Below are 57671 nucleotides of genomic sequence, written 5' to 3'. Positions count from 1 at the left end.
CTAGTGTAGCAGCTCGTTGCTCATCATTCAGTGCTTTTGTCATATCTGTTTCGATAAAACCTGGTGCAACTGTGTTCACGGTCACACCGCGAGATGCAACTTCACGTGCCATTGACTTAGTAAAACCAATTACGCCTGCTTTCGCTGCCGCGTAGTTCGTTTGACCTACGTTACCCATAGTACCAACAACAGAACCTACGTTGATGATGCGACCTTGACGCTTCTTCATCATACCGCGTAGTACTGCTTTAGACAGACGGAAGATAGACGTTAGGTTAGTGTCCATGATATCTGTCCACTCGTCGTCCTTCATACGCATAAGAAGGTTGTCGCGTGTGATACCAGCGTTGTTTACAAGAATGTCGATCGCACCAAAATCAGCGTTGATCTGCTTTAGTACTGCTTCGATTGAGTCGGTATCTGTCACGTTTAGTGCCAAACCTTTACCATTCTCACCTAAATACTCGCTGATCGCCGCAGCACCACTTTCAGATGTTGCTGTACCGATTACTGTTGCACCGCGCTCTACCAATAGCTCAGCAATTGAGCGACCGATACCACGGCTAGCACCTGTTACTAAGGCAATTTTGCCTTCAAGGTTCATCATTATCGCGTTCCTTTTATTTTACCGCTTCAAGTGACGCAGCATCGTTAACTGCTGCAGCACTCAATGTCTTAACGATTCGCTTCGTTAGACCTGTTAGTACTTTACCAGGACCAAGTTCCAGCAACTTCTCTACGCCTTGTTCGCTCATTTTCTCAACACCTTCAGTCCAACGAACTGGGCTGTAAAGTTGACGAACTAATGCATCTTTGATTTTCGCAGGGTCAGTTTCAGCGGCAACATCAACATTGTTAATCACTGATATTTCTGGCGTATTAAATTCAAGCGCGTCTAGAGCAACTGCGAGTTTATCGGCAGCAGGCTTCATCAGTGCGCAGTGAGATGGTACTGACACAGGTAAAGGCAGAGCACGCTTTGCACCTGCTTCTTTACAAAGTGCACCAGCACGTTCTACTGCCGCTTTATTACCGGCGATAACTACTTGACCTGGAGAATTAAAGTTAACTGGAGAAACAACTTCACCTTGAGCAGCTTCTTCGCAAGCCTTCGCAATAGACTCATCATCAAGACCGATGATTGCATACATCGCACCAACACCAGCTGGTACTGCTTCTTGCATTAATTGACCGCGAAGCTCAACCAGTTTGATCGCTTCTTTAAAATCGATAACACCAGCACAAACTAATGCAGAGTACTCACCAAGACTGTGACCTGCCAAAAGAGCTGGCTGTTCTAGTCCTTGCTCCTGCCATACACGCCAAATAGCAACTGAAGAGGCTAACAATGCTGGCTGTGTACGGTGAGTTTGGTTTAGATCTTCAGCAGGGCCATTCTGAACAAGTGCCCATAAGTCATAACCTAGCGCTTCGGATGCTTCAGCAAATGTTGCTTTAACCACATTATATTGCTCGCCCAGTTCTGCAAGCATTCCAACTGTTTGTGAACCCTGACCAGGGAACACGATTGCAAAATTACTCATCGTTATTTCCTTAAACAACGCAATCTAAATTAGTATTGGTTTGGATTTTGCTGAGATTAGAAGCGAACAAGCGCCGATCCCCAAGTAAATCCACCACCAAAGGCTTCTAGCAACAGGTTTTGTCCACGTTTAATGCGACCATCGCGTACTGCTTCATCTAGTGCAGTAGGAACTGTTGCCGCAGAAGTATTACCGTGACGATCAAGGGTAACCACCACTTGATCCATCGACATACCAAGCTTTTTAGCTGTTGCTGAAATAATTCGATAGTTCGCTTGATGTGGAACTAGCCAGTCTAGTTCTGACTTATCCATATCATTTGCCGCTAATGTGTCTTTGACCAGTTTTGACAATTGTGTCACCGCAACCTTAAAGACTTCATTGCCTGACATATTTAGCCATTTATCAAGTTCACCACCGCGTACTGGCATCTCAAGACTTAACAAGTCTCCAAATCGACCATCAGCGTATAGGTGAGTAGAAATAATGCCAGGTTCTTCGCTAGCACCCAGTACGACTGCGCCTGCAGCGTCGCCGAACAGAATAATAGTAGAACGATCAATATCTTCAACTGTCTTCGATAAGCAATCAGAACCGATAACTAAAACATTTTTAGCCATACCAGAACGAATATGCTGATCGGCGACTGACAGTGCATAAACGAAACCAGTACATGCTGCCGCCATATCAAATGCGGGACAACCTTTAATACCAAGTTTTGCTTGAACTTGACATGCGGATGATGGGAAAGCATGGCTACTGCTGGTCGTTGCTACGATAATGAGATCAATGTCATCTTTATCGATACCAGCCATTTCGATAGCTTTTACCGAAGCTTCGTAGCCCATATCTGCAACAGTTTCGTCTTCTGCGGCAATTCGTCGCTCTTTGATACCTGTGCGAGTTACGATCCATTCATCTGTCGTATCTACCATTTTCTCTAGATCCGCGTTAGTACGAACCTGAGATGGCAGGTAGCTGCCTGTACCTAAAATTTTGCTATACATGAAGACTAATACTGCCTCTCGAGTAACACTGCTTCTAGACGATCGCTGATTTGGTTCGGGACTTGGCGTTTAACCTCGTGAACCGCTTCGCCTATTGCATGAACAAGTGCTGAAATATCAGCACTTCCGTGGCTTTTTATGACAATGCCGCGCAATCCTAACAAACTTGCCCCGTTATACTGGTCGGGGTTCAGTGTTTTCACCTCAGTTATGAGATCGGAAAACAATATTCTTGCTATCCATCCTTTCCATGTAGAGGCGGTTAGTTTTGCTTTTAGTTTATCTAAAATGAGTTGAGCCGTTCCTTCGCACGCTTTCAATGCTGTGTTTCCAACAAATCCATCGCAAACAACAACATCGGCAGCGTCGTGTAACAACTCGTTACCTTCGACGAAACCAATATAGTTTATAGATTGCGTTTGGGTAAGCATTTCAGCGCAACGTTTCACAAGATCGTTGCCTTTTATTTCTTCAGCGCCAATGTTTAGAATGGCAACTTTTGGTTTTCTGCCCAAATGCTGTTCTGCTAGTGCACTGCCCATGACCGCAAACTGAAAGAGAGAATCTGCATCGACCGATGCATTGGCACCTAAGTCGAGCATCCATGTTTTGCTGCCCGATACAGTCGGTAACGCAGTGACTAAAGCAGGCCTATCAATACCTGGTAATAGTTTCAGTCTGAAGCGAGATAACGCCATTAATGCGCCAGTATTACCACTGCTTACGCAAGCATCAGCGTTTTCTGACTCAACGAGATCAATCGCAATACGCATTGAGGTATCGTGACTGTTTCTAAGCGCAAAGGAAGGCTTTTCTGAATTCGAGATGACTCGGTCACTATGCATTACCTCTAAACGGGTACTGCGTTGGTAACCTAGTTGATTGAGTTGTGTATTTATCGACGGTTCGTCGCCGACAAGAACCACTTTTAGCTCTGGGAAAAGCGACAGTGCCTGCACGGCGGCAGGCACTGTTACGGAAGGACCGAAATCCCCGCCCATTGCATCAAGTGCAACGGTTATATTATGCAAAGGTCAACCTTACTTGTTGATAACCTTTTTGCCACGGTAGTAACCGTCAGCAGTCACATTGTGACGTAGGTGAGTTTCACCTGAAGTTGCGTCTACAGATAGTGCAGCTGAAGTTAGCGCATCATGTGAACGACGCATGCCACGCATAGAACGTGACTTCTTGCTTTTTTGTACGGCCATGGACCCTACTCCTATGTTAGTAATTTAAACGTCAGTAACTGTGTTACTCACGCTTTAAGCTCTTTAAAACATCAAATGGATTTGGCTTATCTTCTGGAACCTCTTCCGGAATATCTCCAAAAACCATGTTGTTTGAGTCAACGCTACAATCTGCTATATCGTGCATTGCGACTTGAGGCAGGTTTAAGATGAACTCGTCTTCAACTAATTGTATGAGATCGACCTCACCGTACTCATTAAGATCTACCAAATCGTAATCTTCCGGTGCATCCTCTTCACTTTTCTCACTATAGTAAGGAGTGTAAGTGAATTGGACTTCACACAGGTGTGTGAAAATCTCATTACAACGCTGACATTCCAAATCAACTTCGATGTTAGCTTTACCAGAGATAACAACGAGTCGCTGTTCATCATGCCCAAAGGACAATGTCACTTCAGCATCGCGTTTTACGCTACTAACTGACTCGCTCAGACGCTTAAAAAGACTTACTTGGATGATGCCATCAAAGTCCAATCTTTTCTGTGCTGTCTTACCCGGGTCAACAGTTCGCGGTATTTTTACCTTTTGCATAGGGCGCGAATATTATCTTCCAAAACGGATTTAGTCAAAGAAAAAGGCTAAAAAGTTGTACTTTTTTTGCCTACAGATTAAGAATCTAACATTATGTCTAGAATCTGCAATTATGATAAGAAAAACTGTCCCAAAATGAAAACAATTCGACTCATTTTAGCCTCAACGTCTCCGTACCGTGCGGAGCTTCTATCCAAATTAGGTATCGACTTTGAAGCCATTGCCCCAAACGTTGAAGAAACTGCACAAGAGCATGAAACGGCAACAGAGCTTGTTCAGCGGCTTGCATTGGAAAAAGCGAGTGCGTTAAAGAACGAAAAAGACGCCGTCATTATCGGCAGCGATCAAGTTTGCGTCATCGATGGCAATATCATCGGCAAACCGTTGACTCGCAGCAATGCGATACGCCAGCTCCAGCAGCAAAGTGGAAAAACTGTTCGATTCTATACTGGACTGGCAGTCTACAACACCAAGACTCAGCAATCGGAGTCCGTTATTGATACCTTTGATGTGACGTTTCGAAAGTTAACGACCACCCAAATCGAGCATTATGTCGATATGGAACAACCACTATACTGTGCCGGAAGTTTTAAGAGCGAAGGGCTCGGTATCACGTTATTTAGTCAACTCAATGGTAAAGATCCAAATACTTTAGTCGGACTACCTCTCATTGACCTTGTCACTCTATTAGCGAAACAAGGTATTTCTCCACTAGCTTAAAGACAAAAACGGAGTGCATCTGGACGAAGCACTCCGTTTTAGTTACAGCTGTCAAGCTACACGCCTGCTTTTAGTTTTTTAATCGCTTGCTGCAACTTTGGTTCCATCTCAGCATGTATTTCCATTTTTTCATTATTCGCTGGGTGCGTGAAGACAATGTTTGCCGCATGCAGGAACAAACGGTCTAGACCCACTTTCGCTGTATAAGCATCAAATCGGCGATCACCATAGCGATCATCCCATGCTATCGGATGGCCTGTGTACTGTGTATGGACTCGAATTTGATGAGTACGCCCAGTAATTGGGCTTGCTTGAATCAGTGTTGCCTGCTCAAACGACTCTAGTACCTTGAAGCGAGTTTCTGAAGGTTTACCATTAGGGTTAACCCTAACAATACTATTCACTTCATTCTTTAGCAGCGGCGCTTTTACTACTCGACAACTAGGCTTCCATTTGCCCATTACTAGGGCAAAGTAATACTTCTGTACCGTTTTCTCACGAAACTGAGCTTGCAAATGACGCAAAGCAGATCGCTTCTTCGCAACTAAAAGAATACCTGAAGTATCGCGATCTATACGGTGAACTAATTCTAAGAAGCGTGCTTGTGGCCGTAATGCTCTTAGAGCTTCAATCGCACCAAACTTCAAACCACTACCACCATGAACCGCTATTCCAGATGGCTTATTTAAGATCAGCATGTGGTCGTCTTCATAGATAATTTGTGACTCAAGCTCTGCCACTTTATTCAATTTTGTGCTGATTGGTGCTTCTTCTTGCTTCTCTTCTATTGTAACAGGAGGTATACGTACGCTATCCCCTGCTTGAAGCTTGTATTCCGCTTTGACACGCTTTTTGTTTACACGTACCTCACCCTTGCGCACGATTCGGTACACAACACTCTTAGGAATGTTTTTCAATTGGTTGCGCAAAAAGTTATCGATGCGCTGACCAGCCATATCGTCGTCAATATCGACAAATTGGACTTTAGTTCTAATTTCACTCATTTCGCTATTATAACATTCAAAGCTGCAAGAAAATAACGCTTTCTATTGGTAATTTTGTCGACGAGATAGTGGAAAAACCATCAACAACACGCTCTTAGCCATTGTCTGAACAAGCTGTGGATAGAAATCAACCAGTTTGAACCAGCTTTTACGCGCCCTGAGATATTATTGCTTAAAATCAGCACATTAAACGTACATTGACTAGGCATAATCAGAATTTTTTCTGTGGTTTATACTAAAGCTGATTGCTGATAATTCGCTGCGCTGCTATAGTTCACAGCTGCAATAGGTAATTAAAATCGATTTATGATTTGTCGATATTATCTTTGAGCAATTTTAACTATGAGTAGAACGCTTAGTTTTGAGACGCAGCAACTGGCATAAGACGTTGATCGCTAAGACTTCCTTGTCACCTACTCACGTAATCGTGTTGAGTATCACCGCCACATATGCGGAGCACACAGCGAAAGTTCTGTGTGAAGACTGTAGTGCCCAAGAGCATCCCTTCCAGCCGGGAGGCTGCATTTTACAAAGCCATGGGATCCGGCACCACGACTTACGAAAACTGTGATAAGAGCAATGATGAAAACAAAGAAAATACAACGAGAATTTCTGTAATGAAAAGAATGTTAATCAACGCAACTCAAAAAGAAGAGTTGCGTGTCGCTTTGGTCGATGGCCAGCGACTATTCGATCTTGATATCGAAAGTCCAGGTCACGAATCTAAAAAAGCGAATATCTACAAAGGACGTATCACTCGAGTTGAGCCTAGCCTAGAGGCCGCTTTTGTTGACTACGGTGCCGAACGCCACGGTTTCCTCCCTCTCAAAGAAATTGCACGCGAATACTTCCCTGAAGGTTACACCTACCAAGGTCGCCCAAGCATCAAAGATGTCTTGAGCGAAGGCCAAGAAGTGATCGTGCAAGTTGAGAAAGAAGAACGCGGTAGCAAAGGTGCTGCATTGACAACCTTCATCTCTCTAGCAGGTAGCTACTTAGTACTAATGCCTAACAACCCTCGCGCTGGCGGTATTTCTCGCCGCATTGAAGGTGAAGAGCGTACAGAACTAAAAGCCGCGCTGAGCACTCTAGAACTACCACAAGGTATGGGCCTAATCGTTCGTACTGCGGGCGTAGGCAAAAGTGCCGAAGAGCTTGAGTGGGATTTGCGTTTCCTCCTAAATAACTGGGAAAACATTAAGGGTGCAGCAGACCAAAACCCTGCTCCGTTCTTAATCCATCAAGAAAGTAACGTTATCGTTCGTGCACTTCGTGATTACCTACGTCGCGATATCGGCGAGATCTTGATTGATAGCAACACCATCTACGAGCGTGCTCGCCAGCACATTCAATTGGTTCGCCCAGACTTTGTGAACCGAGTGAAGAAATACGAAGGTGAAGTACCGCTATTTAGTCACTATCAGATTGAAAGCCAGATCGAGTCAGCGTTCCAGCGAGAAGTGAGGCTTCCATCTGGTGGTTCTATCGTTATTGACCCAACTGAAGCACTTACTTCTATCGATATCAACTCTGCCCGCGCTACCAAAGGCAGCGATATCGAAGAAACTGCACTGAATACTAACCTTGAAGCAGCAGATGAAATTGCTCGTCAGCTGCGTCTTCGCGACCTAGGTGGCTTAGTTGTTATCGACTTTATTGATATGACTCCTGTACGTCACCAACGTGAGGTTGAGAACCGTCTGCGCGAGGCAGTACGAATTGATCGTGCCCGTGTCCAAATAGGTCGTATTTCTCGTTTTGGTCTACTAGAAATGTCTCGTCAACGCTTGAGCCCATCTTTGGCTGAAGCAAGTCATCACATTTGCCCGCGTTGTACTGGTACTGGTGTGGTGCGTGATAACGAGTCATTAGCGCTATCAGTACTTCGTCTCATCGAAGAAGAAGCCTTAAAAGACAACACGTCTCAAGCTCTTGCCATCGTGCCAGTGCCAATTGCTTCTTACCTACTAAACGAAAAGCGTCGCTCCATTAACCACATTGAGCGCGTACAAGAAGTTAAGATCACTATTGTTCCTGATTCTGATATGGAAACGCCTCATTTTGAGGTAATTCGTGTTCGTGAAGGTGAGGAACAAGACCTGTTGTCATACTTGCTACCTAAAAAGCTAGAAGCACTCAAAGAGGCTGAAGCTAAGGAAGCCGAAGTCGAAGCTAAGCCGCGTAAGATTGAGCAACCTGCACTGCAAGGTTTTGCGACACCTACTCAAAACGCCCCGACTCCAGCGCCTAAGCCTAGTAAGCCTGCCAAGGTAGAAGTGAAAAAAGAAGAGAAGCAGCCTGGTCTGATTTCTCGCATCCTTTCTGCTATTGGTTCACTTTTCTCTTCAAATGAAGAGCCTAAGAAAGAACCAGAGAAGAAAGAAGAAGCACCTAAGAATCGCAACGGCAGACAGCGTCGTAATCGAAACAACGACCAACGTCGCCGTAATAGTAAAGATTCTCGCGATAATGATCGTAACAAGAATCGCCGTAACAAACCTGCTCGTGACGAAGAGAAAGAGTCTAAAGACAATGCTCAAGAATCGCGCAAACAGCAGAATCGTCGCGGTAAGCAGCAAGACCGTCGTAATAAAAAACGCGATGAAGAAAGCGGCAAATCAAAAGTAGAAGAGCAAGGTCAACAAATCGCAGCTGATGTTCAAGCTGAGAAAAAAGCACCTCGTTCTGAAGAAAAAGCGGCGAAAGTTAAAGAGCGTCGTCAGCGTCGTAAGCTTTCTAAGCAAGTGCGCGTAAAAGATCAAAAAGCACAACAAGAAGAGCAAGCAGCTCAGGTTGCGTCTGTTGAGACAGCTCAAACTGCAGTAGAAAAGCCTCAAGCACCTGAAGCAGCAACAGAAGCTCCAGCGAAAGAGGAAGGCAAACAACGTCGTAACCGTCGCTCTCCTCGTCACTTACGTGCAAGTGGTCAACGTCGTCGTCGTGGTCGCGATCGTCGCCCTAACCCATTCCGCCTACGCAAGGGTGGTGTAGCTTCTCCTGAAATGGCAATGGGTAAAGTAATGCCGAGCTATGGCATTGTGAAACCTAAGGCGAAAGCGAAACCTGAAGCGGAAGTTAAAGAGCTAGTCACAACCACAGGTGTTGCTATGCCGGAGATGGCAATGGGTAAGGTTATCGTAATGCGTAAGCCAGAAGCTATTGAAGCACCTGTTGTAACAGAACCAAAGGTTGAGCAAACGGTCGTTGAAGCTGTAGTTGAGCCAGTTCAAGTTGTTGCAGAACTAGTTGCAGAAGTTGCAGAACCAGTTGCAGAAGTTGCAACAGCAATCGTTGAGCCAGCTACAGAAGCCGTTGTTGAAACCGAGCCTATGGTTGAAATCTCAGTAGCTGAAAATGCAGTGGTTGAAGAGCAACCTACTATCGTGGAACCTACTCCAGTAACCCCTGTTGTAGAGAAAGCGGTTGTTAGCTTCAAAGGCCACGCGAGTGCACCAATGGCTAAAGCTGAGGGCAAGCAAGAACTTGGTGAAATTATCATCAACGCTGCGCCTGTTAAAGCTGAGCGCTACCAACAGAAAGGTGCGGGCAGCCAAGTTGCCACTAACTCTGCGTCAGCAGTAATGACAAAACCTAACTACTAATACGTAGAAAGGAAAACTTTAAAAGGCTGCGAATATCGCAGCCTTTTTTATTATTAGAGAATCGTTGGCGAAAATCGTAGGCATAAAGATGCCACTTAGTATCGAAACACTTTCTTTCAATATTGAAGTTTTGTTCACATTTCGGTAGCATGCCGAGCTTTGATTATTTCATCAACAATGCGCCATATCTATGTCATATAGAAAATGGATAATGACGACGAATCATTTTCACCTATGCTATTCATATAGTAATTCTACACTTTGAACGTCTCAATTTGCGCTGGATGAAATCCATATAAATCCAACAACATAAGTAAGCACAATTACATGTTTGAATTTCCACAGTTTTCCAAGCACTCGGTAAAAAACGATGTTCTATCCGGCCTTACCGTTGCATTGGCATTAGTGCCAGAAGCGGTTGCTTTTGCGTTCGTTGCCGGTGTTGACCCAATGGTTGGCCTATACGCCGCCTTTATCGTCGGTTTAGTCACTTCTATCTTCGGTGGCCGTCCGGGCATGATCTCTGGCGCTACAGGCGCAATGGCTGTAGTAATGGTCAGTCTGGTAGCGACTCACGGAGTACAATATCTCTTTGCCGCTATTATGCTTGCAGGCCTACTACAAATCAGTGCAGGTTTATTTAAATTGGGGAAATTCATTCGCATGGTACCCCACCCTGTTATGATCGGCTTCGTTAACGGCCTTGCGATCGTTATCTTCTTGGCACAGCTTGGACAATTTAAAGCCCCTGACCTTTCAGGTGCCTTAACTTGGCTACCTCAAGATCAAATGATGCTGATGCTTGGATTAGTTGCGTTGACTATGGGTATTATTCACTTTCTACCTAAACTAACTACCGCAGTTCCATCATCATTAGTTGCTATCGTGACTGTTACCTTATTGGTTCAGGGTCTTGGTTTGGATACACGCACCGTTGTCGATTTTCTGCGCTCTATGTCAGGTGATATGAACGCAACGTTGGCGGGCTCTCTACCAGAGTTCTCCATCCCAGCGGTTCCATTGACGCTTGAAACCCTACAGATCATTCTGCCATACGCTATTATTTTGGCGGCAATCGGCTTAATCGAGTCACTATTAACACTGACCGTACTTGATGAAATGACCAATACACGTGGTCAATCTAACCGTGAATGTGTAGGTCAAGGTCTAGCAAACGTAACCTGTTCGGTGTTTGGCGCGATGGGTGGCTGTGCCATGATCGGCCAGTCAATGATCAACGTGAACTCTGGTGGTCGTGGCCGCTTGTCAGGTATCGTTGCAGCCGTTGCACTACTAATGTTTATTCTTTTTGCAGCAGCACTTATCGAAATGATTCCGTTAGCCGCACTAGTAGGCGTAATGTTTATGGTTGTGATTGGGACGTTCGAATGGGCGACCTTTAAGCTTGCACGCCGTGTACCTAAACAAGATTTCTTTGTCATTGTGCTGGTTACGGTAGTTACCGTTCTTACTGACCTTGCTGTAGCGGTTGCTGTGGGTGTTGTAGTCTCTGCGCTTATGTTCGCTTGGGAACACGCGAAACACATCTACGCAAGTAGCAGCGTTAATGCTGAAGGCTCTAAAGAGTACCAAGTTAACGGACCTATCTTCTTCGGCTCTGCTGCGAACTTCCTAGAGTTGTTTGATGCTAAGAACGACCCAGCCGATGTCATCGTTGATTTTGCCAACTCGCGCGTTACAGACCACTCAGCTATAGAAGCTATCGAGACGTTAGCGGAACGTTATGCGGCAGTGGGTAAAACGCTTCACTTGAGACACTTAAGTCCTGACTGCCGCGCACTGTTACAAAAGGCGGGCAGCTTAGTCGAAATCAATGTGAAAGAAGATCCGAGCTACAAGGTTGCAACTGACGTACTTGCTGGATAACAGAAAGCAAAATAAAAAGGGGCTCATCGCCCCTTTTTTATTCGTTGCTCACTTTAACTCTCATTATGTCTTGCTGTTCTGCACTGAACTGTTTTTTTAGCTCTGCTTTGCTTTTGAAGCTAATTTCGCCCCCTGCGGCGACCGACATATGCTGAGGGTCTACGTTATGCTTCGATTGATAAAGCATTACCGCTTGCATACAAGAGTCTCTTTGATCTTGAGATAATCTACTACCTTCTGGCCAGCGACCAGTTTCAGTGGCATACAGAAGTCTCTCATAAACATCCGGAGTCATGGCTTCTAAGAGTTGTTCTACGTCCATACTGAACCTTCTTTTTGCTTGAACTTTCAGACCTGCTAAATTTCGGTTCTGAGAGGTTAATTCGTTACTCGAACCATAACGTGATGATACACTGAGTCAAGTTGAGTACGACAAATCAGTGTAATTGATCACAAGTAGTAGAATGAAATTACCTTATCTCCTATCCGCCTTAGTGGCCACTTCACTTTTATCCGGCTGTTTTGAAACTCGCAAGAACACAGATCAGCTCTGCGAAAGCGAGCCCAGTTTGAACTGTTCTTCATTAAACATAAACGATGGTCAATGCCGAATCGCGAGAACAGACCTTATTTGGCATCGCTATGAGATGCTTGACGACCCTAGTGAAAAGAATCAAGTCAAAGACTATCACCTGCTCAAGGAATATCGAAAGTGTCTAGAGTTAGCATCGCAAATTCAGCCAATTGAACAGGCCGACCTCAAAACAAAAAGATTTAATGCTCTAATGTATTCGATAGAAGAACAAGAACGAATCACTCGAGATTTAGCGAGCTCTACTTCGCCAGAAACGCTCTATTTTCTATGGAGCGAAACGGGAAGCCAAGCAGCAAAACGTCGCTTTTTAGCCATGGAAAATACCGGCGTACTTGACACCTCTTCCATGCAATATGCTCTCGCCACCTATTATATTTCACGGGATAAGCAAAAAACCTATCAACTATTAAATCGGTCTCTAGAGCTTTCGGCAGGTGGAAAATACGTCAACAAAGAAGTGATTAAGTCTTTAGCAAGCGTGACTCAAAACCTAGACCTCCCAAAGCAATCCTATCTTTGGGCGATGGTTGGCAAAGAGTTTGACGTCCCCATCGCTTCAGACAACGAACTTAGATTGCTTTTTGGGTTAGCAGAAGAAGACTATCGCTCTCTCAACGAGCAAGCAAAAACTGTCGCGAAAGCCATTGATAACGGAAGCTATACGAGAGACTTGGTGCTTCAATAGTTTACTAAATTATTGAAAATAAAAACGGGCTCCACAATGGCGCCCGTTTTTATCTCTACAAAATGAAAGAATGGTACATAGAATCAGTCAGATACATCACTACTTTCACTTTTGTTGAAAATTAACGACACAGAATTGACACAATACCTTTGCCCCGTTGTTTTAGGACCATCTTCAAAAACATGGCCTAAATGGCTATCACATGCCTTACATCTAATCTCTATTCGCTGCATACCATGACTTAGATCTTCTAAAAATCGAATGGCTTCTTGATCGACCGGTGCATCAAAACTAGGCCATCCACAGCCTGAATCATACTTGCTTTCAGAATGAAAAAGTGGCGCTGCACAGCAAGTACAATGGTATAAGCCAGTATCACGGTTGTGTAGTAGAGTACCACTAAAAGGCGCTTCAGTACCCTGCTGTCGGCACACACGGTACTGTTCATCATTTAGGGTCTCACGCCAGTAATCATCGGGCTTCATCGCGTTTTTATTTTCACCACTCACGACCTTTACACTCCCTTTTTTATTGTCTACATTTTATACACGCTATATATCATACGTATAGCAAACTTGGTTGTAGCACATTGTTGTCAATTTCCAACCAAGCTGTATCAATTATGTTAACTTACCTTGCTTACAAGGTTAAATACATAACTAAAACTATTACAGAGTCTCTATCAAAGTTCAAAAAAACGTCATTTAATACCGAATGTTAAGAAAAGCGACACTTTTTTTTGACTTTAAACAAATTAATTCCGATTATCTATTGAAGTTAGTGACTGGATTCTGTAATTTTACTACCAGTTATCTTTAAACAGAAATTAAGTTGTGGAGCAACTATAATGACTATCAAAGTAGGTATTAACGGTTTTGGCCGTATCGGTCGTTTCGTATTTCGTGCAGCGCAAGAGCGCAACGACATCGAAGTAGTAGGTATCAACGATCTAATCGACGTTGAGTACATGGCATACATGCTTAAGTACGATTCAACTCACGGCCGTTTCAACGGTACTGTTGAAGTTGAAGGCGGTAACCTAATCGTTAACGGCAAAACTGTACGTGTAACTGCAGAGCGCAACCCAGAAGATCTAAAATGGGATGCTATCGATGTTGACGTAGTAGCAGAAGCAACTGGTCTTTTCCTAACTGACGAGACTGCACGTAAGCACATCACTGCTGGCGCGAAGAAAGTTGTTCTAACTGGTCCTTCTAAAGACGCTACTCCAATGTTCGTAATGGGCGTTAACCAAGACACTTACGCTGGTCAAGACATCGTTTCTAACGCTTCTTGTACTACTAACTGTCTAGCGCCTATCGCTAAAGTTCTTAACGACGAGTTCGGTATCGAATCTGGTCTTATGACTACAGTTCACGCTACTACAGCTACTCAAAAAACTGTAGACGGTCCTTCTGCTAAAGACTGGCGCGGTGGTCGTGGTGCTTCTCAGAACATCATCCCATCTTCAACTGGTGCTGCTAAAGCTGTAGGCGTTGTTCTTCCAGAACTAAACGGCAAACTAACTGGTATGGCTTTCCGCGTACCAACTGCTAACGTTTCTGTAGTTGACCTAACTGTTAACCTTAAGAACGGTGCATCTTACGAAGCTATCTGTGCAGCTATGAAAGCAGCATCTGAAGGCGCTCTTAAAGGTGTTCTAGGTTACACTGAAGACCAAGTTGTTTCTCAAGACTTCATCGGTGAAGTTCAAACTTCAGTATTCGATGCTAAAGCTGGTATCGCTCTAACTGACAACTTCGTTAAAGTTGTATCTTGGTACGACAACGAAATCGGTTACTCAAACAAAGTTCTAGACCTAATCGCTCACATCTCTAAGTAATGTAAGCTTTTAGCTGAATATTTGTATTAAGGCGACTCATTGGGTCGCCTTTTTTGTATCTGTTTCTGGGTTCAATATCACCTGGGAATGTCAAACATTACCCTCCCCTAGGAACCAGAAACTCTCACCTAGGAGTTACAATCTATGGACTTGTCTACGCTACCAGCTTTAACTGTACTTTCTGACTACGTAACGACTGCTAAGCTAGGCGACAATACGATCGTTCGCATCAACCACCCTAAAGCAAATGCTGCGATTTCCCTTCATGGCGGTCATATCATCTCGTTTAAGCCCTCCAATCAAGAAGAGTTGATTTGGATGAGCAAAGACGCAGTCTACGATAACAAAGCTGCACTGCGAGGTGGTATACCTATTTGCTGGCCCTGGTTTGGCCGTGTTGCCACCCCTGCTCATGGCTTTGCGCGCAACAGCGCTTGGACGCTAATCGAGCACCGAGAAAACGACGCTGGTGTTATTGTTAGCTTGGGGCTATCTGACAACGACCAAACACGAGAAATTTGGCCACACCGCTTCCAACTCGTTTTAAACGTAGAAGTATCTGAAACACTCACTGCTACTCTCAATGTTACCAACACCGACTCGGCTGCATGGAAGTTCTCAGGTGCACTGCATACTTACCTAAACATCGGTGACATTCATAACATGGAAGTCACTGGGATGGGTCCAACTTATATTGACGGCCTACAAGAAGGTAAAGTGTGTCAGGGTGGCGAAATCCTGTCTCTAACCGACACTATCGATCGTGTTTACACCGAGCCAAACAAAGAAATTGTGCTTCACGATAATGCATTCAATCGACAACTCTCCATCGTTAATGACGGTGACAATTCTGCAGTCCTTTGGAATCCTTGGGAAGCAGGTGCGAAGTCGATGGGCGACATGAACGATGATGGCTACTTAACTATGTTCTGTATAGAGTCCACATTACACGCTAAGACACTAGAAGCAGGACAGGAACTTAACCCTGGTGACACTTACCAGCTCGCAACCACTCTTTCGGTAAAGTAAATCGCCCGAGCTAATTGCTTCCAACCCATGATATGGTTAGACTTACGAAAATTTTCGTCGAGTCTAACCTATGTCCTATCAATGCCCGCTCTGTCAGCAATCGTTATCCCTTAATGAGCGTAGTTTTCGCTGCGAAAACAACCACCAGTTCGACTTGGCAAAAGAAGGTTATGTCAATCTCATGCCTGTGCAGCACAAACGCTCAAAAGATCCTGGCGACAATAAAGAAATGATGCAGGCACGACGTACTTTTCTTGAGCACGATTTATACGCACCTATGCGTCAACAAGTTGCGGAGACTCTAGCCAATCTCGTAAACCAAGGCACAGTTCTCGATATCGGCTGTGGAGAAGGTTATTACACTAGCTTTTTTCAGCAATACCTAGCAGAAAGGAACAAAAAGTTAGATTTTCATGGACTGGATATTTCCAAAGTAGCGGTTCGATACGGCGCAAAACGCTATCCAAACGTCAACTTTTGTGTTGCCTCAAGTCATAAGCTGCCCTTCTTTGAAAACAGTCTAGCTGCGGTGATTCGAATTTACGCACCTTGTAAACACGATGAGTTACTTCGCTGTATTGAAGATCAAGGGATCATGCTGACCGTAACGCCAGGCAGTCACCATCTATATGAACTTAGAGCGTTGATCTATCAAGATGTTCGTTTACATGATGAAACGGCAGAGCAAATTGAAGGCTTCGAACTTTTGTCTGAATCTAAACTAGACTATGAAATGAACCTTAGTGGCCAACAAGCGTATGACTTGTTGCAAATGACACCATTTGCTTGGAAAGCGACAGACGAAGTAAGGTCGAACCTCAAGTCACAACAAGAGTTTCAATGTAACGCCGACTTCTTGATTCGAGCCTACCGTAAAATGTAATGAGATTTATTTTCAATTAGATTGAGTCCACGTTCAATCTCTATTACCATTACGGTTCCAAGATAGCCTTCCGATGAAGGCTATTTTTATAGAGAGAACAGACTATGAAAGCATTACCCATTCTCATATCACTCGCCCTTCTATCGGGTTGTGCCACGACAAAAAACTCACCTGAATACCAAGCTTCGAAACCAGAAAGTATCGCTTCATTTTACGATTACCAATTGGCCAGCCCTACTGGTGAATCAATCAGCCTAAGCGCTTTACCTAAGGCGATATTGGACGCCGATGTTATCTTAGTTGGGGAATGGCATACCCATGCGGGCATTCATCGATTTCAAACCGATCTTCTGAAAGAACTCATTAACAAAAACCCGGACACTGCGCTTTCTATGGAACAGTTTACCCGTGACAAACAACCTGTGGTTGATGCCTATCTCGCTTCACAAATTGGTGAGCAGATCTTAATTAAACAAGGAGGAGCTTGGCCAAATTACGAAAGCGACTACCGCCCACTCGTTGAGTTAGCCAAGAATTCAGATATCGACATTATTGCCAGCAACGCACCAAAATCAATCGTCCGCTGTATTGGGCGTCAAGGGGTTGACTACTTAGATAAACTGGATGAGCAAGAACGTTCTCTGGTCGCAGCAACGATAGACACATCAGATTCGCCATACAAAGAAAAATTCATGGCCTCCATGCATCACGGTGACATTGAACAAACGAAGAAACAATACGCTGCTCAACTCGCCTGGGATGTGACTATGGCAGAAAGTATTGTTAACTATATGGCAGCACACCCTAACTCTCAGGTCATGCACATCGCAGGTAAATTTCATACCGAGCAAGCATTAGGAACCGCTGCGCAGATCCAGCAATTGAACCCTGACTTGAGTATCGTCGTGATTACGCCAGTGAGTGACATTGTGAGTACAAGCGATGACTACCAATTGGAAGTGCTACCACCACCAAAACGTTACGTTAAAAATGAGAACCGAATGAAGGCGTATAAGAGCTTAAAAATGCGTAACGACTCACTGGTTTGTAAGTAACTCATCAACACAAGTTATGATTGGCGCACAAATTGCTTAGTCCATGTTAATAGCATCGATCAATCTCTCATTTATAGAAGCTTTTATAAAGTTTTTGCCACATTGGACGATGTATTGATTGATAGCGCTAATGGAGATAGTTATGCAAAGCGTCAATTCAAACCTAATGAGCCATACAAACGCACCTGTTGCGACGGCCACTAAGACAGTAGCAGAAGGTGCCACTGCTAACGGCAACACTTTGCCTACAGGCAATGGAGATAGTGTATCCATCTCACCTCAAGCTAAAGCAATGCTAGAAAAGGAAGTGAGCAAAGACGCCAATAAAGAGAATATCTCAAAAGACGATGATGATAGTTTGGGTAAATCTGTCACCTCCTTTGCTCATGGCGCATTAGGTATGGACCATCCAGATGACTTAGAGAAGCAAGAAGATAGTTCTTACTCTGCCGGTCAGTATGTCTCCGCAGCGGTGACCATTGGTGCTTTGATATTAGCCTTGGCATAACGGTATTTATCCTAACGACAAATAATCCTGTTTGAGGTGGAAACCGCATTCACTTGATAATCGATCATCTTTAACTGCATGATCACAATTTATGAATCGACACTTCAAGCTGATTGATAAGCCAACTTTCTTTGGCGCAATCACATTGCTCCTGAGCGTTATCATTCCCTTGATAATGTTCCCTGAACAAGGTGCAAAAATCATCGGGCAAGCCAAGCTCATTATGACCGACAAGTTTGGCTTCCTATACCTCGCCCTTGGCCTCGCTGCCCTCTTTTTTATGATATTCATCATTTTTAGCGATATCGGCCAGATTAAACTAGGCGAACCTGACGAAGCGCCAGAGTTTGCAACGTCTTCTTGGGCCGCTATGCTGTTTTGCGGCGGTATCGGTGCCAGTATTCTCTACTGGGGGTGTATTGAGTGGGCTTATTATTATCAAGCGCCACCATTTCAGCTAGAAGCGGGAAGTGAAGAAGCGGTTCGCTGGGCGGCAACATATGGCATTTTCCACTGGGGACCGATTGCATGGGCCATCTATCTGATCCCTGCATTACCTATCGCTTATTTCTTCTACGTACGTAAGCAACCTGCACTGAAAGTATCCAGCGCATTGATTCCAGTCATCGGCGAGAAACACACAAATGGTGCTCTCGGAAAACTGATTGATGTACTTTTCATCTTTGGCCTATTAGGTGGTGCAGCGACGACATTAGGACTTGCAGCCCCGCTTATCAGCGAGGGCTTGAACGTCTTATTCGGGCTACCACAAAACACCTATTCACAAATCGGCGTATTGGCCATCTGTACTGCGATTTTCGCCTACTCTTCATTTGCGGGGATGGAAAAAGGCATCAAGATCCTCAGTAACATCAACTTCTGGGGGGCGATGCTACTTCTTGCTCTAGTGTTAGTTTTGGGTCCAACTATTTTTATACTGGAGACGGGTCTAGATTCCATCGGTCGAATGATGTCTAATTTCTTTGTGATGGCGACATGGGCGGAACCATTCGGTGGCTACGGTACATTTGACAACACTCACTTCCCACAAGATTGGACCATTTTCTACTGGGCGTGGTGGTTAGTGTTCGCGCCAAGTATGGGCTTGTTTGTTGCACGCATTTCTCGCGGTCGCACAATTAAACAGATGGTCGCAGGTTCATTGTTCTTTGGTTCATGTGGTTGCTTCCTGTTTTTTATCATCTTAGGAAACTACGGTCTATCACTACAACTATCTGGGCAGCTTGATATTGTCGCAATTTTGAACGAGTTTGGTGCAACAAAAGCCATCTTCTCTATGTTGTCAGAGCTACCATTTGCTTGGTTTATCATTCTTTTGTTTACATTGCTGTGTATCATCTTTACAGCAACAACATTCGACTCAATTTCCTACATCTTGGCGTCTGTGGTTCAAAAAGACGTGACGCAGGAACCAATGCGCTGGAACCGCTTATTTTGGGCCTTCACTTTGAGCTTTATGCCTGCTGTTCTCATGTTCTTAGGTGGTTTGAGTACACTACAAACAGCCGCAATCGTTGGCGGTCTACCCCTACTCGGTATCGCAGTTATGCTGATGATTTCCGCGGTCAAAGCCACCACGCTGGATATTCGTCACCAAGAAGATTATGTAGAGCCAACCATTAACATTGAAGAACTTCCAGAGTTTGATCCTTGGTCAAATGAAGGGGTTGCACTAGCTAATTTTGAAAAGTGTCGTGACGCTGCGCAAATTGCCGCAGATGAAGAACGTACCGCGCTGCATGCCCTGTTCAAAGTTAAGAAAAAGATTCGCGCTTATGCGTTAGAGCATGCCGATGACACCAGTAAAGCGATTCCACAAGAATTGTTGGATGATTTAGAGGCGAAGCTTCAATTACTCACTGATGCTCAGAACGCGAAAGAGCAGTCCTCACAAGCTGCACAAGATGCGAGAATAAGGTTTACTGAGGTTTGTTCCGCAAGCTAATAGCATCAAAAAAGCAGGCTCTAAGCCTGCTTTTTTGTTAACGATTCGGATGGTTGATGATGTGATCTTCCCAATCCACCACATCAATTTCATACACAACTTTATTGCGAACACTTTCCCCTGCAGCGTGCATAGCGGACTTAGAGCCCGTGATCAATGGATGCCATTCTGGAAGGCGTTTGCCTTCTGATAGAACACGGTATGAGCACGTTTCTGGGAGCCAATTAAACTCGTGGATTTTTTCACGGGTTAGCTTTAAACATTCTTCACCCGATTGGAATCGATTTGGATAATCCTTACACGAACAAGTTTTGCTGTTCAGCCAACTACAAGCCACATTGGTGTAATAAACCTCATCCGAGTCCTCATCCATAAGTTTGTGTAGGCAACATTTACCACAACCATCACACAATGATTCCCATTGCTGTTCACTCATTTGCTCTAATGGTGTTGTTTCCCAAAATGGACTGGTCATGTGGCATTACCTTCTAAATCTGTGGAGGCGTTTTATACCGCTAGTCGATACAAACTGCAAGTACTCTGTTCTTTCTAGATGCTGTAGCTGTGATTCAATTATGTACAACACCTTTATTTTTGGTAAACTCAGCGCCCTTCAATTTTAAGGCTGCAAAAGATGGATTGTCGATTAGGTTGTGGGGCATGTTGTATCGCCCCAAGTATTTCTTCCCCTATTCCTGGAATGCCAAACGGCAAACCCAGCGGCGTTCGCTGCATACAGCTTGATGAGCGCAATCTTTGTAAGTTGTTTGGTCAGCCCGAGCGACCAAAAGTGTGCCATGCTTTTAAAGCCTGTCCAGACGTGTGTGGCGATACTAATGCTAAAGCATTGGCAAACATCCTAGAGCTTGAACGAATTACCTAACATCTAACGCTAAACTGGCAGTATCAAACCAATAAGCTATGTTGTTAAGACGCACAACTTTAAGAATGGTGTTTCTTATGAACAGATATTTGGCTGAGGTATTTGGTACATTCTGGCTAGTACTCGGAGGTTGCGGTTCCGCTGTGTTAGCTGCAGCATTTCCAGATGTAGGTATTGGCTTATTAGGTGTGGCGTTTGCCTTTGGTTTGACTGTGCTCACAATGGCATTTGCTATTGGCCACATTTCTGGGTGCCATTTAAATCCAGCCGTTAGTATCGGCCTTTGGGCCGGTGGTCGCTTCGACGCCAAAGAGCTACTTCCCTATATTGTTGCTCAAGTCATCGGTGGCTTACTTGCTGGTGGCGTGCTCTATATTATAGCCACCGGACAAGCCGGGTTTGACGCCGCCGCGTCTGGCTTTGCCTCTAATGGTTATGGAGAACACTCCCCTGGGAAGTACTCGTTAACCGCGGCCTTGGTCTGCGAAGTCGTCATGACAGCAATGTTTTTACTGGTCATCATGGGAGCCACTGACAAAAGAGCACCTCAAGGCTTCGCTCCTATAGCGATCGGCTTGTGTTTGACTTTGATTCACCTAATCAGTATTCCTGTAACCAACACGTCAGTAAATCCAGCACGCAGTACAGGGGTCGCGCTCTACGTTGGCGATTGGGCTGTCGCACAATTGTGGTTGTTCTGGTTGGCACCTATTGTTGGTGCAATCATTGGGGCTTGGGTGTATCGCTCATTGCTAAGCAGTGATAGTGACTAAAGCTAATTTTGAACATAAAAAAGGCGCTAAATGCGCCTTTTCACTATCAATCTTATTTAGCAATCTACTTTAGATTTTTTGTCTGCCCAACAGAGAGTGAGACAACGTCGTTCCATCGACCAGTTCTAACTCACCGCCCACCGGAACGCCATGAGCGATACGACTTGCTGATACCTTGTGCTCATGACACAGTTCAGCTATGTAGTGCGCGGTTGCTTCACCTTCCACTGTTGGGTTAGTCGCTAGAATGACTTCACCGATGTCGCCTTGGCGCAGTCTATAATCGAGAACATCCAATCCAATATCGCTAGGACCGATGCCATCTAATGGCGACAAGTGCCCCATTAGAACAAAATAGCGACCCGAGAATTGCCCCGTAGCTTCTACAGCAGCAATATCAGCAGGACTCTCTACCACACAAAGTTGGCCATTCTCTTTGCGCTTAGGATTGCTACAGATATGACAAACTTCTTCTTCGGTAAAGGTACGGCATTCCTGACAGTGACCAATTTCAGTCATTGCACTTGAAAGTGCATCCGCCAGCTGAATACCGCCTTTTCTATCGCGCTGTAACAGATGAAAGGCCATGCGTTGTGCTGACTTGGGACCAACCCCAGGTAGACATCGCAAGGCCTCCATCAAATGCTCCAGCATATGGCTAGTACGCATTAATTGTTCTCTAATCCTTCAATTAGAAAGGCATTTTCATGCCTGGTGGTAGCTGCATTCCACCAGTTACTGACGCCATTTTCTCTTTTTGAGTTTCCTCTACACGACGAGCCGCGTCATTGAACGCCGCTGCAATCAAGTCTTCTAGCATCTCTTTGTCGTCTTCCATAAGGCTTTCATCGATTTCAACACGACGAGTGCTGTGGCTACCTGTGATGGTTACTTTAACAAGGCCAGCACCAGACTCACCTGTTACTTCCATGTTAGCGATTTCTTCTTGAAGCTTTTGCATCTGCTCTTGCATTTGCTGGGCTTGCTTCATCAGGTTGCCCATACCACCTTTACCAAACATAGGGTTCTCTCGGTTTATTCATGTTTCAACTAATAACATGGGGACGCATTCATAGATTGCAACCCCGCCTCCTAGCTGTTTGCCTCGAGCAAACAACCGGGAAAGTAACTTTATAAAGGTCGAATACTCTCTTCGTCTAGCTCTGCCGCAAACCTTGTAACAATAAACTGAATGTTAGGATCCGCTTGCAAGCTCTTGGCCGCATCAGAAAGCTTGCCTTGATATAACTGCTCACGAAGTTCGAGTGGTGTCGTCCCCTCCTCAGAGAGCTCTACCGACAAATGACACTCTTCTCCCAATAAGACATTAAGCCCTGCAAGTAGTTCTGACTGATTTTTGTCAGAATTTAGATGCGCATGTGTAGCTCGCAGTCCCAGTTGAATGGATGAACCATCTTTTTTGAAGACTGAATTAAGCGCTAATTGTTGCACCAGTTTGCCAATATCAAGACGTTCAATCAGTTCAGCCCAAGTGTCTTGCTGAGCAGCCTCTTGCGTCAGTCGCTGCGCCATTTCTGGCGTTTTGATATGTTCAAGAGCCTTTTTAAGCGTAGACGGTTTGACGACTGGCTTCACTTCTTGAGCGACAACATTACCTGTTGGCCGCCATCGATAAGGCTCGTTATCTTTAACCTGCTCGGTATTTGATTTAGCGGCATCTAAACCATTTGACGCACTTGGCGTGCGACCTTGGGTTCTCTGAGCAACGCGCTCTAATACAGAGGCAGATTCAGATGACGCTTTAGGCTTTTTTACAGGAGAGTTTCCTGAATTCGCTTGGTCTTGAGAAGCCGATTGTCGTTTCGAACGCAATTGATGACGTAAACCACCCGCAGGTCTTGCTGGCTCGCTGGCAGGAACTGAGCGCTGTGCCTCACCGCGAACGACATCATTAGATCCGCTATTTGGAACGGGCTGAATTTGCGAAGGCGGTGTTTGCGAATACTGCTCTTGATTTGATGGAGGTGCTTGCCATTCACTTTGCGCACTTGGTCGATGTTCGGCCTGTACTGGTTGGTTACCCATCGGTATAGCAGAGGTATCAATATACGGTTCACGCGTACTATCAAATTGTGGCGTCGGCGTGGCATAAGTTTGAGCATTAGTATCACTCGATACCTGCTGTGTTGCCATGCTTTGTGACGATGACAACGCAGGCTTAGCCACTGCACTTTGATTCGCGACAGTGATTTCATTAGCGCTGAGCTGAGTGCTTGGTCTAAATGCCAACATACGCAGTAGCGTCATCTCAACGGCGACACGTTGCGATGGAGTGAAGGGCAGATCTTGTCGGCCTTTCAGAGCAATTTGATAGTACAGCTGTACATCCGTTGCTTGTAGTGTACGCGCAAGGTGCTGGATTTTTTCGCTGTCGGCAATTGCGGCATCGATACTAGATGGTAATGCTTGAGTCATCGCTATTCTATGTAACTGCAATGCGAGCTCAGAAAGCAATGTATCCCAATCCACACCATTTTCCGCCAAGTGCTCAAGCTTGGTCATAACTTGATGTGCATCACCCGTAGTCAATGATTCCAGTATTTGAATCGCTTGAGCCGTATCTAGCGTACCCAACATCTGACTGACGACTGGTGTCGATACATTGCCATTTCCAAGCGCGATCGCTTGATCGGTCAAGCTCAATGCATCACGCATACTGCCGTCAGCAGCATGAGCAAGCAGAGCAAGCGCTCGGCTTTCAGACTGAACTTGTTCCTTCTCAAGAATATGATCTAGCTGTTGCTGGATATTCTCAACAGTGATCGGCTTGAGGTGGAACTGCAAGCAGCGCGACAGAATGGTCATCGGCAGCTTTTGAGGATCCGTCGTCGCCAGTAAGAACTTCACATACTCTGGTGGCTCTTCAAGCGTTTTAAGCAACGCATTGAAGCTATGACGCGAGAGCATATGTACTTCATCGATCAGGTAAACCTTAAAGCGGTTTCTCGCTGGCTTATATTGAACGTTATCTAGAAGCTCGCGAGTATCTTCAACCTTTGTACGAGACGCCGCATCAATCTCAAGTAAGTCAACGCTTCGGCCTTCATCAATCTCTATACAAGTCGAACATGTACCACAAGGTGTCGAGGTGATGCCTGTTTCACAGTTTAAACCTTTTGCGAACAAGCGACCGATGGACGTCTTACCCACACCACGTGTTCCACTGAACAAATAAGCATGATGCAATCTGTTCTGGTCTAGTGCATTCTCAAGTGCAGTTAGAACATGGGTTTGTCCAACTACCTCTGAAAATTTTCTTGGTCGCCATTTCCTAGCTAACGCGAGATAACTCATAAAGGTGTCCTAATTAGTGACCTTCAAATTCACACAAGCTATATACTTCAATACCTAGTGCTTCTAAGCGCTTATCTCCACCAATTTCTGGCAGATTGATTACAAATGCAGCGTGAGATACTTCACCACCTAGTTGGCGAATAAGTTTCGTTGTAGCTTCAATCGTACCACCAGTTGCTAACAGGTCATCAACCATCAGTACTTTATCACCTTCCACAATAGCGTCTGTGTGGATTTCTAGAGTATCAGTGCCATATTCAAGTTCATATGATTGTGCGACAGTTTCACGTGGCAGCTTACCTGGCTTACGAACTGGAACAAATCCCAGACCTAGCTCAAGTGCTAGAGGTGCACCAAACAAAAAGCCACGAGCTTCAGTACCAACAATTTTAGTGAAGCCCTGATCTTTGTATTTGTCTACAAGCATCTCTATCGTTGCTTTGTAAGCTGCTGCGTCTTCCATAAGACTCGTGACATCACGAAATAGAATGCCTGGCTTTGGGTAATCTGGAATGCTTTTGATGCTTGCTTTGATCTGGGAGATTTTATCGATTGTCATAGTATTGGTCTCTGGAAAGGTCTTTATACGCCTGACGATCAGAGTACGCTGTCGCGAATAGTCACGAGTACGTTCATTCTGTAGGTATAAATTAAAACGCCCACATTAAGCGTGGGCACACAACCTTCACATGTTAGTGATTTTCATCGTGGTCGGCAACGGGCTGTTTCACAGGAATTCGCAAAAAGAAGGTAAAAACGCAGATAAACAGAATAAACAGCACAACTTTTAACCATACTGGTTGGACAACCAATATGGAGATAGCAAAACTCAAAACAATGAAGATTGCGCCTTTGGTTCTGACCGAACGTTTAATGCAGCGATCGTTTTCCCAGTCAGAGATGATGGGACCAAGTTTACGATGAGAAAGTAACCAATCATGAAATTGAGGGCTACCTCGAAAAAAACTCGCACTAGCAAGGAGTAGGAAAGGTGTGGTGGGTAGAAGCGGAAGTACGATGCCTACCACACCCAATATTACTGAAATAACGCCTAACGTATTCCAAAAGAAACGTTTAACTGGACTTATTGTATTGGTCAAAAACCCGCATATCCGTTCATAACTCTAATCCACGTCAGAGTAGCGGGAAGCGTTGGAATTAGCAATGCGGCAATGAAGCCTAAAAAGTAAAAAATGTTGTATGGTTCTTTGAATTCTGTATCAGACATGACTTTGCTCTTGGGTATAGTTGTTTTAGACATCAAAATGGGAAGCTTTCGCCTCCCATTTTTGTTAACACTTTGACTATATCTCAATTACATTCAATCAAAAACAGACTAACTGTGTGGTTATTTTTGAAGAGCGCTTCCGCTACGCTGTTTTAGCTCGGCAGAGCAAGTTTTACCTCCCAGGTGAAGCTACTTGAACCGACTCGACTTAAGGACAACTTCCCCCCTTCTAAAACAGCAAGGTCTTTAGTCATAAAATTACTTAAACAGTTCTCACCCAAACGATTTGACCCAGAGATGTTGAAATGAGCTTGAGAATTCTCCCAGCGACAATCCAATCCAGCCGGCAAGACAGATATGGTCCCCTCCGATAAGTCAATCACTCCAAACACAGCCTCGACAGGATATGCAGCGCACGAGCATTGCATACCTTTTTCTATATTTCTCGCAAGATCTTTAAGGTCGACACTGTTGTGATGCAGACGGCGTACATAATCATCAAACAGTGTCCGCACCAACAACGTACTAGCCACGCCACCATGGTCACTTGATGAAGCATCGACCAGATAAAATGTCATCTGACCGCTCATAAGCCATGTGTAATCGAATACGAGAGGTAATGTGTTGGCCGATTGCAAAAGCCGGTAACTACTTCTCCACGCACCTAACGCAGAATCTTTTTCAGGTAACAGTGCAGTGAGTAACTCTCTCGCTGCGTTAGGATTTTGCTGAAGATATTGTAGGTGCCAATGCAATTCTTGTTCTTCTTGCGAACCGTCTTCTTCTGACTCTTCAATACGAAACCATCGACTGACAAAGTCAGATTGTTCACAACTGCTTGAACTCTCTTCTAAGACGACATTAATAGATTCCGTAAGATGTTTATAATCACCAATAGGTTTGGTTAAGAAGTCTTTCACTCCCATACGTAAAGCTTTAGCAACGTCCGCCATGTCACCCGTCGCCGAAATTACAATAACCGGTAGTGACGGGTACTCTACGCGCACCTCTTCGGTAAACTCCATGCCAGTAAGAAGTGGCATAGCTAAATCACAAAGCACTAAGTCAGGCTCTGTGATACTAAGTAGTTTTAAAGCCTCTAATCCATCCCCAGCTTCTGTTACTTGGTGGCCCGTTGCCTCAAGAAAGTTTCGGGTAACGGTTCGAAATACGGGATCATCATCAACAACCATAATCCGCGCACTGTGTTGCTGATGAGGTATAGCCACAGCAGCCTGACTGTCAGTATTAGACATAAAATTACGCCTCACAAAATTGATTGAGCTTGTTGTTATTATTTTTTGGTTTACATTAAACGTCGTACCGTAGGACACGTTACAATAATGCATTTATATGTATATGCAGGCAGCAGAACAAACTGCTCCTGAGTATTTTAACTGTAGGCAGAAATTCGTTTTTATACAAATGTACCCTTGGGAGAGTTTTTTTAATACAATAGCTAAAGTTGAAAAAATCAAACAACCCTTTGATATCAAGTTAGTTTGCTTGAGAGCACTTGTGTTATTTAGCAACAACGCTTGAAATTAACCACGCCAGCTTGACAAGGTGTAAGCTATACTAAAAGCCAATTAATACAAATAGTTGAATATATGAAACTTGACGATTTAAATCTGTTCCGACTTGTTGTGGAAAATGGGAGTTATACAGCAACTTCTCGTAAGACAATGATCCCTGTTGCAACAATTACTCGACGTATACAGGCTCTAGAGGATTCTTTGAATCTTCGTTTACTGAATCGTCACGCGCGAAAACTGTCTTTAACTGAAGCGGGTGAACGCTTCTATAATGAGTGCTCTCCTCTTCTCCAGCGTCTTACTAGCACTACCGAAGATATCGCAGATGAATGCAAAGGTGCTTCTGGTAAACTAAAAATATCGTCACCTTCTAATTTGACTAAGCGCATGATGATGCCGATGTTCAACGACTTTATGTCTAAATACCCTGACATCAGCCTTGAGCTAACGATGAGCAATCATGCCGATCAACTAGACCCAACGGAATGGGATGTTATTTTCCGCGTCGGTCCTCAACGCGATTCAAGTTTAATCGCTCGTAAGATCAGTACAGTCAAAGATATCCTTGTTGCGCATCCTGACTATCTGTCATTAAACGGCGAGCCTAAGCATGCTGAAGAATTATCAACACACCGCCTATTAAAAGGCGCACCGTTAATTAAATGGCAACTGAAAAATACCAGTGGCGAGTCCATTATTAACAACACGAAAGGCCGTTTCGAAGCCAATAGCTTAAATGTGGTTCGCAGAGCATGTTCTGCGGGTTTGGGTATTACCTTGATGCCCGATGTCATGCTAAAAGAGTACATAAACAACGGCGAACTAGTTCGAGTGCTACCAGAGTGGAGTGCCAACCCTCGCGATATTTATATGCTTTATAACCATAAAGATCATCTTCCTGAAAAAGTCCGTCTGTTCATCGACTTTGTTATCGATTACTCACTTCATTGATATTTCAGTAGCAACGGCTTCAAAATTTAGACACAAAAAACCAGAGCTTGCTCTGGTTTTTTCTTTTCATCGTTCGCTTATTCGTTATGCAGTTCTAGATTTGCTAGATCCGCTTGAATATCACGTTGCGTCTTTGCATCATCGCTACGTAGCGAGTCAAGGAAGTCAAGATACGTTTGGTCAATATCGCCAGTTACATATTCACCGTTGAATACAGACGCCTCAAACAATTTCACATCAGGGTTTCCAAGACCAACAGCTTCTATTAAGTCAGGAATGGTTTGATAAATCAGTGCGTCCGCACCAATTTGCTTACAGATAGCATCGTTGTCACGGCCGTGAGCAATAAGTTCATTGGCACTCGGCATATCAATACCGTAAACGTTAGGGAAGCGAACTTCCGGCGCCGCAGAGACCATAAATACTTTGTTAGCACCTGAGTCGCGTGCCATCTCAATGATTTGCTCTGACGTTGTACCGCGAACAATAGAATCATCCACCAACAGAACGTTCTTACCTTTAAATTCTGAGCGAATGGCGTTCAGTTTACGGCGAACCGACTTCTTACGCTGCTGCTGCCCTGGCATAATGAAGGTACGACCTACATAACGGTTTTTAACAAAACCTTGGCGGTATGGCTTATCGATAGCCTGAGCGATTTGCAATGCGATATCGCATGACGTTTCAGGGATTGGGATAACCACATCAATGTCTAGATCTGAGTATTCTTGCTGAATGCGCTCACCCAACTTCTTACCCATTTCAACACGCGCGCTGTAAACAGAAATCTTGTCGATGAATGAATCAGGACGAGCAAAGTAAACAAACTCAAAAATACAAGGGTTTAGGCTTGGGTTGTCAGCACATTGACGAGTGAATAGCTCACCGTCAAACGTTACATAAATCGCTTCACCAGGAGCAACATCGCGAACAAAGTCAAAACCCACTGCATCAAGAGCTACTGACTCAGAGGCCACCATGTACTCGGTTTTGCCTTCAACATCACGTTTGCCTAAACATAGCGGTCGGATACCGTTAGGGTCACGAAATGCAATCATACCGTGACCGATAATCATAGCAGCTACTGCGTAAGCCCCTTTGATAGTGCGATGCACATTAGTAACAGCTCTGAAGACATCATCCGATGTTACATTGCCTTTTACGGTATCAATTTCATGAGCTAGAACATTCAGCAATACTTCAGAATCGGACGTAGTGTTCACATGACGACGGTCTTTTTCAAACAACTTCTCACGAACTTCGTGAGCGTTAGTCAAGTTACCATTGTGAGCCAGTGTGATTCCGAACGGTGAGTTTACGTAGAAAGGTTGAGCTTCTGAAGCGCTTGAGCTGCCTGCTGTAGGGTAACGAACATGTCCAATACCAACACAACCCTGAAGGCGTTGCATATGCTTCGCTTCAAATACGTCTTTTACTAGACCATTCGCCTTACGCAGACGAAAACGATTGCTTTCTATGGTAACAATACCAGCGGCATCTTGGCCACGGTGCTGTAAAACGGTCAAAGCGTCATAGATAGACTGATTCACAGGCGTTGAGCCAACGATTCCAACAATACCACACATGTCCTAATCCTCGATTTGCGACATTAGCTGGCGCCATTAGGCGCCAGACAGGAAACTAGAAGTTGCTTCGATGTGTTCAAAAAACGGCTGTATCACAAGTTTAAATTGCGGAACAAGTTGGGAAGACTCCCACCATTCACTGCTATTTAGTGTCGTGAAGGTATCAACAAAGAACAATACCGCAGAAACAATTAACACACCTCTAAGCGCGCCAAATACGATACCTAATACTCTGTCAGTACCCGATAGACCCGTTTTTTGCACTAACTGCCCTAAAACATAATTAATTAACGCCCCAACAATCAGTGTGGCAACAAATAGGGCAGCAATTGCGGCGCCATTTCGGAACATCTCATCTTCGATATTAGTAAAGTACACCGCAAGTTTTGCGTAGTACTGGCTGGCAATAAAAAATGCGCCGAACCATATCACTAAAGACATTGCCTCTTTGGCAAATCCGCGAACTAAACTGATTAAAGCTGAAAGCCCAATCACACCTAAAATGACAAAATCTAACCAATTCATGAATTCTTCATCTCAAGTTGGCGCGCATTTTAACAGAAAAATCCGCGACGCAAACGTTTTCTTATGGATTTAGTGGTTTAAATTTGAGCAATTGACCTTTTGAACCGGTAATTTTCTCCAATTCTAGCAATTGCTTCTCAAGTTTACTTTTTGAAACATCTGGACCTATGATGACACGCGTAAAGGTGGCTTCCTGTTTTACATGTGCTTGATAGCCGCGTTTTTGTAGGTCAGCAACAAGACCGCGGGCATTATCCGCATTCTTAAGGGCCATAAGCTGAATAATCCATGCACTATCAGCATACTCATTACGCTCAGGCACTTCTTTCACTGCAACATCCACGATATCACGCTTATCTTGTTCGGCCTGCTGCTCAGGTGTTGCTGCCAGTTCTTCCCCTACTGTTGCTTGAACAGGCGAGTCAGGTAACACCGATGTGTCTTCTTCTGGCTCTAGTACCTCAAAGCTCTCTACTTGAGCGCTAATTTCAGGCTTAAGTGGAATACTGGCAAATTCTTCTTTGTAATGAAGCTTTTTACCATCAAGTAGGTCAGGTAAAATGATGACACCAACTGCGACCAGCACTATGGTACCCACCAACCGGCTTTGAAATTTACTCGCCATTGATACTCCTTAATTACTTTATTGCTCTTGAGCGTCTAACTTTTCACAATGCTCAAGAACTTCGCCAACGGTATGGAAGGATCCTACGACCAAAATCATATCGTCTGACTTTGCTTCACTTTTCGCGGCTTGATACGCACTGACTGGGTTGTCGTATTGCTTTAGAACATTGCCAGACATTAAATGCTGGCACAGTTCGTCTGCACTCGCCGCTCTTGGTCCTGATAATGACGCCGGATACCAATCTTCAGTTAATGGGTTTAACACTCGAATGGTCTCTTCGATATCCTTATCATGTAGCATACCAATCACGACTTTAAATCTGCGATTTGGGTAATGCTTAGAAAGCTGTGCAACCAGATACTCTGCTGAATGGGGGTTATGGGCCACATCGAGAATGGTCACCGGCGATCCGGTAAGCATCTGCATACGACCCGGAAGACGCGCTTGCTTAAGGCCATTCACGATATTGACGTCGGAAATGTCTAATTCAGCCGCCCCTAAAGCCATCAACGCAGTGTTGGCGTTCATTAGCGGCAAAACTGGTACGGGCAAGTCCTCAAGCATGAATGTGCCATGTTGCCATGCCCATGTGTGTTCAGACGTCAGTTTGTAGTTAAATTGAATACCCGTTTGGTAGAAATTCGCCTTAATATCATCAGCATGCGCAGGCACAGTTGCAGGTGGTTTTGGTTGGCCACATATTGCTGGCTTCCCAGATCTAAAGATTCCTGCTTTCTCGAACCCAATGACATTGATGTCGTCACCCAGCCAATCAACATGATCTACTGCAAGGCTAGTAATGACCGAAACGTCGTGATCAACCACATTGGTTGCATCAAGACGCCCACCCAGGCCCACTTCCAGTAGAACCACTTCCACTTTGTTTTCCTGAAACTGTCGCAATGCGGCAAGCGTCGCGTACTCGAAAAAGCTAAGGCTGACTTCGCCGCGTAGCTTTTCAATATAGTCAAACGCACGAGTGTGTGATTCATCAGGAAGATCGCTACCATTAACGCGAACACGTTCGTTGTAACGGATAAGGTGTGGGGAACTATAAACGCCGACTGAATAACCTGCATCTAGCAAGATTGCTTCCATAAGCGCGCAGGTGGAGCCTTTACCGTTAGTGCCAGCGACGGTAATGACTGTTGGGGCAGGTTTGGTCAATTGACCTTTTTGGGCGACTACCGAAACTCGATCTAAACCTAGGTCGATAGCACTAGTATGAATACTATTTAAGTAATCAAGCCACACCTGTAAAGAAGATGTGGCTTGTGGAATGGATTGTGAACTCATTTAGCCGTCAATATCTTAACGTTTGATAACTTAGTGAGTACTTTACCCTTTTTCGTCCGCTTCTGGTACTTCATATGTAGGTTCTTCTGGAGAATCTTCAACAGAGACCACTAAAGGAGACGCTTTATTTGTCATTTTAGCAAGCAGGCTACCTACGCGTTGACGCATTTCACGGCGGTCAACAATCATATCAATCGCACCGTGCTCAAGTAAGAACTCACTACGTTGGAAGCCTTCTGGTAAGTCTTCACGAACCGTTTGCTCGATAACACGACGACCAGCAAAACCGATCAGTGCCTTTGGTTCACCGATATTGATATCACCCAGCATTGCTAAACTCGCCGATACACCACCCATAGTTGGGTCAGTCATAACAGAAACGAACGGTAGACCTTTTTGAGATAGGCGCTCAAGTGCAGCACTGGTTTTCGCCATTTGCATTAGAGACATTAGTGCCTCTTGCATACGTGCACCGCCACTGGCAGAGAAACACACTAAACCACAGTTGTTTTCTATAGCGGCTTCTACTGCACGAACAAAACGAGCACCAACCACAGAGCCCATAGAGCCCCCCATGAAGGAGAACTCAAATGCACATGCGATGACTGGGTTACCCAGTAGTTCACCTTGCATGACAACGAGTGCATCTTTCTCACCACTGTTTTTTTGAGCAGCAGAGATACGCTCTTTATAGCGCTTTGAATCTTTAAACTTCAGCTTGTCTTGTGGTTCAAGCTCAGTACCAAGTTCAACGCGATTACCTTCATCTAGGAATGTTTCTAGACGACGACGCGCTTTCATTCGCATATGGTGGTCACACTTAGGACACACCTCTAGATTACGCTCTAATTCAGCATGATAAAGTACTTGCTCACAGGAAGTACATTTAGTCCAGATACCTTCTGGGATAGACGCTTTGCGCGAGCTAACGATGTTGCTTTTTTCTAAAATTTTTTCAAGCCAACTCATGGAAGACCTTTTCTCTTGTGACCCCCGCCTAATGGCGAGAGATTGAAATTCTAATTAATGCCGTTGGATTAAACCATATTACAGGCTAACTGTAGATAAAAAACTGGTTGTACCTATCCTTGTGACATTGCCATAAATATTTGTAACGCCGAAAGTCTCTACTGATTTTCGAGTACAATTACCAACCAGAGTTCAAATCATTCGGCAAAAATAGTGGACCAATTGGTGCTTCTGGGAGCTGGTACTCACTTGGATAATCCACATCGACCAAATACAGGCCTTCAGCTTTTGCCGTTGCGCCAGCTAGCTTGCGATCTTTCTGCTGCAATAGCCATTCAATCCACTCTGGTGGCTGCTCACCTTTACCCACCACAATCAGGCTGCCAGTGATATTACGCACCATATGATGAACAAAGGCATTCGCTTTGATATCAATCACAACATACGGTCCATGACGAGAAACATTGAGGTGCATGATGTTACGCCATGGGCTTCGAGACTGACAGTGAACCGCTCTAAATGAGGTGAAGTCGTTTTCGCCCAGCAAATATTGACCTGCTTGGTGCATTTTTTCTGCATCAAGTTCGCCATGATAATGACTAATACCAGAAGACAAAATGCCAGGTCGCAATGCGTGGTTAAAGATCACATAACGATAGCGTCGAGCGGTCGCCGAAAAACGAGCATGAAACTCTTCAGGGACTTCTTTTGCCCAACGCACAGCGATATCCTTAGGAAGATTCGCATTCACGCCCATGGTCCAGGCAGCTGGCTTACGAATGACAGAAGACTCAAAATGAACCACTTGCCCAGTGCCATGCACACCAGCATCTGTTCGACCAGCACACTGTACTTCTACCGGTTGATTTGCAACGATCGATAGCGCTTTCTCCAGTTCTTCTTGCACACTGGAGACGTCTCTTTGTCTTTGCCAACCGTAGTAGTTTGCACCGTTATATTCGATACCTAATGCAACTTTCATCGTTTTCTCTGTCTATCTGTCAATTTTCAAAGGGGGCAAAGTATATACCCAACTCATAAAGGTATAAACCCGCAGGTGGTGAATCCTTTGTCATCAAAGCGTAAAAGCAAAAACGGCGGTCATTCAACCGCCGTTTTACATCACTTTTACTTACTGGTATTCGGAAAGCTTAGCCAGCAAGGCCTTTGCTTCTGATTGAATATTGCCACTACCTTCTAGTAGCGCTTTCTCAAGTAATTTCACCGCACCCTCGAAATCGTTCATTTCGATGTAGATCTTGGCAAGGTCGAGGTTACCTGCGGCTTCGGAATCCGAATCAACATCGACTTCGGTAATTGGACCAATGACATCAGGGAACTCATCCAATCCCACATCTAATTTCAACTCTTCTTCCTCATCAGCGGAAGCATTGTCGTCGACCTGTGCCATCAGCTCATCAATCGTCATAAATTGATCTGCGCTGTCCTCAAAGTCGGCAACAGGGTCTTGGGAAGCCCAGTCCTCTTCACTGGCATCAACTAAAGATCCAGCATGAGTATTGTTCCAAATTTCCTGTTCTTCATCTGGGATTTGGTGATCGATCGATGCTCGCTGCTCATCAGTCAATGAGAAACCATTCCAGTCTTCTCCACCTTCTTGGTCTGGAGAGTCTTGCAGCATCACACCTAAATCCATCCCAGCACTATCCGCCGTGGTTTGGTCAACAGGGCTAATATTTGAGAACGCTTGCTCGCCCTCTTGCAGCAGCTCCCCAAGCTGACCTTCTTGCTCTATAGCTGACATGTCTACCATAGAAAAAGCATCTGCTAGAGCATCAATTTCTGAGAGATCTAATGTTTCACCTACCATGTCTTGCTCAACTGCAAAACTCGGCTCGCGTTCAGAAGCGGACGACTCCATATCCGCCGCAGCTTGTGACTCATCGTATTCCGGTAGATCCTCTAACGAAATAGCGCCATCGGTGATCTCATCCTGAACCAAAGGCTCATGAACAAGCTCAGGCTCTGCTTGCTCACTATCCGCATACGCGTCCTCTTCGGTGTAATCAGGAAAATCAAACTCTTCGATCGGCTCTCGCTCCGGCACCGTTTGAGTAGCATCTGATTGAGGGGCAGTTTCAATGTCACTCTCTGTGTTGTGGGCAACTTCTACCTCTTCTGGCAATTCAATGTCATGAAGTACAGCTTCAATCTCCGCTTCGCTAACATCGCTAGGCTCAGACGCCTCTTGCTCTATTGGTTGTCCTGCCAACACATCAGCAAGCGCATCTTCTTCGCTATACTCAGGCAGTTCATCATCGGCCATAGCAAAATCGGCAGCCAGTTCCGAATCCGGCTGTAATGTATCCTCAGCGTCCCCCTCTGCATCGGCGAAGGCATTTTCTTCGTTGTATTCACTTTGCAAAGCTTTGGCTAAAAAGTCATCTTCCGACTCTTCTTGAGATGATTCCACCAGTTCAGTTTCTAGCTCAGTTAGCGGAGTAATTTCATCATCTATCAACCAATCATCATCTTGAGGAATTCCAAACTCATTCGCCATCAAAGCTTCAAGTTCTTTCTGTTCTTGCGAATCATCACGCGGCGTTGTGTCAGACTCTCCTACCCCTTCAATTTCAGGAGAGAAATCGAACTCATCTTCAAATGCAGTACTAACATTGTCACTGGCTGACGTTTGTTGCTGATGCGCCTCGTGATGTCGCTCGTTCTCTTGCGAAGCTTCGCTTTCAAAACTTGACGTTAACGGCGCTTCAGCAATACCTAGTTCATCTGGAGTAGAATCAACGTCAGGAACATTATTATTTAAGTCATCTATTTTTGATGGCTCTTCCACTTGAGACTGCGCATCGACGGCGGGAGCTTGCGAAGATGAAGACACATCCATCGAATCTAGCTCTTCGATATTGACTTGCTCAGCCTCAGCAGTAGCTGGTAGCAACTCAGCATCTAATGCCAGATCGAGGTCATCCTCTAAGCGCTGCTCTTCAGTTACATTTTGCGCTGCGGCAGCCGTGCTCTCTTCGACCAACTTATCTACATCTGCACGTTCTTCTACATCAGTACTTTCTGCCACAGCCATTACGTCGTCATTCTCAGGCTGTTGTGCTAGTGGAGATTCGGCTTCTACTGTTGAAGGCTCAAGGTTTGATGGCTCAAGGTCAGAAAGTTCAAGTTTGCTGTCTTCGATTTCACTATCTAAATCAATATCTGCGCCGATTAGGTCGTCAGAGGCAAACGGGTCAAGATCAACAGCTTGTTTCTCATCAGAGGTTGGATCGCCTAACGTACTTTCAAACAGTAACTCATCAAGTAAGTCGGTATTGTTTTCATCAAGCTCTAAGTCTTCATCTGCCAGTAAAGTGACGTCATCTAGGTCTAAATTCTCGGAAGATTCAAACTCCTTGTCAGTGGTTTCTTTCTCATCAGCATCGACTATTTCATCGAGCATTAGATCAGAATCATCCAAATCAGACAGCTCAAAATCCTCGTCCAGCATATCGTCTAGAAGTGTGATTTCTTCGTCTTGTGCCAGTTCAGAGGTATTAGACTGTGGCGCTTCAGGCATTGCGTCTATTTGTGAGAACTGGGCAAAAAGGTCATCAATATCGGCATTGTCAACAGGTTCATCTGCTTGCTCTGGCGTCATCTCTGATGCGGTTTTGTTATCCGTCTCAATATCTAGCTCATCCAGATTGAAGTCACCATCACTTTCTAGATCAAAGCTATCACCCGCCAGTAACTCGTCCATGTCCGCTTGATTTAGTGAGCTTTCAGGTTCCTCCGAATCAAGGTCAGCCATTTCAGTACTAGACGTGCCGTTAAAATCAGCGAATAGATCGTCGAGTTCTTGTTGAGAAACAGGCTCTGAATCTGTATCAGACAAGTTTAAATCGAGGTCATCTTCTGCATCTGGAACGGCAACATCGTTGAGTGCACGTTCCATTTCTTCAAGACCTAATGCCTTTTCACCATCTTTAACGCTGATGCCGTTATTACTCGCGTCCAGATCAACAAAACCGATATCCAATTCACCATCTTCGTCGATACTGGCAAACGGGTCTTCGTCATCATCGTCTAAATTGAAATCAAGCTCGCTATCATTCAAATCGGCGAAAATATCATCTTCTGGCTGTTGCTCTACCTCTAGTTGGCTACTGTCATCATCTTCCTCAATCCCAGCAAGGAGATCATCCGAGAACGGGCTATCATCATCCAGAGTTTCAACCGCAACAGCTGCAGTAGCAACACCAGCAGTCGCTGCTGCAACATCAGAAGACGGGTTTGAGGTATTGGCTTCTTGATTACTAGCAATCTGCGTCTTTTGCTTACGAGATCGTAAAACCATCATTACCAACAAGCCGATCAGCAATGCAGGAACAAATGCTAATAAGGCAACAAACCAAGGCTTAGCTAACCAAGTATCCAACTTGCTCGGCGCAAGCCTTGCCATCTCTGCTTGCTTGCGTTTCTCTTCACTGAGCTGTCGCTCAACCTCTGTACGAATACGCTCTTCGTTGCTAACTTCAGTTTTTAGAACTTCCACTTCATTTTGGACTTCTGACAACATCAACCTCAATTGATGATTACGCTCTTCCAGGGAAAGCAATTCACTTTCTGAACGCGTCAACTCTTCCTGAAGCTTTTGAGTTAGCTCTTGTGCTGGCGGCTTGATCTCACCCGACTCAATTAAGCCTTTCGCTGCTGGAATAACTTGCTCTATACCTGTCTGAGGTTTGGTGTCCGAAACTTTTTCTTTCGTTACTTGCGAAGGAACTGATTTGGTTGTCGCCGATGTTTCAACCGTTGGTTTCACATCAAGCGGTTTTACCGCAGGTTTTAATTCAGCGACCACCTTGGCCTGTCTCTGCGTCGCTGCTGAATTGAGTTTATTTTGATGGGCAGCAAGTACGGCTAAGGCTTCTTGTAAATCGACACGATTGATTTGAGCGTCAGACGGGATGCGTAGCTCGCTGTTAGGTACCAGCTTGTGAATATTGTTTTGCTCAAATACAGCAGGGTTGAGTTGATAAAAGGCGTAAATCGTTTGTTGTACTGTAGCGTCTACTGGTTTGAACCGACTTGCAATCGACCAAAGAGTTTCGTTGACTTTAGTGGGCCCATAATAGCGAGCAGGCGTGTCAGAATCTGGAGTAACTTGATTACGAATTGGCTGTGAAAACTGTGGCGCAGCCAGAGCTTCACCGTTAGGACCAGTTAATCGAATAGTATCAGCGCTGATAGAAAAAGAAGTCGTCGCTCCTGCTAGTGCAAGTGTCACCAGCAAAGGCTTTAAAAAATGATGCATGGAAGGCTCAGCTGTCTGCGATAAAAAATACAAATCTAATCTTGGTACTATATCGGATAATCACTGCAAAACTATAGCTCAGCCTTGAAAAAACATGATTCAAGCATGATATTCGTACCAATTTTGTCACACTATACAGAACAAAGGCCTCTAACAAGAGGCCTTTAATTATCAACTTAAATCGAACGTAACGCGTTTAGAAGTAATCACGAATTAACACTTCTGCAATTTGCACCGCATTCGTCGCTGCGCCTTTACGCACGTTGTCTGCCACTACCCATAGGTTGATACCACTGTGGTGACTGATGTCATTGCGAATACGACCAACCATAACGTGGTCTTTGCCACCCGCATCACGAACTTGAGTTGGCATATCTTCACCATGGAATACTTCAATACCGTCCGTTTGTTCTAACAGTTGCGTCACTTCTTCCGCTGAAATTGGTGCACGAGTTTCTAAGTGTACCGCCTCAGCATGTCCGTAGAATACTGGAACTCGAACACACGTTGGGTTCACCATGATGCTCGCATCATTGAAAATCTTCTGAGTTTCCCACACCATTTTCATTTCTTCTTTGGTGTAGCCGTTGTCCATAAACTGGTCAATCTGTGGAATACAGTTAAATGCGATTTGCTGGCTAAATGCTTTATTTTCAACTGGTTTGCCATTTAGTAGCATTGCCGTTTGACCCGCTAGCTCATCAATACCTGTTTTACCCGCGCCAGACACTGACTGATACGTCGTGACATTAATACGGTCAATGCCTACTGCGTCATGAATAGGCTTCAATGCAACCAACATTTGAATAGTTGAACAGTTTGGGTTAGCGATAATGTTACGGTTACGGAACTCAGCAATCGCTTCTGGATTAACTTCCGGAACAACCAAAGGAACATCATACTCATAGCGGAAGTTTGAGGAGTTATCGATAACAACTACACCTTCATCGGCCGCAATTGGTGCCCACTTAGCTGATTGCTCACCACCAGCAGAGAACAGTGCGATGTGAACCTGAGACCAGTCAAAGTTTTCTACATTCTCTACTCGAACGGTTTTGCCATTAATGCGATAAGTTTTACCTTCACTACGCTCGCTAGCCAGCAAGTAAATGTCACCCATTGGAAATTCGCGTTCTTGAAGCACTTCCACCATAGTTTCACCTACAGCGCCGGTTGCTCCAAATACAGCAATATTAAATTGTTGGCTCATTGGTTACCTCGATTTGAAATCCTAGTTCTGCTAAAGGTGCTAAATTGCATGAATCGCTACCCTTAACAAGGATGGCGCCATATTCACGCCTATCCCAATAATTTTTGCGCATTTTATCAAAGCCGCCTTCATTGTGAATTTCACGGCGGAAAATTGCGTCGTCTTTGCGTACATCATAGATGATTTGAGTCATGCTATGCAGTGTCGCTTCATCCCACTCTCTATCTAATGTAATTTGTGGAATGGGTGCAATAGGTAATAAAGCATCTGGGTTAGCACGTTCAGATAGCTGCAAAAATTCGCAATAGCTATTGAAGATCATAGTGGTACCGCGAGCTTTACCTTCTAAACCATAGCCTGCAATATGAGGGGTCGCGAACGTTAACAGAGGAAGCAGGTCGAAATCAACTACTGGTTCAAACTCAAACACATCAAGAACAGCAGTAAACCCATCATTCTTAAGTAGTCGCTGCTTTAGAGCAGCATTATCCACCACAGGACCTCGTGCTGCATTTATTAAGATTTGGTCAGATCTAAAATTGTTTAAACGCGCTTCATCGATTAAATGATGAGTCGGAAATTCACCATCTCGTGTGATTGGCGTGTGCATAGTGATGACATCAGATTGCTCCAACAGTACATCTAGATCGGTAAATTCACGGCTATCGCCTTGTTGCTGCTTAAGAGGGTCGTTGAGCAGAACCTTAATACCAATACCTTGTAAACATTTTTGGAGATAGCTTCCAACTTGACCACAACCAACAATGCCCACTGTTTTATCAAAAATAGAGAAGCCTTGTTGCTGAGCAATAACCATCAAGCTACTGATCACGTATTCCGCAACGCCAACCTTATTGCAACCTGGCGCAGCAGTGAAAAAGATACCACGCTGTTGCAACAATGCTTGATTAACATGATCCATGCCTGCTGTCGCTGTACCGACAAATTTCAATTTGTTCGCTTTTTCTAACAACGATTCATTCACTTTTGTGATCGAACGTATCATCAGCGCGTCAACGTCATTAAGGTCGTCAGCAGTTAGCTCACGTCCTGGTTTCGCTATCACTTCACCTAGCTGCTCGAACAATTCGACAGCATAAGGCATTGCTTCATCAACAATAATCTTCATTGTTTTGTCCAAAGGGTGTTGTCCTTACCTAGGCATGAATTGTGCAAGATCTTCACCACAGTGTCGAGAGAACTCTTTTCAAATTCCCTAGATAGAAAAATGCCCAGCCAATAATGGCTGGGCAATATCCAGAACAAAAGGATTTTAACCCGCTCTCCAGGGGTTAAAACTTGCGTCTGCGACCAATTTTCACTGGTCAGCTCTGGAAATCATAATAACTGATTATCCAGTCTTAGCCTTGATACTTTTTCAATACTAACGTTGCGTTAGTACCGCCAAAGCCAAAGCTGTTTGACATCACTGTATTCAGTTCTTGTTCACGAGTTTCAGTAACAATATCTAGGCCTTGGGCTGCTTCATCCAGTTCTTCAACGTTGATGCTTGGTGCAATAAAGCTGTGATGTAGCATTAGCGCAGAATAAATTGCTTCATGAACACCAGCTGCTCCTAATGCGTGACCTGTCATTGCTTTTGTCGCTGAGATTGCAGGGCTATTGCCGCCGAATACTTCTTGAATAGCGCCCAGTTCTTTTACGTCGCCAACAGGAGTTGATGTTCCGTGAGTGTTTACATAATCAATCACTTCTACATCTTGCATCGCCATCTTCATACAACGAACCGCACCTTCGCCAGATGGTGCTACCATGTCGTAGCCATCAGAAGTTGCACCGTAACCTACGATTTCACCGTAGATAGTCGCGCCACGAGCTAGAGCGTGCTCAAGTTCCTCGACAACAACCATACCGCCACCACCAGAGATAACAAAACCGTCACGGTTTGCATCGTAAGTGCGAGAGGCTTTTTCTGGTGTTTCGTTGTATTTAGTAGATAGTGCGCCCATAGCATCAAACATCATAGTTTGAGTCCAATCAAGCTCTTCACCACCACCAGCAAATACGATGTCCTGTTTACCAAGTTGAATCAGTTCCATCGCATGGCCAATACAGTGTGCCGACGTCGCACATGCAGAACTCATCGTGTAGTTCACACCACGGATTTTAAATGGAGTAGCCAAACATGCAGAAACAGTTGAAGACATAGTACGAGGTACCATGTAAGGACCAACACGCTTCACGCCTTTCTCGCGAATAGTGTCTACCGCAAGTGTTTGGTTTAGTGCTGAAGCACCACCAGAACCAGCAACAATACCCGTACGGTCATTTGACACTTGGTCTTCTGTTAGACCCGCATCAGCAATGGCTTGTTCCATAGATAGATAAGCGTATGCCGCAGCATCACCCATAAAGCGCATTTTTTTACGATCAATGTGCTCAGCAGGGTTGATTTTCAGGTCGCCCCACACTTGAGAACGAAGGCCCATCTCTTTGAACTGCTCAGAGGCGTTAATACCAGAACGGCCTGCTTTTAGAGACGCTAAAACTTCTTCTACGTTGTTACCGATGCTCGAAACAATACCCATACCGGTAATTACGACTCGTTTCATGTGACTTTCCTATAAATTCAAAAACTGCTAAATGATAACGAAGATACAGGATATAAGTGGTCAGCTTTCCCATAAATTCGTACAATCCGCACCAATAAATGCTATCGATGCCCTAATAACTGTAGTTGTGATAACTTTCTAGTAACGGGTATAACACAAGTTAAGTGTCAATATTATGACTTCCATCACTCACGCTCAACTCGACTGGAATGAGTCGGGTACTCCAGTTTCAGACCAATTTGACGATGTTTACTTCTCTAATGTCAATGGGTTAGAAGAAACACGTTACGTTTTTTTGAAACAAAATCGCCTTCCGGAGCGTTGGCAGGATTTCGAACAACGACGTTTTGTCATTGCTGAAACCGGATTTGGTACCGGCCTCAATTTCCTCGCAGTATGGCAATGGTTCGAACAGTTCCGAATGAGCAACCCGGATTCGACACTTCAAGAACTGCATTTTATTAGCTTTGAGAAATACCCTCTCTCAAAAACCGATCTAGAAAAAGCGCATCAAGCATGGCCGGAGTTAGCGCCTTATGCCGAACAGTTGCAAGCACATTACCCTATGGCTGTACCGGAATGTCATCGCATTGTCTTAGCGGATGGCGCGATAACGCTGGATCTCTGGTTTGGCGATATAAAAGACTGCATGCCGCTAGTACCCACACCAAACGAAGGTATAGTAGATTGTTGGTTCTTAGATGGTTTTGCGCCAAGTAAGAACCCAGAGATGTGGAATCAAGAGCTGTTTAACGGCATGGTTAAGCTCGGTAAACTAGATTGTACTTGTGCAACGTTCACGGCAGCAGGTTTTGTTCGAAGAGGTTTAATCGAAGCTGGTTTCGATATGCGTAAAGCCAAAGGTTTTGGCACAAAGCGTGACATGATTGTCGGTCAAATCGCTCAGAAAATGCCATTCACAAACTATCACTCACTGTATTATCGACCAAATCTAAATACACCAGAACAAGTAGCCATCATTGGTGGCGGTATTGCCAGTGCTTGCCTAACAAAAGCGTTAGCAAATCGAGGAATTCACAGTCAACTATTTTGCAAAGACAGTGAACCTGCTCAAGGTGCATCCGGAAACAAACAAGGTGCGGTTTACCCACTTCTTAACGGCGAACACAAAGGCGTATCGAGAGTGTTTGCTCCAGCATTTATTTATGCCCGCCAGTTTGCGGAGCAAGCAGCAACCACAATCCCTTACGACCACGACTGGTGCGGTGTCACGCAACTGATGTGGGACGAAAAATCTGCTACTAAACTCGAACGTATGTTGTCAGGAGGCTTTCCGACAGCGCTTATCCATAAGTTGGATGCAGAACAAACCTCAGAGACCATCGGCCTCCCTTCGCCGCATGCGAGCATTCACTACCCTCTCGGAGGTTGGTTATGTCCATTCCAGCTCACTCAAGGTCTAATCCAAAGTAGTGTAAACGATGGAAAAAGTAGTGCTTACTTTAATTTAGAAGTAGCTGAGCTAAAACAAGCGCAGGATGGAAAGTGGCAAGTCATCCTCGTTGACGGCACTATCCATCAAACTCACTTCGACACAGTTATCGTTGCTAATGGCCATAAATTCAGTGCTATAAAACAAACAGAGAAACTGCATCTTACGGCGGTAAAAGGACAAGTCAGCCATATTCAGACGACAGATAAGCTCAAATCGCTAAAGTCGGTGCTATGTTATGACGGTTACATGACGCCAAACAATCCACAAACAGGCACCCATTGCATCGGCGCAAGCTACGATCGAAAACACATCGATAACCAATTTGATCAACAAGCTCAGTTCGAAAATGCAGAAAAACTCAGACACTGTATTCGAGACGTCGAATGGGTAAATGAGGTAGACACCTCAGATAACCAGTCACGACAGGGGATTCGCACCGTAAGTCGAGATCACTTACCCTTCGTTGGTCAAGTGTGTGATTTTGATAAGCTGGATGCCTCTTATTCCGAGGACGACAACACGTTAAGTGAACTTCCGAATTATGGCGGCTTATATTGTATGCTCGGTTTAGGCTCTAGAGGACTGAGTTCTGCGCCACTTTTGGCTGAGCTATTAGCCTCTGAGATTTGCGGTGATCCTCTTCCGCTACCCGTGGATGTTTTATCACAACTGCATCCCGCAAGGGCTTGGGCAAAACGAATCATAAAATCAAAACCTTTATCCCTATAAGCAAACCCACATCAGCCACGCCCTACCTCGTGGCTGATGTCTTTCATTTCTGCTATCTCAAAACCAAAAAAGCGTTCAAGAAATGAGAAACTCGAATAATCTGCAACAAATTCAAACCAATCCATTCGACTTAACGTGATCTAAATCCCATAATTTTCTCTAACACAGGGAGTGTTAGTATGATTTGGAGATCCATTTGGTTGATATGCTGCTTGCTTATCATTCATAGTCCGTTCGCGTTGAGTGCGAACCAGAACATGACGACAAGAGTTCTATTCGTTAACCCAGGCTTCGCCGATGAGAGCTTCTGGGGAGACGTTGACGGCTACGCTCAAGCAGCGGCATCCTCGCTTGGCTTAACCTTAGAGATACTTCACGGCAACAGAGACCACATTCTGACACAACAGTTGCTTGCAGAACGGATGCAAGTTTTACCCAAGCCCGACTATGTCGTTCTCGTTAACGAAAAAAGCAACGGCCTTGCATTATTGAACATGCTATCTGAATCAAATTGCTTTGTTTCCTTCGTACTTAACGACCTCTCCCCTTCAAACAAACAAACGCTGCGAACCGATCCAATATGGAATACGCGACTTATGCCTGGCGTATTTCCCAATAACTTTAATATCGGATATCTCACTGCCAAAGAACTGTATCAAAAAGGAAAGGATAAACAAGGCGCCTTCTTAATCCTGTCAGGAGATAAAAACACTCCAGCCTCAAACAATCGCGAAGCAGGTGCTATGGCGTTTGTGATGCAGCAAGAACACACTACGGTTGCGCAGCGAGTTTACGGAGACTGGCGAGAGGATCTGGCTTATGAACAAACCAAAGTCCTGCTTAAACGCCATTCAAAAGTCCGTTACATCTGGACCGCCAACGATCACATGGCATTTGGTGCTCAAAAAGCAATTAGCGAAGCGGGACGCAGTATCGGCAACGACATCTTTATTAGCACGATCAACACCTCACAGTCGGTATTATCGGAACTGAAAGACGGACACATTACTTCTTTGGGAGGTGGACACTTCACAGCAGTCGGCTTGCAAATGGTTAAGATTCATCATCACCAGAAAGACCAGCGTTGGCCACAAAGAACCAAATTCAATCTATTTCAAATCATTCGTTACCCCTCTGAGCTTTTCTCTACGCTTGAGGACAAAGCATGGAGCAACATAGACTTCGAAAATATCGACATTTTTGCCAACCCAATCGACCCTTTTGTTGTCAAAAGTGAGTGAACGATAGATGCAGCGCTTCAATGCTATGTCCATCCGCAACAAAATTATCACTATTTTGATTATCGTCACTGGTACGTTGACACTCTTCAACATCGCTATTCAAGCCTACATTGATTATCGACAAGAAATACACAAAGTGAACAAACATGCTCGAGCGCATGTACATTCGCTCACCTATCCCATTGCAGAATCATTGTGGGATCTAGACCTCTCTCAACTTCAGCAACTTATGCTGAGCATCAGTGAAGATGATTACATTCGTAATATTCGATTAACTGGTGTCGATGGCACCTATTTAGACGCCAATTTATCACCAAACATCAAAACCAGTCCCTCGATATTGGAACTGCGATATAACGGCCGCTACCTAGGCAACATCTCCTACATGATTGACGACAGCATTATCCAAGAAGAGGTGATATCTAAGCTTGCATTGGGGTTGCTACTTAATATTATCGAAGCTGTTATTATTCTTGTCGTTATTCTCTTTATTGTTCGTAAGCTGATCACGACGCCACTCTTAGAACTCTATCGTCTTTCGAAAGATATTAGTCCAAGAACTTCAAGCAAAGTTAAACTGCCCCACAGCTTAACTGAGCGTAAAGATGAGTTAACTTACGTTGCTCACGCCTTGCAAAACCTAAACAACACTTCTCGAAATGCGATTGCGGCACAGAAAAAAACTGAACGCCAGCTATTGCAGCATCAGAGTCAACTTAAACATTCTATTGAACAGCAAACGGAAGCGTACAAAACGCAAAGTAAGTTACATCGCATTTTGGCAGATATGTCATTAAACATTCTCACATGTAACGAAGATAATGTTACCGAAGTGATGTATAGCGCGTTTGAACCGATAGGACGAGTTTTAGAAATTGATCGTATCAGCATACTCTCAATCCAAGAACAGATGGCCACGTTTAGCTATTCATGGCGGGCTGATGGTTCAAAAAATCCTTTAGGTGAAGGTTTTAATATCGAAGCCATGACATTACTGCAAAGGCGTTTACTGTCTCTCGACCCCATCATTATTGATGACATCGAATCGATTAAAGACAGTGCACAAACTGAATACGCACTACTCAGAGCCCAGAATGTCAGCTCTATTGCTCTATTTCCTCTTATTGATGGTCAGTCTGTCTTCGGCATATTGAGTGCGTCTAACTTGCATCATCACCAGCAATGGACAGAAACACAGAAAACCATTTTAAGTCGATTATCAACCACCGTTAGTGAACTGCATATTCGCTTGAAAAATCATAACGAGATGACTGCCTTACAAGATGAGCTCATCGAAACAAATCGCAGGTTACATATCGCTGCCGAAACAGATGAACTAACTGGCCTACCCAACCGCCGTCCCTTTATGTCTGAGCTCGCCCACAACACCGAAAGCCTCTTTGTTAGTACCATTACGACTATGATGATAGATGTCGACCACTTTAAGCAATACAACGACACCTATGGTCATGTCCAAGGAGACTTTGCCCTTCGTTATGTGGCGCAAGCACTCAAGCAGGTGTTGTCGCCCTGTGGTCATATGGTGGCAAGAATTGGGGGAGAAGAGTTTTGTGCACTTCTCGTCAATACCTCACAAGAAGAGAGTGTCGTGCTGGCACAGCAAATGCGACAAGAAGTAGAGAAACTCAACATCACGCATTCCGGTAATGACCCTTATGACATTGTGACCATTTCCATTGGTGTCGCGTTTCAGCACTTAGGTGACCATCCAATTACTCCACAAAACATGCTTGAAAATGCGGATGAAGCCCTCTACGCCGCCAAAAAGCGAGGCAGAAACCACGTAGAAATCGCTGCTGGCACGAAATGGTAAACCTCATCAATTCATTGATTTATTATCGTCACCATAAATTCTTGCATTTTTTTGACAAAGCAAGGCTGTGTAAACTGCACACTTTGCCGTTTTTTTGTTCCACATACTGATTTTTGGTTGATTATGAGAAGAATATTATTACTACTTAGTTTAGCTTTTACGTTTGTTCAGCCTAGTTTTGCGGACGTAAACACTGTACCAGTAGGGATAAGACCATGCTGCGCCTTTGGAACAGGCCTAAAAGCAGAGCTAGGAAGCGTTCCCGTCCCTTTCTACTCCATTAAAAACGTACTTAATGTCGAAGACGTTGATGCTCATGTGTTTAATGATGGTTCTTCGAGTGTCATAGGCAGTCTTATCGGCACGTCAGACGAAGTTAACGGTCTGATATTCTCAAATAAAGGTGGCTTCATCGATACCGCGCATGTGAGAGATACAGCAGACTTCACCTTATACCTATATCACAGCATCAAAAATCGCGACAGTGACGAATTTGAATTGGCTCTGACGCCAGAACTTCGTGCTCGAAGAATCGTGTTCAATAATTTAGACCAGCTTGACTCAGCTAACAACGAAGAGGCAAAGCTCGCAGGTTTATTGGCGTTTCGCCTTGCACAGTGGCATGAAATTGCTCAATGGTATGGGTTAGTGTCTGTCGGCGGGTTTAAAGAGTATCCTTCCGCCTTCTCTCCAGAAGATTTGTACTCAAATATGCTAGGTGCGCTAATCGCGATGGAGATCATTAAGATCAACCCTGACATCACTCAAGATGCCTTTGTCGTGTTATTTCCACAATACTTCAGAAAACACCTAAAGATGTTAGATGCCCAAGACGAAGACACCACCATCGCACAGCTTAAAAAGCTGGATGGTATCTGGTGGGATAGTAGCAAACGCTTACCAAATAAATGGGTAGTTAAGACTCGCGATTACCACTACAGCCTAGATTTGGTCCCAAATGGAGTCACTAAAGGTACACCACTTTCCTTGTCATCATTGAACGAGCTTGAACAGTTTGGTCAATTACAGCTCGTTGCTGCTGACAAGATCGCTTCGTTTGATATACTGCCGTCCGCATTAAATGAGAAAGAGATCTGGACTCATGAAGAGTTCCAAATGATCGCCAATATTTCTAAATCGGTCGATGATCAAGATGCGAACAATCGCAACGATGCCCTAATAATGAAGTTGAATTAACACTATGAGTGAAATACAAAAAAACACCGGAATTAAACGTATTATCTATGCCGCCCGATATTCTTGGTCGGGGCTAATAGCAGCATGGAAGAACGAGGCGGCCTTTCGTCAAGAAGTGGTCGCACTGATTGCCGCTGTTATTATTGCTTTGCTCATCGATGTTTCTCTTTTTCAGAAAGTGGCTCTGGTCGGTAGTGTTGTATTTGTCATGATAGTCGAACTGATGAACTCAGCGGTTGAAGCCGTTGTTGATCGAATCGGTTTAGAACGTCATGAGCTTTCAGGCCGCGCAAAAGACCTCGGCTCTGCCGCTGTGTTTCTGGCAATTGGTTTAGCACTTATGATCTGGTCATCCATATTTTGGTCGCATTTCATCGGCTAATTCCGCCACAGCCGTCTAACTTCTAATTTCAACTCAAGGCTTGAACCTAACCTAGGTTCGAGCCTTTGTTTTATCTAGTCCTCATGTTTTGAGCCGCCTTTTGGCACCTCTGATATTGAATTGATCTTCAACGAACTCTTTGCAAATAAAGAGTTATTTACCGTTCCTCAAGCACTTTCGAAACGCTCTGACTATGCAGGGTTAGTCGATTGGGGACTAGCCTTTGGTGGACTCTTCACCGGTGCAGAAAAACGAAATCTGCGTATTGGTGAAAAGCTAAAAGCCGCCGACAGTGTGTCTGATCACTACCATTTCCACGGAGATTTTGACCAAGACAGGCAATAAGCCAACTTAGGCTTAATAAATAAGGGTTTCATCAGTTTTCTGATAGAGTCCTTATCGCGTCAAAATCGGTCATTCTCTTCAGGCGCAAGATCCATTACAGTTACAGCGAGCCAGTATTGGAATGGAGTATTTGTGAACTTACGTCAACTAGAAGTGTTTTATGCGATTATGCAAACGGGAACCGTCTCTGGCGCGGCGAAAAACCTCCATGTATCGCAACCTAATGTGACCCGTGTACTCGCTCATACGGAGCTACAGCTTGGCTTTTCTCTGTTCGAGCGCGTCAAAGGTCGTCTGGTTCCCACTCAAGAAGCCAGAACCCTGTTACCAGAAGTAGAGAAAATCTATCTACAACTCGGCCAATTTAAAACCCTCACCAACAAGGTTAAAAAAGGGCATCAACATATTCGAATAGGTGCGCCACCAGTATTAGCTACAAAATTCCTGACACCGGTGATTGCACAGTTTCATCAAGCACATCAATGCTCAATAGAACTGGTCACCGGTAATCGCAGTGAACTGTGCGACGCATTACTCGACAATGCGCTCGATATTGCTGTCGCGTTTGGTGAAGACACTCCTGCCGGTATTTCTCACCAACTTCTGGCCAAGAAATCAATGCAAGTTCTAGTACCAACCTCTGGTTTCACTCGATTGAGTGAAGGCGAGAATAACCCCCCTGTAGTGACGTTAGAAGCTCTGTTGGACGATGAATTAAACATCATCGCCCTAGACAGGCGCGATCCTTTAGGGCAGAAACTCACGCTCGCCCTTGAGCAAATACAGCCTGATTTTGTTCCGTCCCTTACAGTTAGGAATTACAGTTCAGGTGCAGAACTGGCCGCTCTTGGAGCTGGTATTGCGATTGTTGACCCTTGGACTGCCAGCCAATATGCGGCAAGTGAGAACTTACATAGCCTCCAGCTATCCGACGTTATTGACTGTTCCGTCTCACTACTTACCAGCGACTTACATCCTTTTTCGATTGCGACGAGATCTTTTCTTTCGATGTTGAAGAATCACGCGAGCGCTTAGTTACAACATATAGCCACCTATAACCTAATGTTATAGGCGACCAACAAACGAGCATTCGCTATTAGAGTGTTCCCTCCCTATCTTAGATAGCATTAGCCTCGCTGCTAGGAATTTACCTAGCTGTAAAGCGGGCTACTTGTGAATCTCGCTACTTGTGAATAAAGGGACACTATGAACATTTCTCAGCCTTACTTGCTTTTCCTCGGTGACGTCACTGATCCTCTCTCAGCAAAAACCGCGCGCGGTATTGTCAAATGGCGCCCAGATGCCTGTTTAGGGCAACTCAGGCTAACCGAGGATACCGTCTCTTTAGGGCTTACTGAATTAACACTTGAGCAGGCTAAAAAACAAGGCGTAAAAACGCTGGTCATAGGCACCGCCAATGCGGGCGGCTTTATTCCTAGAAACTGGGTAGAAACACTCATTGCTGCAGCAAAGCTAGGGTTACATATTGCATCGGGAATGCATCAAAGACTGACAGACATACCAGAGTTAGCCCAAATGGCAGATCAAGGCTTAATCCAGTTGTTTGATGTTAGACACTATGACGAACGCCTTGCAGTAGGTAACGGTAAAAAGCGCTCGGGGAAACGACTACTCACTGTTGGAACAGATTGCTCAGTAGGGAAAATGTTCAGTGCCCTCGCCATCGAACAAACCCTCAAGCAGCTCAATGTTGACGCTAGATTCAAAGCAACGGGGCAAACCGGCATATTAATCGACGGTCAAGGCATTTCAGTGGATGCGGTCGTAGCAGACTTCATTTCTGGTGCCGTAGAAGCTTTAAGTCCTGAGTTTAACGATCATGATTGGGATATCATTGAAGGACAAGGCTCTCTTTTCAACCCATCCTTTGCTGGCGTAAGCTTGGGACTATTGCACGGAGCTCAGCCAGATGCGCTTGTTCTTTGTCACGAAGTTGGACGTCAGCATATTCGCCACCTCCCCCACGCGCAATTGCCCACGATTGAGCAAACAATTAACGCTAACCTTTTGGCAGCACGTGTGACTAACCCCAAAGTCCAATTTGCAGGTATCTGTTTAAATACTTCCATATTGGATGAGTCTGACGCCAAAGAACTCTGTCAACAATGGAGTGAACAGTTTGACCTTCCCGTAACGGACCCTGTTCGTTTTGGGGTAGACTCAATCGCTAACAAGCTAAAAACGTTGTGAGAATCTTATGAAGATTGAAGCGCACCATCACTCAATTAAACTCGCGAAGCCCTTCACGATATCCAGAGGCACACGTACTCACTGTGAAGTAGTTCGTGTGTCCATCGAATACCAAGGACAACTTGGACAAGGGGAGTGTACGCCTTATCCGAGATATGGTGAGTCGGTGGAATCAGTCATGGCACAAATCAATGAGTTTAGTGCCGACCTAGTGACCCAAGACCCCTTTGAAGCGCGACTCGCCTTGCAAAACTATCCGGCTGGCGCTGCTCGAAATGCTATTGATTGCGCGTTATGGTCGCTTGAAAGTCAGCTCTCTGATAGCCAGTTCCCATCACCCTATTTTGCGATTGCACCCAGTATCGAAACTGCGATGACGGTGTCTGTTGCTGACCTCAACACCATGACAAGCCAAGCAAAGCAGTATATTGATGAAGGTGCAACGCTGCTGAAGGTCAAACTCGATAACGAGGATATCGTTGAGAAAATAGCCGCTATTCGAGCATTATCGTCTGAAGTGAAGATCGTCATTGACGCTAATGAAGCGTGGGCGTCACTTGATCTTGAGTCCTTGTTCGATCAATTAGCACCGCTAGACATCACCATGATTGAGCAGCCCGTTCCTAGTGGCCAAGATGACTTACTCAAGGGTATTCCCCACCCTATCCCACTGTGCGCTGATGAGAGTTGCCATACCAGAGCCGAGCTAGATGAACTCGTCGATTGTTATGAGATGATTAACATTAAGCTTGATAAAACTGGCGGATTAACAGAAGCCTTAGCATTAGAGGGAAGAGCTCGTGAACTGGGACTTAAAATCATGAGCGGTTGTATGCTGGGAACGTCAATGGCAATGAAAGCAGCATTGCCTATAGCTACTAAAGCAGAAGTGGTGGATCTTGATGGTCCAGTGCTACTCGGCAGCGATGTCGAGAATGGCCTTGGCTATAAAAAAGGACGATTACTGCTCTAGCAGCTAACGAATAATCAAAAAGCGCGTGACCCTTTCTCAGGTATCACGCGCTTTTACTATTAGCGAGTAGTCATTCCATCAGAAGCTCTATCAGAAGTAATAGGCGGACGCTTTTTAATTACGTGACGTAAACGCAGCAACATCAATATCGCAGCCACAGTCAGTCCCGTAAGAATGCCGATCCAAAAACCTTTTTCACCCATAGCTGGCACAATATGATCTGTCAGCCCTAGCACTATGCCAAGCGGCAATGCCAATCCCCAATAAGAAGCAATCGCCAACAACATCGGCACTTTCGTGTCTTTATACCCACGGAGCGCACCGTTCGAAGAGGTTTGCAGCGCATCACTAAACTGGTACATCGCTGTAAACACAAGTAGCGTTGCTGCTGTCGCACTCACTGCTGGGTCTGTAGTGTAAAGTCGAATAATCCAATCCGGGAACAACAAGAAAATTGTCACCGATATTAACGACATCAATCCTGCAACCAAGATTCCGATTTTACTGCGTTCAATCGCGCCTATCTCGTCTTTAGCACCTAATGCGTGGCCCACACGAATAGTGATACCAAACGAAATGCTCATTGGAATCACGTAAGTCATGCTGGAGATATTCAAGGCGATCTGCGCAGCCGCAACATTTTCCGCTCCAATACGACCGATCAACAAGGCGATGACAGCAAAAATACTGCCGCAAACCGCAATGTTCATACCGATCGGTAGACCTAACCTAAGCAAATGAATCATCTCTTTTGCTCTTGGTTTAATATCAGTAAACCGAATGATCGTTTTGTAGTGATGATGACCTTTAATGTAGGAATACAATAGTCCTGACATTAACCAATACACCAAACTGGTTGCCCAACCACAGCCTACCGCACCGAGTTCAGGAAACCCAAACTTGCCATAAATTAAGATGTAGTTAACCGGAATGTTCACCAACAAGCCAATAACTGAAATGATCATCGGTGCTTTAGTATTGTTCATCCCTTCGCAGAAACCATTTAAGGTATAGAACAGAGCAATACCCGGCACACCAAACGCCAAGGCAAACGCATAATCACTAGCAATAGGGATAATTTCTGATGCAACCCCTATCCACTCTAAGATAGGTTTCGCGCTGACCAAGTAAGCCACCAGCAGCGCGCTAGAAATCAATGCGAGCCAAACCATTTGAAAGAACTCGACAGAGATGCTCTCAAAGTCACGCGCACCACGGTGATATGCCACTACCGGAGTAAGCGCCATAATCACGCCGCGAAGCAGCAATAAAACTGGAATCCACATACTAGCACCCAAGGCGATCGCCGCGAGATCGGCAGCACTCACTTGACCAGCCATTGTGGTATCCACAAAACCCATCGCTTGAGTGGCAAGCTGAGTCAGAATAATAGGTATCGACAGATGCATTAATGCACCCGATTCACGAGTAAAACGAGAAAAAGGACGAGTAGTCGTTTGCATGAAAGTTCTAAAACACCAATATAAATGCACCAGTGATGGCGGGATGGCGAATGTGCATTTTAGGGTGTGCCCGTTAGGCGGCGACAATATAAACACCTTACCTACAAATTTCAATAGCGCAAATCGACGAGAATTGTATTGAAGTTCGTCACAAAAGCACGCAGAATAGCGCGCCTTACCCTATCCTTGGGTTTACGGCCTTTTATAACGATAGATTTGCTCTATCCCATGACTGCCACTTTTCTCACTCCACCGACGAGTACCACTATGAGTTTTGAATCTTTAGGTCTTTCGACTCCTATTCTTCGTGCTATCCAAGATCTAGGTTACGAAAAGGCATCACCAATTCAAGAGCAAGCCATTCCTGCAATTATCGAAGGCAAGGATGTTATGGCTGCAGCACAAACCGGCACAGGTAAAACCGCTGGCTTTGCGCTACCGTTACTTGAAAGATTAAACTCAGGTCAGCGAGTGAAAGGCAATCATATTCGCGCGCTTATCCTTACCCCAACGCGTGAGCTTGCTGCACAGGTTCATGAGAGCGTGTTCAAATACAGCACTAACCTTCCACTAACCTCACAGTGCGTGTTCGGTGGCGTGAAGATCAACCCACAAATGCTGAAGCTGCGTAAGGGCTGTGACGTGATGGTTGCTACACCAGGTCGTCTACTTGATCTTTACCAGCAAAACGCCATTAAGTTCTCTCAACTTGAAGTGCTCGTACTTGATGAAGCCGACCGTATGTTAGATATGGGGTTCTTCCGCGATATTAAGAAAATCCTCGATTTATTGCCGAAAAACCGCCAAAACCTACTATTTTCAGCCACTTTCTCCAACGAGATTCGTGATCTGGCTAAAGGGTTGGTGAATAACCCTATTGAAGTATCAGTCACACCGCCAAACTCAACCACAAAACTCGTAGAGCAAAGCTTATACGTGGCAGATAAGAAGCAAAAACCAGCTATGCTGGCCAAGCTAATAGACGATGGTAGCTGGAAGCAAGTCTTAGTCTTTTGTAAGACTAAACACGGCGCAAACCGTCTCGCCCGTTTCCTTGAAGGTAAGAAAATCACAGCACTCGCGATTCATGGTAACAAGAGCCAAGGCGCGCGAACTAAAGCACTTGAGCACTTTAAAACCGGGCAAATTCGCGTACTAGTGGCAACTGACATCGCGGCTCGTGGACTCGATATCCCACAGCTACCTCAAGTGGTCAACTTCGATCTTCCTCATGTCTCTGAAGACTACGTTCACCGAATTGGTCGTACAGGCCGCGCTGGTGAAACTGGTAAAGCGTACTCTTTAGTATGTGCTGATGAAGCAAAAGAGCTATTCGGTATTGAAAGACTGATCGGTAAACTTATTGACCGATTCGAGTTAGAGGGATTCAAACCAGTAAACGCCGTTCCTGAGTCAAAGCTGGACACGCGCCCAATTAAACCGAAGAAGCCGAAGAAACCAAAAAAGCCTAAACAAGAAGGCCAAGAGAAATCGACTGCATCCGGACATGGTCGTGCAGATAAGCCTCGTTCTGAAAAGCCTCGTAAACCAAGAAAGTTCAATACTAAGCGTAATAGCGACGGTGAGTCAGGTAACGCTAATCATCGTAACAGTACGAATAATGCAAACAACGGTGCGAACAAGAAGCGTAAGCCTAGACCAAGCAAACCTCGTGCTAGTAAACCAAAGCAAAACGCTTAGCTAGACAGCAAAAAGCCCACTATTCATAGTGGGCTTTTTAATTTAAAAATCAGATAATTATTCATTAAGAGCTAGCGTAAATAACACTGCCGCCTTTAATCGTATCAATAATTTCTTTAGACAGCTTTTCCGGCAAGGCTGGGCAACCCCAACTACGACCAAGATAGCCGTTTTTCTTCATGAAAGATTCGTTAGCGTAATCTGCTCCATGAACAACAATATATCGGTCACGAGCATTATCATTAACGCCTTTTGTTAGTCCATCCAATCTTAGTGAATAACCATTAGAGCCGTAATAAGTTGTGTCCGTTAAAAATGTCCCCAGTGATGTCTTGCGAGAATTTATAATATTTGAAAACTTAGTCGCCGTCTTTTTACCACTATTAACACCATGAGCTACATACGTATTAAAAACCAAAGACTTTTTCGCCATATCTATGACATAAAAGCGTTTTTCTGTAGAGGGCTTCGAATAATCAATAATAGTTAATAGTGATTTACTGCGATTGGTAGTACTTTCATATGCATTATAGGCATCTTTAAACAACTGAAAGTCGACGATCCCATACAGCTTAGCGCTGTTGTATATGCCTTTAGCCGATGTTGGACTAATCTCCGCTTCACTGCGAGCGCTGTGGGAAAACAGGAAAGCAACAGAAAGCGCTAACACCCACAACGGTGAAAAAATCTTTTTTACCATTATTACAACAAGTTATTCTAATCAGGTTGATAAATAAAAGACATCTCTGTCTTAATTAGTGAACAATATTATCCTAACCTAACTATTAATAAAATCCAGTTTACTAATTTTTACATGATTATTTGAACATGATCGGAAATTATTCACATTCATTTAAAATATAATTATAGATATCAGACAGTTAATATTGATGCCTTTAAATTTATTAATTGGCACTACTATAGATAATAATAAGACTACTCCTATATTACACTGTAGGCATATTAAAATAGACCATTGAATATTTATTTAAGTAGCATTTTTTAAAATCAAAGATACTAACTTGAACTGAACTAATTAAACCACATCTTTTTCAATAGGTTATAACTAAACTAACCACATGTAATTCTGAAATTTTCTTTTTCTGAACATCACCTGATAAGGCTCACCGACCTCTCTTCTATCCCACCCTCTATAACCACATAAATTGTGTTGATTTTGTGAACATACGAGCAAAGTTGTCTTTGCAACTGGTGTAGTATTTAACGCATAAGCATCAGATGGTCATCTCGAGAGCGATCACTAGGTTTATGT

At 44.6% G+C, this 57671-nt stretch carries 50 protein-coding genes and 1 pseudogene (1 of these 51 cut by a window edge); 23 read left to right on the top strand and 28 right to left on the bottom strand.

Annotated elements, in window-relative coordinates:
* The 6 genes in view from fabG to yceD are tightly spaced (at most 56 nt apart) and all read right to left on the bottom strand, a layout consistent with a single transcriptional unit that may run on beyond the window.
* Nucleotides 1-604: the 5' portion of a 3-oxoacyl-ACP reductase FabG gene (fabG, locus tag HOP38_RS04730; protein ID WP_198558251.1), read on the bottom strand. Its footprint begins 131 nt before the window's first position; the window shows 604 of its 735 coding nt (coding positions 1-604); it begins with the start codon at nucleotides 602-604; the stop codon falls past the left edge of the window.
* 16 nt (nucleotides 605-620) lie between these two features.
* Complete coding sequence (fabD, locus tag HOP38_RS04725) at nucleotides 621-1544, bottom strand: ACP S-malonyltransferase (RefSeq protein WP_124940872.1); 924 nt, start codon at nucleotides 1542-1544, stop codon at nucleotides 621-623.
* A 56-nt stretch (nucleotides 1545-1600) separates the two neighbouring features.
* The gene (locus HOP38_RS04720) at nucleotides 1601-2551 is read right to left on the bottom strand and encodes a beta-ketoacyl-ACP synthase III (RefSeq protein ID WP_124940871.1); all 951 of its coding nucleotides are present in this window, start codon (nucleotides 2549-2551) and stop codon (nucleotides 1601-1603) included.
* A gap of 5 nt (nucleotides 2552-2556) precedes the next feature.
* Entirely contained in the window at nucleotides 2557-3582 is a 1026-nt protein-coding gene (gene plsX / locus HOP38_RS04715) for a phosphate acyltransferase PlsX (RefSeq protein WP_031493498.1), read from the bottom strand.
* Between the two features lie 9 nt (nucleotides 3583-3591).
* Complete coding sequence (rpmF, locus tag HOP38_RS04710; RefSeq protein WP_031493499.1) at nucleotides 3592-3762, bottom strand: 50S ribosomal protein L32; 171 nt, start codon at nucleotides 3760-3762, stop codon at nucleotides 3592-3594.
* Nucleotides 3763-3805: 43 nt separating this feature from the next.
* Entirely contained in the window at nucleotides 3806-4333 is a 528-nt protein-coding gene (gene yceD, locus HOP38_RS04705) for a 23S rRNA accumulation protein YceD (protein WP_031493500.1), read from the bottom strand.
* 135 nt (nucleotides 4334-4468) lie between these two features.
* On the opposite strand from yceD, the gene HOP38_RS04700 reads away from it, so the two are divergent.
* Nucleotides 4469-5053, top strand: coding sequence for a Maf family protein (locus tag HOP38_RS04700; protein ID WP_198557551.1), 585 nt, complete (start codon nucleotides 4469-4471; stop codon nucleotides 5051-5053).
* Between the two features lie 56 nt (nucleotides 5054-5109).
* Here HOP38_RS04700 and rluC read toward each other — a convergent pair whose 3' ends face one another.
* Nucleotides 5110-6057, bottom strand: coding sequence for a 23S rRNA pseudouridine(955/2504/2580) synthase RluC (gene rluC, locus HOP38_RS04695; RefSeq protein ID WP_198557550.1), 948 nt, complete (start codon nucleotides 6055-6057; stop codon nucleotides 5110-5112).
* A 617-nt stretch (nucleotides 6058-6674) separates the two neighbouring features.
* Between rluC and rne the strand changes: the two genes are divergently transcribed.
* On the top strand, nucleotides 6675-9659 hold the full coding sequence (gene rne / locus HOP38_RS04690; RefSeq protein ID WP_198557549.1) for a ribonuclease E: 2985 nt from the start codon (nucleotides 6675-6677) through the stop codon (nucleotides 9657-9659).
* A gap of 327 nt (nucleotides 9660-9986) precedes the next feature.
* A complete protein-coding gene (locus tag HOP38_RS04685) occupies nucleotides 9987-11546 on the top strand; it encodes a SulP family inorganic anion transporter (protein ID WP_006075502.1) in 1560 nt (519 codons plus the stop codon).
* Between the two features lie 37 nt (nucleotides 11547-11583).
* Here HOP38_RS04685 and HOP38_RS04680 read toward each other — a convergent pair whose 3' ends face one another.
* Nucleotides 11584-11868: a YeaC family protein gene (locus HOP38_RS04680; protein ID WP_031494478.1), complete on the bottom strand. Its 285-nt coding sequence runs from the start codon at nucleotides 11866-11868 to the stop codon at nucleotides 11584-11586.
* A 142-nt stretch (nucleotides 11869-12010) separates the two neighbouring features.
* On the opposite strand from HOP38_RS04680, the gene HOP38_RS04675 reads away from it, so the two are divergent.
* Nucleotides 12011-12826 carry a DUF2989 domain-containing protein gene (locus tag HOP38_RS04675; protein ID WP_124940867.1) on the top strand — a complete coding sequence of 272 codons (816 nt, stop codon included), beginning with the start codon at nucleotides 12011-12013 and terminating at the stop codon, nucleotides 12824-12826.
* An 83-nt stretch (nucleotides 12827-12909) separates the two neighbouring features.
* Here HOP38_RS04675 and msrB read toward each other — a convergent pair whose 3' ends face one another.
* The gene (gene msrB, locus HOP38_RS04670; protein WP_038223355.1) at nucleotides 12910-13311 is read right to left on the bottom strand and encodes a peptide-methionine (R)-S-oxide reductase MsrB; all 402 of its coding nucleotides are present in this window, start codon (nucleotides 13309-13311) and stop codon (nucleotides 12910-12912) included.
* Nucleotides 13312-13673: 362 nt separating this feature from the next.
* Here msrB and gap point away from each other — a divergent pair, with 362 nt between their 5' ends.
* The 6 genes from gap to HOP38_RS04640 all read left to right on the top strand — a co-directional run bounded on the left by gap (nucleotide 13674) and on the right by HOP38_RS04640 (nucleotide 20110).
* Nucleotides 13674-14669: a type I glyceraldehyde-3-phosphate dehydrogenase gene (gene gap / locus HOP38_RS04665; RefSeq protein ID WP_004748683.1), complete on the top strand. Its 996-nt coding sequence runs from the start codon at nucleotides 13674-13676 to the stop codon at nucleotides 14667-14669.
* A 144-nt stretch (nucleotides 14670-14813) separates the two neighbouring features.
* Complete coding sequence (locus HOP38_RS04660) at nucleotides 14814-15698, top strand: D-hexose-6-phosphate mutarotase (RefSeq protein ID WP_198557548.1); 885 nt, start codon at nucleotides 14814-14816, stop codon at nucleotides 15696-15698.
* 70 nt (nucleotides 15699-15768) lie between these two features.
* Entirely contained in the window at nucleotides 15769-16581 is an 813-nt protein-coding gene (rlmA, locus tag HOP38_RS04655; RefSeq protein WP_198557547.1) for a 23S rRNA (guanine(745)-N(1))-methyltransferase, read from the top strand.
* A gap of 104 nt (nucleotides 16582-16685) precedes the next feature.
* Entirely contained in the window at nucleotides 16686-17636 is a 951-nt protein-coding gene (locus tag HOP38_RS04650; RefSeq protein WP_198557546.1) for a ChaN family lipoprotein, read from the top strand.
* A gap of 142 nt (nucleotides 17637-17778) precedes the next feature.
* Nucleotides 17779-18144, top strand: a complete 366-nt coding sequence (locus tag HOP38_RS04645; protein ID WP_006071310.1) for a hypothetical protein — start codon at nucleotides 17779-17781, stop codon at nucleotides 18142-18144.
* A gap of 91 nt (nucleotides 18145-18235) precedes the next feature.
* Complete coding sequence (locus HOP38_RS04640) at nucleotides 18236-20110, top strand: BCCT family transporter (protein ID WP_198557545.1); 1875 nt, start codon at nucleotides 18236-18238, stop codon at nucleotides 20108-20110.
* 37 nt (nucleotides 20111-20147) lie between these two features.
* On the opposite strand, the gene HOP38_RS04635 is transcribed toward HOP38_RS04640, so the two are convergent.
* Nucleotides 20148-20585: a YcgN family cysteine cluster protein gene (locus HOP38_RS04635; RefSeq protein WP_198557544.1), complete on the bottom strand. Its 438-nt coding sequence runs from the start codon at nucleotides 20583-20585 to the stop codon at nucleotides 20148-20150.
* A 159-nt stretch (nucleotides 20586-20744) separates the two neighbouring features.
* Here HOP38_RS04635 and HOP38_RS04630 point away from each other — a divergent pair, with 159 nt between their 5' ends.
* Nucleotides 20745-20993, top strand: a complete 249-nt coding sequence (locus HOP38_RS04630; RefSeq protein ID WP_031493115.1) for a YkgJ family cysteine cluster protein — start codon at nucleotides 20745-20747, stop codon at nucleotides 20991-20993.
* A 77-nt stretch (nucleotides 20994-21070) separates the two neighbouring features.
* On the top strand, nucleotides 21071-21766 hold the full coding sequence (aqpZ, locus tag HOP38_RS04625; RefSeq protein ID WP_198557543.1) for an aquaporin Z: 696 nt from the start codon (nucleotides 21071-21073) through the stop codon (nucleotides 21764-21766).
* 69 nt (nucleotides 21767-21835) lie between these two features.
* On the opposite strand, the gene recR is transcribed toward aqpZ, so the two are convergent.
* The 6 genes from recR to HOP38_RS04595 all read right to left on the bottom strand — a co-directional run bounded on the left by recR (nucleotide 21836) and on the right by HOP38_RS04595 (nucleotide 27565).
* A complete protein-coding gene (recR, locus tag HOP38_RS04620) occupies nucleotides 21836-22435 on the bottom strand; it encodes a recombination mediator RecR (protein ID WP_006071315.1) in 600 nt (199 codons plus the stop codon).
* Nucleotides 22436-22457: 22 nt separating this feature from the next.
* Nucleotides 22458-22787 (bottom strand): YbaB/EbfC family nucleoid-associated protein, encoded by a 330-nt coding sequence (locus tag HOP38_RS04615; RefSeq protein WP_006071316.1) that lies wholly within the window; start codon nucleotides 22785-22787, stop codon nucleotides 22458-22460.
* A gap of 110 nt (nucleotides 22788-22897) precedes the next feature.
* Entirely contained in the window at nucleotides 22898-25081 is a 2184-nt protein-coding gene (gene dnaX / locus HOP38_RS04610) for a DNA polymerase III subunit gamma/tau (protein WP_198557542.1), read from the bottom strand.
* Nucleotides 25082-25094: 13 nt separating this feature from the next.
* On the bottom strand, nucleotides 25095-25640 hold the full coding sequence (gene apt / locus HOP38_RS04605; protein WP_006071318.1) for an adenine phosphoribosyltransferase: 546 nt from the start codon (nucleotides 25638-25640) through the stop codon (nucleotides 25095-25097).
* Between the two features lie 133 nt (nucleotides 25641-25773).
* Nucleotides 25774-26181 carry a YbaN family protein gene (locus tag HOP38_RS04600; protein WP_242456504.1) on the bottom strand — a complete coding sequence of 136 codons (408 nt, stop codon included), beginning with the start codon at nucleotides 26179-26181 and terminating at the stop codon, nucleotides 25774-25776.
* A 280-nt stretch (nucleotides 26182-26461) separates the two neighbouring features.
* Nucleotides 26462-27565, bottom strand: a complete 1104-nt coding sequence (locus tag HOP38_RS04595; protein ID WP_198557541.1) for a response regulator — start codon at nucleotides 27563-27565, stop codon at nucleotides 26462-26464.
* Between the two features lie 354 nt (nucleotides 27566-27919).
* Between HOP38_RS04595 and HOP38_RS04590 the strand changes: the two genes are divergently transcribed.
* Complete coding sequence (locus tag HOP38_RS04590; protein WP_006071322.1) at nucleotides 27920-28795, top strand: LysR family transcriptional regulator; 876 nt, start codon at nucleotides 27920-27922, stop codon at nucleotides 28793-28795.
* Between the two features lie 77 nt (nucleotides 28796-28872).
* Here HOP38_RS04590 and purF read toward each other — a convergent pair whose 3' ends face one another.
* The 10 genes from purF to fabB form a co-directional block, all read right to left on the bottom strand.
* Nucleotides 28873-30381, bottom strand: a complete 1509-nt coding sequence (purF, locus tag HOP38_RS04585; RefSeq protein ID WP_006071323.1) for an amidophosphoribosyltransferase — start codon at nucleotides 30379-30381, stop codon at nucleotides 28873-28875.
* 36 nt (nucleotides 30382-30417) lie between these two features.
* Nucleotides 30418-30906: a CvpA family protein gene (locus tag HOP38_RS04580; RefSeq protein WP_006071324.1), complete on the bottom strand. Its 489-nt coding sequence runs from the start codon at nucleotides 30904-30906 to the stop codon at nucleotides 30418-30420.
* A gap of 61 nt (nucleotides 30907-30967) precedes the next feature.
* Nucleotides 30968-31531 (bottom strand): SPOR domain-containing protein, encoded by a 564-nt coding sequence (locus HOP38_RS04575; protein ID WP_198557540.1) that lies wholly within the window; start codon nucleotides 31529-31531, stop codon nucleotides 30968-30970.
* Nucleotides 31532-31549: 18 nt separating this feature from the next.
* A complete protein-coding gene (gene folC / locus HOP38_RS04570; RefSeq protein ID WP_198557539.1) occupies nucleotides 31550-32830 on the bottom strand; it encodes a bifunctional tetrahydrofolate synthase/dihydrofolate synthase in 1281 nt (426 codons plus the stop codon).
* A 42-nt stretch (nucleotides 32831-32872) separates the two neighbouring features.
* Nucleotides 32873-33799, bottom strand: a complete 927-nt coding sequence (accD, locus tag HOP38_RS04565; RefSeq protein ID WP_006071327.1) for an acetyl-CoA carboxylase, carboxyltransferase subunit beta — start codon at nucleotides 33797-33799, stop codon at nucleotides 32873-32875.
* 178 nt (nucleotides 33800-33977) lie between these two features.
* The gene (gene truA, locus HOP38_RS04560) at nucleotides 33978-34781 is read right to left on the bottom strand and encodes a tRNA pseudouridine(38-40) synthase TruA (RefSeq protein WP_038229944.1); all 804 of its coding nucleotides are present in this window, start codon (nucleotides 34779-34781) and stop codon (nucleotides 33978-33980) included.
* 150 nt (nucleotides 34782-34931) lie between these two features.
* Nucleotides 34932-39083, bottom strand: coding sequence for a FimV/HubP family polar landmark protein (locus HOP38_RS04555; protein WP_198557538.1), 4152 nt, complete (start codon nucleotides 39081-39083; stop codon nucleotides 34932-34934).
* 196 nt (nucleotides 39084-39279) lie between these two features.
* Entirely contained in the window at nucleotides 39280-40293 is a 1014-nt protein-coding gene (locus HOP38_RS04550) for an aspartate-semialdehyde dehydrogenase (protein ID WP_088876921.1), read from the bottom strand.
* Nucleotides 40277-41422 carry a 4-phosphoerythronate dehydrogenase gene (locus tag HOP38_RS04545; protein WP_198557537.1) on the bottom strand — a complete coding sequence of 382 codons (1146 nt, stop codon included), beginning with the start codon at nucleotides 41420-41422 and terminating at the stop codon, nucleotides 40277-40279. Before HOP38_RS04545 ends, HOP38_RS04550 begins: the two co-directional genes overlap by 17 nt.
* A gap of 232 nt (nucleotides 41423-41654) precedes the next feature.
* Complete coding sequence (gene fabB, locus HOP38_RS04540) at nucleotides 41655-42866, bottom strand: beta-ketoacyl-ACP synthase I (protein ID WP_006071332.1); 1212 nt, start codon at nucleotides 42864-42866, stop codon at nucleotides 41655-41657.
* Between the two features lie 175 nt (nucleotides 42867-43041).
* On the opposite strand from fabB, the gene mnmC reads away from it, so the two are divergent.
* The 9 genes and pseudogenes from mnmC (at nucleotide 43042) to dgcA (ending at nucleotide 53234) form a co-directional block, all read left to right on the top strand.
* On the top strand, nucleotides 43042-45051 hold the full coding sequence (mnmC, locus tag HOP38_RS04535; protein WP_198557536.1) for a bifunctional tRNA (5-methylaminomethyl-2-thiouridine)(34)-methyltransferase MnmC2/FAD-dependent 5-carboxymethylaminomethyl-2-thiouridine(34) oxidoreductase MnmC1: 2010 nt from the start codon (nucleotides 43042-43044) through the stop codon (nucleotides 45049-45051).
* A 179-nt stretch (nucleotides 45052-45230) separates the two neighbouring features.
* Entirely contained in the window at nucleotides 45231-46292 is a 1062-nt protein-coding gene (locus HOP38_RS04530; RefSeq protein WP_198557535.1) for an ABC transporter substrate-binding protein, read from the top strand.
* A 7-nt stretch (nucleotides 46293-46299) separates the two neighbouring features.
* A complete protein-coding gene (locus HOP38_RS04525) occupies nucleotides 46300-48126 on the top strand; it encodes a GGDEF domain-containing protein (protein WP_198557534.1) in 1827 nt (608 codons plus the stop codon).
* A gap of 123 nt (nucleotides 48127-48249) precedes the next feature.
* Nucleotides 48250-49323 (top strand): DUF4056 domain-containing protein, encoded by a 1074-nt coding sequence (locus HOP38_RS04520; protein WP_198557533.1) that lies wholly within the window; start codon nucleotides 48250-48252, stop codon nucleotides 49321-49323.
* A 4-nt stretch (nucleotides 49324-49327) separates the two neighbouring features.
* Nucleotides 49328-49705: a diacylglycerol kinase gene (locus HOP38_RS04515; RefSeq protein ID WP_006071338.1), complete on the top strand. Its 378-nt coding sequence runs from the start codon at nucleotides 49328-49330 to the stop codon at nucleotides 49703-49705.
* A gap of 87 nt (nucleotides 49706-49792) precedes the next feature.
* Nucleotides 49793-50050, top strand: a pseudogene (locus tag HOP38_RS04510) (hypothetical protein); the annotation flags it as partial.
* Between the two features lie 132 nt (nucleotides 50051-50182).
* Entirely contained in the window at nucleotides 50183-51085 is a 903-nt protein-coding gene (locus HOP38_RS04505) for a LysR family transcriptional regulator (RefSeq protein WP_198557532.1), read from the top strand.
* Between the two features lie 171 nt (nucleotides 51086-51256).
* A complete protein-coding gene (gene dgcN, locus HOP38_RS04500; protein WP_198557531.1) occupies nucleotides 51257-52261 on the top strand; it encodes an N-acetyltransferase DgcN in 1005 nt (334 codons plus the stop codon).
* 7 nt (nucleotides 52262-52268) lie between these two features.
* Nucleotides 52269-53234 (top strand): N-acetyl-D-Glu racemase DgcA, encoded by a 966-nt coding sequence (gene dgcA, locus HOP38_RS04495; RefSeq protein WP_198557530.1) that lies wholly within the window; start codon nucleotides 52269-52271, stop codon nucleotides 53232-53234.
* Between the two features lie 59 nt (nucleotides 53235-53293).
* Here dgcA and HOP38_RS04490 read toward each other — a convergent pair whose 3' ends face one another.
* Nucleotides 53294-54697: an MATE family efflux transporter gene (locus tag HOP38_RS04490; protein WP_198557529.1), complete on the bottom strand. Its 1404-nt coding sequence runs from the start codon at nucleotides 54695-54697 to the stop codon at nucleotides 53294-53296.
* 267 nt (nucleotides 54698-54964) lie between these two features.
* Here HOP38_RS04490 and HOP38_RS04485 point away from each other — a divergent pair, with 267 nt between their 5' ends.
* A complete protein-coding gene (locus tag HOP38_RS04485; RefSeq protein ID WP_038229913.1) occupies nucleotides 54965-56398 on the top strand; it encodes a DEAD/DEAH box helicase in 1434 nt (477 codons plus the stop codon).
* A gap of 64 nt (nucleotides 56399-56462) precedes the next feature.
* Here HOP38_RS04485 and HOP38_RS04480 read toward each other — a convergent pair whose 3' ends face one another.
* Complete coding sequence (locus tag HOP38_RS04480) at nucleotides 56463-57098, bottom strand: murein L,D-transpeptidase catalytic domain family protein (RefSeq protein WP_038229911.1); 636 nt, start codon at nucleotides 57096-57098, stop codon at nucleotides 56463-56465.
* Nucleotides 57099-57671 lie beyond the last annotated feature (573 nt).

This window comes from Vibrio mediterranei (assembly GCF_013364395.1).
Classification (GTDB): Bacteria; Pseudomonadota; Gammaproteobacteria; order Enterobacterales; family Vibrionaceae; genus Vibrio; species Vibrio mediterranei.
This window is presented reverse-complemented; position numbering and strand designations above follow the sequence as displayed.

Coding starts and splice junctions, on each gene's coding strand:
- fabD (WP_124940872.1), bottom strand. CDS start 1,544: ATGAGTAATTTTGCAATCGTGTTCCCTGGTCAGGGTTCACAAACAGTT.
- HOP38_RS04720 (WP_124940871.1), bottom strand. CDS start 2,551: ATGTATAGCAAAATTTTAGGTACAGGCAGCTACCTGCCATCTCAGGTT.
- rpmF (WP_031493499.1), bottom strand. CDS start 3,762: ATGGCCGTACAAAAAAGCAAGAAGTCACGTTCTATGCGTGGCATGCGT.
- yceD (WP_031493500.1), bottom strand. CDS start 4,333: ATGCAAAAGGTAAAAATACCGCGAACTGTTGACCCGGGTAAGACAGCA.
- HOP38_RS04700 (WP_198557551.1), top strand. CDS start 4,469: ATGAAAACAATTCGACTCATTTTAGCCTCAACGTCTCCGTACCGTGCG.
- rluC (WP_198557550.1), bottom strand. CDS start 6,057: ATGAGTGAAATTAGAACTAAAGTCCAATTTGTCGATATTGACGACGAT.
- rne (WP_198557549.1), top strand. CDS start 6,675: ATGAAAAGAATGTTAATCAACGCAACTCAAAAAGAAGAGTTGCGTGTC.
- HOP38_RS04685 (WP_006075502.1), top strand. CDS start 9,987: ATGTTTGAATTTCCACAGTTTTCCAAGCACTCGGTAAAAAACGATGTT.
- HOP38_RS04680 (WP_031494478.1), bottom strand. CDS start 11,868: ATGGACGTAGAACAACTCTTAGAAGCCATGACTCCGGATGTTTATGAG.
- HOP38_RS04675 (WP_124940867.1), top strand. CDS start 12,011: ATGAAATTACCTTATCTCCTATCCGCCTTAGTGGCCACTTCACTTTTA.
- msrB (WP_038223355.1), bottom strand. CDS start 13,311: ATGAAGCCCGATGATTACTGGCGTGAGACCCTAAATGATGAACAGTAC.
- gap (WP_004748683.1), top strand. CDS start 13,674: ATGACTATCAAAGTAGGTATTAACGGTTTTGGCCGTATCGGTCGTTTC.
- HOP38_RS04660 (WP_198557548.1), top strand. CDS start 14,814: ATGGACTTGTCTACGCTACCAGCTTTAACTGTACTTTCTGACTACGTA.
- rlmA (WP_198557547.1), top strand. CDS start 15,769: ATGTCCTATCAATGCCCGCTCTGTCAGCAATCGTTATCCCTTAATGAG.
- HOP38_RS04650 (WP_198557546.1), top strand. CDS start 16,686: ATGAAAGCATTACCCATTCTCATATCACTCGCCCTTCTATCGGGTTGT.
- HOP38_RS04645 (WP_006071310.1), top strand. CDS start 17,779: ATGCAAAGCGTCAATTCAAACCTAATGAGCCATACAAACGCACCTGTT.
- HOP38_RS04640 (WP_198557545.1), top strand. CDS start 18,236: ATGAATCGACACTTCAAGCTGATTGATAAGCCAACTTTCTTTGGCGCA.
- HOP38_RS04635 (WP_198557544.1), bottom strand. CDS start 20,585: ATGACCAGTCCATTTTGGGAAACAACACCATTAGAGCAAATGAGTGAA.
- HOP38_RS04630 (WP_031493115.1), top strand. CDS start 20,745: ATGGATTGTCGATTAGGTTGTGGGGCATGTTGTATCGCCCCAAGTATT.
- aqpZ (WP_198557543.1), top strand. CDS start 21,071: ATGAACAGATATTTGGCTGAGGTATTTGGTACATTCTGGCTAGTACTC.
- recR (WP_006071315.1), bottom strand. CDS start 22,435: ATGCGTACTAGCCATATGCTGGAGCATTTGATGGAGGCCTTGCGATGT.
- HOP38_RS04615 (WP_006071316.1), bottom strand. CDS start 22,787: ATGTTTGGTAAAGGTGGTATGGGCAACCTGATGAAGCAAGCCCAGCAA.
- dnaX (WP_198557542.1), bottom strand. CDS start 25,081: ATGAGTTATCTCGCGTTAGCTAGGAAATGGCGACCAAGAAAATTTTCA.
- apt (WP_006071318.1), bottom strand. CDS start 25,640: ATGACAATCGATAAAATCTCCCAGATCAAAGCAAGCATCAAAAGCATT.
- HOP38_RS04595 (WP_198557541.1), bottom strand. CDS start 27,565: ATGTCTAATACTGACAGTCAGGCTGCTGTGGCTATACCTCATCAGCAA.
- HOP38_RS04590 (WP_006071322.1), top strand. CDS start 27,920: ATGAAACTTGACGATTTAAATCTGTTCCGACTTGTTGTGGAAAATGGG.
- purF (WP_006071323.1), bottom strand. CDS start 30,381: ATGTGTGGTATTGTTGGAATCGTTGGCTCAACGCCTGTGAATCAGTCT.
- HOP38_RS04580 (WP_006071324.1), bottom strand. CDS start 30,906: ATGAATTGGTTAGATTTTGTCATTTTAGGTGTGATTGGGCTTTCAGCT.
- HOP38_RS04575 (WP_198557540.1), bottom strand. CDS start 31,531: ATGGCGAGTAAATTTCAAAGCCGGTTGGTGGGTACCATAGTGCTGGTC.
- folC (WP_198557539.1), bottom strand. CDS start 32,830: ATGAGTTCACAATCCATTCCACAAGCCACATCTTCTTTACAGGTGTGG.
- accD (WP_006071327.1), bottom strand. CDS start 33,799: ATGAGTTGGCTTGAAAAAATTTTAGAAAAAAGCAACATCGTTAGCTCG.
- truA (WP_038229944.1), bottom strand. CDS start 34,781: ATGAAAGTTGCATTAGGTATCGAATATAACGGTGCAAACTACTACGGT.
- HOP38_RS04555 (WP_198557538.1), bottom strand. CDS start 39,083: ATGCATCATTTTTTAAAGCCTTTGCTGGTGACACTTGCACTAGCAGGA.
- HOP38_RS04550 (WP_088876921.1), bottom strand. CDS start 40,293: ATGAGCCAACAATTTAATATTGCTGTATTTGGAGCAACCGGCGCTGTA.
- HOP38_RS04545 (WP_198557537.1), bottom strand. CDS start 41,422: ATGAAGATTATTGTTGATGAAGCAATGCCTTATGCTGTCGAATTGTTC.
- fabB (WP_006071332.1), bottom strand. CDS start 42,866: ATGAAACGAGTCGTAATTACCGGTATGGGTATTGTTTCGAGCATCGGT.
- mnmC (WP_198557536.1), top strand. CDS start 43,042: ATGACTTCCATCACTCACGCTCAACTCGACTGGAATGAGTCGGGTACT.
- HOP38_RS04530 (WP_198557535.1), top strand. CDS start 45,231: ATGATTTGGAGATCCATTTGGTTGATATGCTGCTTGCTTATCATTCAT.
- HOP38_RS04525 (WP_198557534.1), top strand. CDS start 46,300: ATGCAGCGCTTCAATGCTATGTCCATCCGCAACAAAATTATCACTATT.
- HOP38_RS04520 (WP_198557533.1), top strand. CDS start 48,250: ATGAGAAGAATATTATTACTACTTAGTTTAGCTTTTACGTTTGTTCAG.
- HOP38_RS04515 (WP_006071338.1), top strand. CDS start 49,328: ATGAGTGAAATACAAAAAAACACCGGAATTAAACGTATTATCTATGCC.
- dgcN (WP_198557531.1), top strand. CDS start 51,257: ATGAACATTTCTCAGCCTTACTTGCTTTTCCTCGGTGACGTCACTGAT.
- dgcA (WP_198557530.1), top strand. CDS start 52,269: ATGAAGATTGAAGCGCACCATCACTCAATTAAACTCGCGAAGCCCTTC.
- HOP38_RS04490 (WP_198557529.1), bottom strand. CDS start 54,697: ATGCAAACGACTACTCGTCCTTTTTCTCGTTTTACTCGTGAATCGGGT.
- HOP38_RS04485 (WP_038229913.1), top strand. CDS start 54,965: ATGAGTTTTGAATCTTTAGGTCTTTCGACTCCTATTCTTCGTGCTATC.
- HOP38_RS04480 (WP_038229911.1), bottom strand. CDS start 57,098: ATGGTAAAAAAGATTTTTTCACCGTTGTGGGTGTTAGCGCTTTCTGTT.